The 57,671-nt window shown below is 42.1% G+C and carries 58 protein-coding genes and 2 tRNA genes (2 of these 60 cut by a window edge); 7 read left to right on the plus strand and 53 right to left on the minus strand.

Annotation, left to right across the window (positions count from 1 at the left end):
• Window positions 1-393, minus strand: the 5' end (the start) of a protein-coding gene (mnmL, locus tag BUB93_RS04820) for a tRNA modification radical SAM protein MnmL/YtqA (protein ID WP_073269954.1). 576 nt of this gene lie to the left of the window's left edge; 393 of the gene's 969 nt are visible here — the first part of the coding sequence; the start codon lies at window positions 391-393; its stop codon lies off the left edge, out of view.
• Entirely contained in the window at window positions 369-1,748 is a 1,380-nt protein-coding gene (locus BUB93_RS11250; protein WP_084116982.1) for a SpoIIE family protein phosphatase, read from the minus strand. Before BUB93_RS11250 ends, mnmL begins: the two co-directional genes overlap by 25 nt.
• A gap of 182 nt (window positions 1,749-1,930) precedes the next feature.
• Between BUB93_RS11250 and BUB93_RS04835 the strand changes: the two genes are divergently transcribed.
• Complete coding sequence (locus BUB93_RS04835; RefSeq protein ID WP_073269955.1) at window positions 1,931-2,344, plus strand: hypothetical protein; 414 nt, start codon at window positions 1,931-1,933, stop codon at window positions 2,342-2,344.
• A 64-nt stretch (window positions 2,345-2,408) separates the two neighbouring features.
• Here BUB93_RS04835 and BUB93_RS04840 read toward each other — a convergent pair whose 3' ends face one another.
• The 31 genes from BUB93_RS04840 to BUB93_RS04990 all read right to left on the minus strand — a co-directional run bounded on the left by BUB93_RS04840 (window position 2,409) and on the right by BUB93_RS04990 (window position 29,796).
• Window positions 2,409-2,927 (minus strand): nitroreductase family protein, encoded by a 519-nt coding sequence (locus BUB93_RS04840; protein WP_073269956.1) that lies wholly within the window; start codon window positions 2,925-2,927, stop codon window positions 2,409-2,411.
• 20 nt (window positions 2,928-2,947) lie between these two features.
• Complete coding sequence (locus tag BUB93_RS04845) at window positions 2,948-3,556, minus strand: TetR/AcrR family transcriptional regulator (RefSeq protein WP_073269957.1); 609 nt, start codon at window positions 3,554-3,556, stop codon at window positions 2,948-2,950.
• The gene (locus BUB93_RS04850; RefSeq protein ID WP_073269958.1) at window positions 3,553-7,254 is read right to left on the minus strand and encodes an efflux RND transporter permease subunit; all 3,702 of its coding nucleotides are present in this window, start codon (window positions 7,252-7,254) and stop codon (window positions 3,553-3,555) included. Before BUB93_RS04850 ends, BUB93_RS04845 begins: the two co-directional genes overlap by 4 nt.
• 184 nt (window positions 7,255-7,438) lie before the next feature.
• Window positions 7,439-7,514 (minus strand) — tRNA-Met (locus BUB93_RS04855).
• 67 nt (window positions 7,515-7,581) lie between these two features.
• Complete coding sequence (locus tag BUB93_RS04860) at window positions 7,582-8,742, minus strand: cation diffusion facilitator family transporter (RefSeq protein WP_073269959.1); 1,161 nt, start codon at window positions 8,740-8,742, stop codon at window positions 7,582-7,584.
• A 45-nt stretch (window positions 8,743-8,787) separates the two neighbouring features.
• Window positions 8,788-9,903 (minus strand): DUF362 domain-containing protein, encoded by a 1,116-nt coding sequence (locus tag BUB93_RS04865; RefSeq protein ID WP_073269960.1) that lies wholly within the window; start codon window positions 9,901-9,903, stop codon window positions 8,788-8,790.
• A 28-nt stretch (window positions 9,904-9,931) separates the two neighbouring features.
• Entirely contained in the window at window positions 9,932-12,496 is a 2,565-nt protein-coding gene (locus tag BUB93_RS04870; protein ID WP_073269961.1) for a penicillin-binding transpeptidase domain-containing protein, read from the minus strand.
• A gap of 40 nt (window positions 12,497-12,536) precedes the next feature.
• The gene (gene mreD / locus BUB93_RS04875; protein WP_073269962.1) at window positions 12,537-13,031 is read right to left on the minus strand and encodes a rod shape-determining protein MreD; all 495 of its coding nucleotides are present in this window, start codon (window positions 13,029-13,031) and stop codon (window positions 12,537-12,539) included.
• Window positions 13,032-13,042: 11 nt separating this feature from the next.
• Entirely contained in the window at window positions 13,043-13,849 is an 807-nt protein-coding gene (mreC, locus tag BUB93_RS04880) for a rod shape-determining protein MreC (protein ID WP_073269963.1), read from the minus strand.
• A gap of 96 nt (window positions 13,850-13,945) precedes the next feature.
• Window positions 13,946-14,956 (minus strand): rod shape-determining protein, encoded by a 1,011-nt coding sequence (mreB, locus tag BUB93_RS04885; protein ID WP_073269964.1) that lies wholly within the window; start codon window positions 14,954-14,956, stop codon window positions 13,946-13,948.
• A gap of 223 nt (window positions 14,957-15,179) precedes the next feature.
• Window positions 15,180-15,758 (minus strand): nucleoside triphosphate pyrophosphatase, encoded by a 579-nt coding sequence (locus BUB93_RS04890; RefSeq protein WP_073269965.1) that lies wholly within the window; start codon window positions 15,756-15,758, stop codon window positions 15,180-15,182.
• Window positions 15,759-15,771: 13 nt separating this feature from the next.
• Window positions 15,772-16,032 (minus strand): DUF4321 domain-containing protein, encoded by a 261-nt coding sequence (locus BUB93_RS04895; protein ID WP_073269966.1) that lies wholly within the window; start codon window positions 16,030-16,032, stop codon window positions 15,772-15,774.
• Window positions 16,033-16,243: 211 nt separating this feature from the next.
• On the minus strand, window positions 16,244-17,071 hold the full coding sequence (locus tag BUB93_RS04900; protein WP_073269967.1) for an RnfABCDGE type electron transport complex subunit B: 828 nt from the start codon (window positions 17,069-17,071) through the stop codon (window positions 16,244-16,246).
• Window positions 17,072-17,082: 11 nt separating this feature from the next.
• Entirely contained in the window at window positions 17,083-17,658 is a 576-nt protein-coding gene (gene rsxA / locus BUB93_RS04905) for an electron transport complex subunit RsxA (RefSeq protein ID WP_073269968.1), read from the minus strand.
• Window positions 17,659-17,670: 12 nt separating this feature from the next.
• Window positions 17,671-18,261, minus strand: a complete 591-nt coding sequence (locus tag BUB93_RS04910) for an RnfABCDGE type electron transport complex subunit E (protein ID WP_073269969.1) — start codon at window positions 18,259-18,261, stop codon at window positions 17,671-17,673.
• Between the two features lie 18 nt (window positions 18,262-18,279).
• Complete coding sequence (locus BUB93_RS04915; RefSeq protein ID WP_073269970.1) at window positions 18,280-18,870, minus strand: RnfABCDGE type electron transport complex subunit G; 591 nt, start codon at window positions 18,868-18,870, stop codon at window positions 18,280-18,282.
• Entirely contained in the window at window positions 18,863-19,807 is a 945-nt protein-coding gene (locus BUB93_RS04920; protein ID WP_073269971.1) for an RnfABCDGE type electron transport complex subunit D, read from the minus strand. The genes BUB93_RS04915 and BUB93_RS04920 overlap by 8 nt, the downstream gene beginning before the upstream one ends.
• 15 nt (window positions 19,808-19,822) lie before the next feature.
• Window positions 19,823-21,154: an electron transport complex subunit RsxC gene (gene rsxC, locus BUB93_RS04925; RefSeq protein ID WP_073269972.1), complete on the minus strand. Its 1,332-nt coding sequence runs from the start codon at window positions 21,152-21,154 to the stop codon at window positions 19,823-19,825.
• A 364-nt stretch (window positions 21,155-21,518) separates the two neighbouring features.
• On the minus strand, window positions 21,519-22,064 hold the full coding sequence (locus tag BUB93_RS04930; protein ID WP_073269973.1) for an ATP-binding protein: 546 nt from the start codon (window positions 22,062-22,064) through the stop codon (window positions 21,519-21,521).
• 47 nt (window positions 22,065-22,111) lie between these two features.
• Window positions 22,112-22,855, minus strand: coding sequence for a PHP domain-containing protein (locus BUB93_RS04935; RefSeq protein ID WP_073269974.1), 744 nt, complete (start codon window positions 22,853-22,855; stop codon window positions 22,112-22,114).
• Between the two features lie 2 nt (window positions 22,856-22,857).
• On the minus strand, window positions 22,858-23,190 hold the full coding sequence (locus tag BUB93_RS04940) for a DRTGG domain-containing protein (RefSeq protein ID WP_143159061.1): 333 nt from the start codon (window positions 23,188-23,190) through the stop codon (window positions 22,858-22,860).
• Window positions 23,190-24,536: a [Fe-Fe] hydrogenase large subunit C-terminal domain-containing protein gene (locus tag BUB93_RS04945; protein ID WP_073269976.1), complete on the minus strand. Its 1,347-nt coding sequence runs from the start codon at window positions 24,534-24,536 to the stop codon at window positions 23,190-23,192. The genes BUB93_RS04940 and BUB93_RS04945 overlap by 1 nt, the downstream gene beginning before the upstream one ends.
• 14 nt (window positions 24,537-24,550) lie before the next feature.
• A complete protein-coding gene (locus BUB93_RS04950; protein WP_073269977.1) occupies window positions 24,551-24,973 on the minus strand; it encodes an ATP-binding protein in 423 nt (140 codons plus the stop codon).
• Window positions 24,966-25,316 carry a hypothetical protein gene (locus tag BUB93_RS04955; RefSeq protein WP_073269978.1) on the minus strand — a complete coding sequence of 117 codons (351 nt, stop codon included), beginning with the start codon at window positions 25,314-25,316 and terminating at the stop codon, window positions 24,966-24,968. The genes BUB93_RS04950 and BUB93_RS04955 overlap by 8 nt, the downstream gene beginning before the upstream one ends.
• Window positions 25,317-25,439: 123 nt before the next feature.
• Window positions 25,440-26,303: a lipoyl synthase gene (gene lipA, locus BUB93_RS04960; RefSeq protein WP_073269979.1), complete on the minus strand. Its 864-nt coding sequence runs from the start codon at window positions 26,301-26,303 to the stop codon at window positions 25,440-25,442.
• Complete coding sequence (gene lipB / locus BUB93_RS04965) at window positions 26,296-26,976, minus strand: lipoyl(octanoyl) transferase LipB (RefSeq protein WP_073269980.1); 681 nt, start codon at window positions 26,974-26,976, stop codon at window positions 26,296-26,298. Before lipB ends, lipA begins: the two co-directional genes overlap by 8 nt.
• A 50-nt stretch (window positions 26,977-27,026) precedes the next feature.
• Window positions 27,027-27,113, minus strand: a tRNA-Leu gene (locus BUB93_RS04970).
• Between the two features lie 84 nt (window positions 27,114-27,197).
• Entirely contained in the window at window positions 27,198-27,791 is a 594-nt protein-coding gene (coaE, locus tag BUB93_RS04975) for a dephospho-CoA kinase (RefSeq protein ID WP_073269981.1), read from the minus strand.
• Window positions 27,792-27,803: 12 nt separating this feature from the next.
• Window positions 27,804-29,216 carry an aminopeptidase gene (locus BUB93_RS04980; RefSeq protein ID WP_073269982.1) on the minus strand — a complete coding sequence of 471 codons (1,413 nt, stop codon included), beginning with the start codon at window positions 29,214-29,216 and terminating at the stop codon, window positions 27,804-27,806.
• Window positions 29,217-29,226: 10 nt separating this feature from the next.
• Window positions 29,227-29,397, minus strand: coding sequence for a DUF896 domain-containing protein (locus tag BUB93_RS04985; protein ID WP_073269983.1), 171 nt, complete (start codon window positions 29,395-29,397; stop codon window positions 29,227-29,229).
• 135 nt (window positions 29,398-29,532) lie between these two features.
• Window positions 29,533-29,796, minus strand: coding sequence for an HPr family phosphocarrier protein (locus tag BUB93_RS04990; protein ID WP_073269984.1), 264 nt, complete (start codon window positions 29,794-29,796; stop codon window positions 29,533-29,535).
• Window positions 29,797-29,950: 154 nt separating this feature from the next.
• On the opposite strand from BUB93_RS04990, the gene BUB93_RS04995 reads away from it, so the two are divergent.
• Window positions 29,951-30,145, plus strand: coding sequence for a DUF1858 domain-containing protein (locus tag BUB93_RS04995; RefSeq protein ID WP_073269985.1), 195 nt, complete (start codon window positions 29,951-29,953; stop codon window positions 30,143-30,145).
• Between the two features lie 89 nt (window positions 30,146-30,234).
• Here the strand turns inward: BUB93_RS04995 and BUB93_RS05000 are convergent, their stop codons facing one another.
• The 8 genes from BUB93_RS05000 to BUB93_RS05035 all read right to left on the minus strand — a co-directional run bounded on the left by BUB93_RS05000 (window position 30,235) and on the right by BUB93_RS05035 (window position 38,071).
• Complete coding sequence (locus BUB93_RS05000; protein ID WP_073269986.1) at window positions 30,235-31,476, minus strand: uracil-xanthine permease family protein; 1,242 nt, start codon at window positions 31,474-31,476, stop codon at window positions 30,235-30,237.
• The gene (gene pyrR / locus BUB93_RS05005; RefSeq protein ID WP_073269987.1) at window positions 31,473-32,018 is read right to left on the minus strand and encodes a bifunctional pyr operon transcriptional regulator/uracil phosphoribosyltransferase PyrR; all 546 of its coding nucleotides are present in this window, start codon (window positions 32,016-32,018) and stop codon (window positions 31,473-31,475) included. The genes BUB93_RS05000 and pyrR overlap by 4 nt, the downstream gene beginning before the upstream one ends.
• Before the next feature lie 166 nt (window positions 32,019-32,184).
• Entirely contained in the window at window positions 32,185-32,283 is a 99-nt protein-coding gene (locus BUB93_RS11555) for a flagellar basal body rod C-terminal domain-containing protein (RefSeq protein ID WP_073269988.1), read from the minus strand.
• 117 nt (window positions 32,284-32,400) lie between these two features.
• Window positions 32,401-34,032 (minus strand): diguanylate cyclase domain-containing protein, encoded by a 1,632-nt coding sequence (locus BUB93_RS05015; protein WP_073269989.1) that lies wholly within the window; start codon window positions 34,030-34,032, stop codon window positions 32,401-32,403.
• Window positions 34,033-34,177: 145 nt separating this feature from the next.
• Entirely contained in the window at window positions 34,178-34,534 is a 357-nt protein-coding gene (locus BUB93_RS05020; RefSeq protein WP_143159062.1) for a DUF1667 domain-containing protein, read from the minus strand.
• A 1-nt stretch (window position 34,535) separates the two neighbouring features.
• Window positions 34,536-35,789 (minus strand): NAD(P)/FAD-dependent oxidoreductase, encoded by a 1,254-nt coding sequence (locus BUB93_RS05025; protein ID WP_073269990.1) that lies wholly within the window; start codon window positions 35,787-35,789, stop codon window positions 34,536-34,538.
• On the minus strand, window positions 35,771-37,234 hold the full coding sequence (locus BUB93_RS05030; protein WP_073269991.1) for an NAD(P)/FAD-dependent oxidoreductase: 1,464 nt from the start codon (window positions 37,232-37,234) through the stop codon (window positions 35,771-35,773). Before BUB93_RS05030 ends, BUB93_RS05025 begins: the two co-directional genes overlap by 19 nt.
• 165 nt (window positions 37,235-37,399) lie before the next feature.
• Entirely contained in the window at window positions 37,400-38,071 is a 672-nt protein-coding gene (locus BUB93_RS05035; RefSeq protein ID WP_073269992.1) for a hypothetical protein, read from the minus strand.
• Between the two features lie 226 nt (window positions 38,072-38,297).
• On the opposite strand from BUB93_RS05035, the gene BUB93_RS05040 reads away from it, so the two are divergent.
• Window positions 38,298-38,681, plus strand: a complete 384-nt coding sequence (locus tag BUB93_RS05040; RefSeq protein WP_073269993.1) for an ArsR/SmtB family transcription factor — start codon at window positions 38,298-38,300, stop codon at window positions 38,679-38,681.
• A gap of 13 nt (window positions 38,682-38,694) precedes the next feature.
• Complete coding sequence (locus tag BUB93_RS05045) at window positions 38,695-39,084, plus strand: arsenate reductase ArsC (protein WP_073269994.1); 390 nt, start codon at window positions 38,695-38,697, stop codon at window positions 39,082-39,084.
• A gap of 75 nt (window positions 39,085-39,159) precedes the next feature.
• Here BUB93_RS05045 and BUB93_RS05050 read toward each other — a convergent pair whose 3' ends face one another.
• From BUB93_RS05050 to trxA, 6 genes are all read right to left on the minus strand, one after another.
• Window positions 39,160-39,483, minus strand: coding sequence for a DUF190 domain-containing protein (locus tag BUB93_RS05050; RefSeq protein ID WP_073269995.1), 324 nt, complete (start codon window positions 39,481-39,483; stop codon window positions 39,160-39,162).
• A 19-nt stretch (window positions 39,484-39,502) separates the two neighbouring features.
• Window positions 39,503-40,471 carry a magnesium/cobalt transporter CorA gene (gene corA / locus BUB93_RS05055; RefSeq protein ID WP_073269996.1) on the minus strand — a complete coding sequence of 323 codons (969 nt, stop codon included), beginning with the start codon at window positions 40,469-40,471 and terminating at the stop codon, window positions 39,503-39,505.
• Between the two features lie 37 nt (window positions 40,472-40,508).
• Window positions 40,509-43,091, minus strand: coding sequence for an ATP-dependent chaperone ClpB (gene clpB / locus BUB93_RS05060; protein WP_073269997.1), 2,583 nt, complete (start codon window positions 43,089-43,091; stop codon window positions 40,509-40,511).
• Window positions 43,092-43,112: 21 nt separating this feature from the next.
• Window positions 43,113-44,054, minus strand: coding sequence for a DnaJ C-terminal domain-containing protein (locus tag BUB93_RS05065; protein ID WP_073269998.1), 942 nt, complete (start codon window positions 44,052-44,054; stop codon window positions 43,113-43,115).
• A 220-nt stretch (window positions 44,055-44,274) separates the two neighbouring features.
• A complete protein-coding gene (locus BUB93_RS05070) occupies window positions 44,275-45,132 on the minus strand; it encodes an NAD(P)/FAD-dependent oxidoreductase (RefSeq protein WP_073269999.1) in 858 nt (285 codons plus the stop codon).
• 14 nt (window positions 45,133-45,146) lie between these two features.
• Entirely contained in the window at window positions 45,147-45,509 is a 363-nt protein-coding gene (gene trxA / locus BUB93_RS05075) for a thioredoxin (protein ID WP_278278372.1), read from the minus strand.
• Between the two features lie 128 nt (window positions 45,510-45,637).
• On the opposite strand from trxA, the gene BUB93_RS05080 reads away from it, so the two are divergent.
• Window positions 45,638-46,597, plus strand: a complete 960-nt coding sequence (locus BUB93_RS05080; RefSeq protein ID WP_073270001.1) for a 1,4-dihydroxy-2-naphthoate polyprenyltransferase — start codon at window positions 45,638-45,640, stop codon at window positions 46,595-46,597.
• Window positions 46,598-46,792: 195 nt separating this feature from the next.
• Here the strand turns inward: BUB93_RS05080 and BUB93_RS05085 are convergent, their stop codons facing one another.
• From BUB93_RS05085 to BUB93_RS05105, 5 genes are all read right to left on the minus strand, one after another.
• Complete coding sequence (locus BUB93_RS05085) at window positions 46,793-47,986, minus strand: anaerobic nitric oxide reductase flavorubredoxin (protein ID WP_073270002.1); 1,194 nt, start codon at window positions 47,984-47,986, stop codon at window positions 46,793-46,795.
• Window positions 47,987-48,087: 101 nt separating this feature from the next.
• Window positions 48,088-50,577, minus strand: coding sequence for a bifunctional diguanylate cyclase/phosphodiesterase (locus BUB93_RS05090; protein ID WP_073270003.1), 2,490 nt, complete (start codon window positions 50,575-50,577; stop codon window positions 48,088-48,090).
• Between the two features lie 107 nt (window positions 50,578-50,684).
• Window positions 50,685-51,278 (minus strand): HD domain-containing protein, encoded by a 594-nt coding sequence (locus BUB93_RS05095; RefSeq protein WP_073270004.1) that lies wholly within the window; start codon window positions 51,276-51,278, stop codon window positions 50,685-50,687.
• 149 nt (window positions 51,279-51,427) lie between these two features.
• The gene (locus tag BUB93_RS05100) at window positions 51,428-52,273 is read right to left on the minus strand and encodes a [formate-C-acetyltransferase]-activating enzyme (RefSeq protein ID WP_084116990.1); all 846 of its coding nucleotides are present in this window, start codon (window positions 52,271-52,273) and stop codon (window positions 51,428-51,430) included.
• A 10-nt stretch (window positions 52,274-52,283) separates the two neighbouring features.
• On the minus strand, window positions 52,284-54,581 hold the full coding sequence (locus BUB93_RS05105) for a formate C-acetyltransferase (protein ID WP_073270006.1): 2,298 nt from the start codon (window positions 54,579-54,581) through the stop codon (window positions 52,284-52,286).
• A gap of 139 nt (window positions 54,582-54,720) precedes the next feature.
• Here BUB93_RS05105 and BUB93_RS05110 point away from each other — a divergent pair, with 139 nt between their 5' ends.
• Together BUB93_RS05110 and BUB93_RS05115 are read left to right on the plus strand one after the other, a co-directional pair.
• Complete coding sequence (locus BUB93_RS05110) at window positions 54,721-55,485, plus strand: DeoR/GlpR family DNA-binding transcription regulator (RefSeq protein WP_073270007.1); 765 nt, start codon at window positions 54,721-54,723, stop codon at window positions 55,483-55,485.
• A gap of 10 nt (window positions 55,486-55,495) precedes the next feature.
• Complete coding sequence (locus BUB93_RS05115; protein WP_073270008.1) at window positions 55,496-56,623, plus strand: Gfo/Idh/MocA family protein; 1,128 nt, start codon at window positions 55,496-55,498, stop codon at window positions 56,621-56,623.
• A gap of 79 nt (window positions 56,624-56,702) precedes the next feature.
• Here BUB93_RS05115 and BUB93_RS05120 read toward each other — a convergent pair whose 3' ends face one another.
• Window positions 56,703-57,671: the 3' portion of an MATE family efflux transporter gene (locus tag BUB93_RS05120; protein ID WP_073270009.1), read on the minus strand. It continues 453 nt past the right edge of the window; 969 of the gene's 1,422 nt are visible here — the last part of the coding sequence; its start codon lies off the right edge, out of view; it ends in the stop codon at window positions 56,703-56,705.

The following is a 57,671-nucleotide window of genomic DNA, read 5'->3' on the forward strand; positions in this document are numbered from 1 at the left end:
GTCCGGTCTTGTGGAAACAGCTATTCCCACAACATTTTCGAGGCATACTTGTGAAATGCTTTTTCTAAAATCCTCAATGGGCATGTAAGTATTGGTGAAATCCTGAAAATAAGGTATGAACTTATTTGCTTTGTACCTCTTGGAAATATATTCTGAATTTCTAACAAACTGCTCCCTAGGAGGGATATCATTTGAGAGAGTCTCGTGACCTGCGCCCTCTTCACCACAAAAGATACAGCCTCCAAACCCAAGGTGGCCGTCTCTATTGGGACAGGTTCCGCTTATGCTTATGGGTATCTTATATACCTTCTCGCGGAAGGTCTCCATCAGATATCCGGAGTAGCTTCTATAAAGCTCTGAAGATTTTGTCACAGCTGTATCCCTATCAGACATATATCGTCGTCTTGAGAAAGAGAGCTTCTGAATCCCTTTGTCTTTTTGATTATTTCCTTGCACACGCTTTCCACCGGTGCCCCTTCAGCGGATCTGATTATATCGAGCATCCTGTTGATATTGAAAAACTCCCCTTTCATGTTCCTGGTTTCGGGGATTCCGTCTGTATATAGAAACAATTGGTCTCCTGGTTCGTATAAAACCGAATTCTGAACAGATTCCTGATCCGGCATGTATTTGTTCAATCCCACTAGAGGCATGTTCGCCTTCAAAAGCTGTATGAGGTTTTGTTTTTTTCTATACAGAATAGGTGTAGGGTGTCCTGCATTGCTGTACTTGATCGACTGCTTAACAGGGTCTAAAACCATGTATATCATGCTGAAATAATTATTTGGAACCACCTCGTTTATGTCCTCTTCCACATATTCCATCACTTCTGCAGGGTTTTCTAGCACCCCTTCCGACTTGCTGCAATGGGTCAGTATCAACTTTACCATGCTGGTAATCATCGCCGCATCAATGCCGTGACCGGCCATGTCGGCTATGGCTATGCCAAACTTACCGTTTTCCAGGTTGAAAAGATCGTAAAAATCTCCCCCTACTTTTCTGAAAGGCTTAAGATAAGAGAAAACCTCGTAGTGCGCTGCCTTGAATGTATTGCCGTCAGGAATAATCGATTTTTGAATGTTTTGAGCAAATTCAAGCTGCTTGCTGAAAATATCGTTTTTATACTGCAGCTCTTTATTCAGCTCAATGGCCATTGAAGCTTTTGAAGCCAAGGTTGCTATCATGTCAACAGTGTTTACCGCTTCGCCGTTTTCATTTATGGTTCCCTTTTTAAACAGCTCTGCTTCAAACCTGCACACCTCATCTCCAAGTCCCCAGCACTTGGTTTCCGTAACAACTACATCCATATCCATGATCCTTGTAAGCCCACCCGCTATAAAGCCGGATTCGAAGGAACAAAGCGCCTCACCGATATTGGGCATACCTGAACAAACAGCACATTCATCCTCTTCGAATATTATCTTATTTCCCTCCATGCTGACAAGCCTGGTTATTCCTATCATCAACTTATTGAGATAATCTATCAAATCGTTGATTTCCATGATCGCAAATGAAGAAAGGGCAATGTTTTTGCCCGCCTGGTATAAGATGGATGCGGATAATTTGCCCCCGTAGGTTTCTCTAAGGGCAAGACGCATAATCCTCATATATAACAAATCTATATTTGGCCCTAAATCACTTCGAATAGGGCAACTTATGTCATCTATAGAAAGCTGTATCTGGCTATCCATTTCCTGCAGTTGATGGTTAATTACGTTTTTAAAATCCTTTAAAAATGCCTCGTTCAACCCGCAACCTCCTTTTATCTCTTTTGAATATTATAGTACAATATTTAACATTTTACTATGTTTTATTTTATATTACTGCATCTTAACCAGCCTTTAGCATGTATACAATATATTTTAATAGTTCGTTTGTATTCCCCCAGCTTTAGCTATATAATAAAAGAAAAGCGAAAGAGGTGTCTAAAATGGTTCGAATCGTCTCAGGTCCAAAAGGCAGCGGAAAGACTAAAAGAATGATCGATTATGCCAATGACAGCAGTGCCACTAGCGAAGGTGAAATCGTTTTTATCAATGACAGGGAGAAATACCGTGTCAAATTGGACAACCACATCCGTTATGTCAATGTCGATGATTTCTTCATTAAATCTCCTGACGTCTTCTTTGGTTTTCTCAATGGTTTAATTGCAGAAAACTACGATGTCAAAACCGTCTATATAGATAACGTTCTTAGAATTATAAACCTGGATAATATCAATCAACTTGAAGATTTGTTTTCTAATTTAAGAAAGCTTGAAGATAAATATGATGTGGAGTTTGTACTTAGCGTCTGCGCAGAAGATTCGGAAATTCCGGAATTCATGAAAGAAGCAGTCTGCTGATACTCCCCTAATTGCAGGAAGGTTTTCGCATAGGCGACAACCTTCCTTTTAATTTATATGTTTTTCAGTAAAAGTCCTTATGCACTTTACCAAAATCCATATCCTCTTCAGTATATTCAGGTTTAATTTCGTCTCCGTATCCAATGGTTATCACACATTCCACTGCAAACCCTTCCGGTATCCCCAATAGCTCCTTTAGATATTCTTCCGAACCGGTATCTCCATCCATTTCTCTTAGGCGTGTCTGAATCCAGCAGCTTCCCAGCCCCAAACTCCTAGCGACAAGTTGAATCGTATATGCGGCAATGGAGCAATCCTCTACCCATACATCGCATTTTTTTGGATCTGCCAACACCACCACTGCAGCAGGAGCATCCTTTGCAAATGAAGCCCCGTGAGGTTTGCACCTGGAAATGGCATTAAGCACCTTTTTATCTTGAACCAATATGAATTCCCAAGGTTTTCTGTTCCTGGAAGAAGGAGCGATAAGGGCAGACTTGATTATATCATCGAGCTTCTCCCTTTCAACCGGCTTGTCCTTATATTTTCTTATGCTTCTGTAGGTTTTAAGTTCTTTATACATATATTTCACCTCTCAACATTTTAACCAAGTGCCTTCATTACCAACTTGTAAGTGTCAGCTTTTACATCCTCAATGGTTATCCCGGGGTAAAACTCTGTCTTTAACATGTAATGGCCAATAGTTATAAATACAGTCTTTACCGCCATCCTATTGTAAAAAAGGCTGTTCTCCTTGGATATTATCCCTTCTTCAATACCCGGCTTTAATACCAGGTCTATTATAGCATTGATGCTTACAATCATCTTGCTGCATCCGTCAAAATCCGACATTCCAGCAGGATAAAAGTCTCCCATGCCTTCTGCCGAAAGCAGCATGTTAAAAGCGGATTGCTCGCTTTCTATGCTTTCAATTAGATTTTCGCAGATCGATTCCAGTCTCTCCCTAAAACTCTTTTTTGACTTTAGCTTCGACTCAAGCTTCTTGATTTCTAATTCCATGCTGTAAATTATGCTTTTGGCTATTACCTCTTCCTTTGACTCAAAGTATTCGTATATGGTTCCCTTCCCCACATTAGCCGCTTTGGCTATATCGGATACCTTGATGGAATATGGGCTCTCCCCTCTTTTAAGCAGTTCAATAGCTCCTCTTAGTATCAACTCTTCCTTTTCAGATATCATTTTATCACTCATTGTGCTGTTTCCTCACCTGATTTTATTTTGCTTTTGGGATGAAATAAATCGTACATCACGGGAACTACAAAAAGTGTAAGCAAGGTAGCATAAGTCAAGCCTCCTATTGCAGTTATAGCTAAGGGCTGAAGCATCTCAGCGCCCATGCCCATACCCACAGAAAGTGTGGATAGGCCTAATATGGTCGTTATCGCTGTCATAAGTATCGGTCTTATCCTAACTCTTCCTGCTTCTATCAAGGCGCTTTTTTTATCAAAGCCTCTAAGCATCAGTTGATTGGTGTAGTCGACAAATACTATTCCGTTGTTTACCACGACACCACTTAATACCAAAAATCCCAGCATCGATATTACGCTGATTTCATTTCCAGTTATAAACAGAGCCAGAAGTCCTCCGGTGAAGGCCAAAGGTATCGTAAACATGACGATGAAAGGCGAGAGCAGCGATTGGAACTGTGCTACCATTATCAGGTATACGAATACTATGGCAAGAAGTATCATTTTGATTAGATCACCTAGAGTCTCGTTTATTGTTTCTGTCTCTCCCGCAATTTGAATTTTGTATCCTTCAGGAACTTCGTAATCAGAGAGCTTGTCTGAAAACTCCCTGCTTACAAGGCCTATGTTGTGGTCTGCATCTACGCTTCCCGTGACTGATACATACCTTTCCTGTGAATCTCTTCTTATAGCTGACAATCCTTGAGCTTCGCTTATTTCGGCAATCTCTCCAAGTTTGACTGTCTCAGATATCTCATTTCTTTGAACATTCAGTTCAAAAGAATGGAGATTATCTTGGGTGACGGATTCTGTTTTTCCGTCTATTACCATAACTGGATACTCCTGATTCTGTATATTCAGAATCGTTGCCCTCTGTCCTTGGGAGATCCCTTGGCTGACTGCTGCAAAAACCTGGGCTACAGTCAACCCGTTTTCCATGGCTTTTTCCTTGTCAACAGTCACTCTAAGTTCCACCCCATTGTCCTCAAATCCGGTCACAACCTCTATCATTCCCTGGGTATCGCGAAGTATATCTGCAACATCCGTTGAAATATCTCTCAAGACATCGATGTCGTTGCCCTTAATGACCACTTCCACTCCACTTCCTGCTATCGCCCCGAGATTCATGTTTGAAGTTTCGACTATTATTTCTGCGTCCAGATCCTCGGTCGCATCTTGTATCTCCCTTGCAATCCTCTGATTTGAAACAGATTTATTTTCATCCAGCAGTATATATAGAGAAACGTTTCCTCCTCCACTGCCGCCGAAGCCCATCATCCCACCGCCACCTCCGGCAAAGGCTCCGATAGTCTCGATTCCTTCGATATCCATGATTCTTCCTACGACTTCATCTGATATCTGAGCTCTCTCTTCAAAGGTTGAATCCCTATCCATATTTATGCTTACAGACATCTCAGCGCCATCCATTTCAGGAATGAATGAAGTCCCCATATAGGCAGCTCCAAATCCGCTGGCTCCTAACATCACCACTACAAACGCGATGACTGCAATCTTCCATTTGAGAGCCATCCGTAAAAGCATTTCGTATTTATCGACCATCTTGTCAAATATCATGTGATTCTTGCTGTCTAATTTTTTAAAAATCCCTGAGGATATCACAGGAACCAGCGTCAGAGCTATTATCAGGCTTGCAATCAGTGAATATGCTATTGTAAGTCCCATATCGGTAAATATCTGCCTTGATATGCCCTGGGTAAAGACCACCGGTAAAAACACTGCCGTGGTCGTCAGTGTCGATGCAGTCAATGCTCCCGTTACCTGCTTAGCCCCTTCGATTGACGCTTTAAATGATGTCATCCCGGAGCTTTTCAGCCGGTATATGTTTTCGATAACGACTACCGAGTTATCCACGAGCATCCCGACTCCCAAAGCCAATCCTCCGAGAGAAATGATATTAATCGTTACTCCGGTAAAGTACATCATGGTTATGGCGAATACAAGGCTTATAGGTATGGACAAGGCTATGATAATTGTAGGCCTTAAATCCCTTAGGAATATAAGTAGTATCAGTATTGCCAGTATTCCCCCATAGGCGAGATTCCTCAGTACAGAGTCTATTACTATGTCTATATATACCCCTTGATCCATTAAAGGAGTTATAGTAAGACCTTCGTGATTTGCTTCAACTGTTTCTATTCTGTCTCTTATAGATGATGCGACTTCAGCAGTCGAATAGTTGCTTTGCTTTTGAAAAGTCAAAATCACAGCATCCTGTCCGTTTACTTTGGCATAAATTTCGCTAGAATTGTCGGTATCAGCGACTTGAGCAACATCTTTTAAATATATTTTGCCTACTTCATCATTTTGAGTATCAAACAAGAGGAGGTTTTCCATTTCTTCTGTGTCTGAAATCCTGTCCCCTACCTTGACTAGAACCTCTCCCTGCAAATATCCTGCAGGCATGGAAAAGTTTTGGGCTGCCAATATGCCTGTTATCATATCCGGAGTTATCACTCCCTCTAGGTTCGCCTCTCTAAACGCCCTGTCTTTGGACTCTTCCATTTCGATCAGGCCGCTTTCCACCTGGGCCAAGCTTTCCATCAATTGGTCTCTTGCCCTGCTTATTTCAATGTTCAAGGTAATCTGCCCTTGATCCAATGCACTTTCATTTGTCAATAATTCCTGTTTTCCGGATCTCAGCGCTTCCTTCTGGCTTCTTATCTCTCCAAGTCCCCCATTAAGCTCAGCAATGATGCTCTCCATAGAAGCCTTCCTTGTGAGCGTTTCTTCAAGCCCTGACTTTAAAAGTGCCAGCGATGCCAACTGATCATCGTCGAGATCTTCCTCTAGGCTTTCAAGTTCACTGATTTGTGTATTAAGCTCCCTTTCAGCAATTGCTAAAGCCTCCAGAGCAATATTGGTCTGTGAAATCTGGCTTAAGAGCTGATTCTCAGCACTTCTCAGCGCCTCCTCTCCCGCTTCTATTTCAAGCTTTGCATCATTTAATGCACTTTTGCCCTGAACTAATTGATCTGCCTGTTTCTTGAATTCTGCATCCAGCTGCCGGATGCCTTTTTCTATTTCTGCTTTTGCTTTTAATAATTCATCTTCCGCTTTCGACAATTCGCTGTCGATATTATTGAGGATTTTTTTGTTGATTTCCTCTAACTTCCCTGGCAAAAGCGTGACTTCGATGGTTTCTTCTACCATACCTGTTCCCTCAACAGAGGCTACCCCTTCCACGCTTTCAAGCTCTGGTATGATAGTATCTCTGGCAAACAGAGACACTTGCGAAATATCCATATCTTTAGAATCAACCGCCGCTATCATGATTGGCAACATGTCCGGATTCATTTTTATTACAGTGGGTGTTCCTACCCCGTCGCTCCAGTTCGGCTTGATTATATCGAGATTTCCATTTACCTCTATCATTGCCGAATCCATGTTCACTGTGTTATTGAACTCCATTATTACCATGGAGGAGCTTTCCCGGGAAACGGAGCTAACGTTTTTAATATTGGATGTGGTAGCGAGAATCTGCTCCAAAGGTCTAGTTACTATAGTCTCCACTTCTTCCGGGCTTGCGCCGGGATAAGGCGTGACAACCACGATGTAAGGCAGCTCCAAGCTAGGCAAAAGGTCCGTTTGAAGATTCATGAATGATATAGTTCCCAGTATTAATATAAGTACGACTGCGACGAATACCGTATATGGTTTTTTGACGCTGAATTTCGATAACATGTTCGTCCTCCCATCTTCCCGACCGACTGGTCGGTCAATCTCAATTTTAATTTAAATGCGCATAGGTGTCAATTGAATATGCTCTCTTTAAGGAATAATTAAGGGACTTATTTTGGTTTGAAGATAGAAAATAAAAAAGACCTGCATGAAATATTATATCACTGCAGATCTCTATATGCGTTTATGGTTGCGGGGACAGGATTCGAACCTGCGACCTCCGGGTTATGAGCCCGACGAGCTGCCAGCTGCTCCACCCCGCGTCAACAAAACTTATTATACCATATCCAGATTGAGTTTACAAGTTTTTTTGCTTTATCCCTATTTTGACTATATGTAGTGCTTTTCCTTACGGACATTTATCAGGAATTTGTAGTCATACTTTTCCTTTAGACTTTGGACCATTTTTGCCCTTACCTCATCAATATCTCCATGAAAATCTTCCGGCAGGAACAGGTCGAATATGACCACCTTTTCTTTTGTCAGTATCCTAAAGTCGTGTATGCCCTTGATCTGGGCTTCATCTCCCAAGTAATCTTCCAAATCATCCTTTATCTGCGAGCTTGTCTCGCATTCATCTTCAACAGGGTCAATATGTATTACCAAGGAGATGCCCATATCCTCGTATATATCCCTCTCGATTCTGTCTACGATTTCGTGGGCTACCACCAAGCTAAAGTCGGCTGAAATCTCCACGTGGGCGCTGGCCATTTTTGATACTGGACCATAATCATGGACTATAACATCATGAAGGCTTATGACGCCGTCAAAGTTTTCAATGTAGTCATGTATATCTTCTATCAACTGCCCGTCGGGCTGAACTCCAATCAGCGTATCCATTGCTTCCCTGACAAACTGAATGCCGTTGTAGATTATAAAGCCCGCAACGAGCAAACCTATAAAACCATCGATGTTAAGGCCGCTAGCCCAAGTTATCAAAAACGAGAGTAAGACAGTGGAGGTAGCCAGAACATCATTTCTGCTGTCAATCGATGCAGCCTCCAAAGCCTGGGAATTAATTTTTTTAGACATGCGCATGTAAAAACCGGCCAGCCACACCTTGACTCCAATAGTCAGCAGTATGACTATCCCAGATATCAGATTAACATTCACGTCAATAGGATTTACGATTCTCTCAAATGAAGTCTTAAGAAGTTCGTAACCCAATAAAAGTATGACGAAGGACACTGCAAATGCAGAGATGTATTCAGTCCTCCCGTGACCAAAGGGATGCTCCTTGTCCGCAGGCTTAACTGACATCTTAAAACCCACCAGTGTGACGACATTAGTTCCCACATCGGATAGGTTGTTGATGCTGTCCGCAATCAATGAGATGCTTCCTGAGATCAGTCCCAATGCAAGCTTGATGGCAAAAAGCACTATGTTGCTGATTATCCCTGTCAAGCTGCTCATTCGACCGTAGCTTTCCCTTACTTTTGCTTCTTCCTGATCTTTGTTTACAAATCTATTTATTAATAATCTTTCTATCAAATAAACTCACCTGTCAATCTTTTATAATGCCTGCCCAAATTTCGATCACACCTCTATCAGTTCATAATCTGTATTGCCAAGGCCAATTTCTTTTCCGTATTCAAATTGGATATTTATGTCTATATTTCTGTCTTGAATTCCTGCAAATTTATTTTTGCCCTTTTCGTGATTGGTTGTCAAAAGAGTGTTTTTATTGCCAATCTGCTGATTTATAAGGTCACATGAAGCCTTGTCTATAGCAACAGGATCTCTAGAGACCAAAATTCCCACATCCGGAACGATGGGAGCTTCGCTCCAAGCCTTGCAATCGCAATTTGGAGTTACATTTATGACAAAGTTTATAAATATCACCTTGTCGTTTTTCATTTTATCTGCTACGGCTCCGTAGGCATACTCAACCATACGCTCCTGAAAGCTGCTCTCATCAGTGCTCCATTGTGGCTTTATGGCATTTACCGGACACATGGCTATGCATTCTCCGCAGCCGATACATTTAATGTAGTCGATCTTTGCCTGTTTTTCCTCCACTGTTATAGCAGTTACGGGACACCATTTAATACATCTTTTGCAACCTATGCAATAGCTTTCAATCACAGGTTTTGTGGTTGAATGCTGCTGCTGTTTTCCTGCTGCTGACGCGCATCCCATAGCTATGTTTTTAACAGCTCCCCCAAAACCGGCTAGGTCATGTCCTTTCACATGGGAAAGGACTACCATTGAATCCGACTGACTTATTTCTCCGGCTATAAGAACATCTTCGAAATGCTTCTTGCTAATCCTTACTCTAATTGTATTTTTGCCTCTAAGTCCATCGGCAATTATCAGGGGGGCATCTACTACTGCATATGCAAAGCCGTTTTTTATTGCCGAGTTTAAATGATTCACGCTGTTATCCCTGCCTCCAAAGTATAAAGTGTTGGAGTCAGTCAAAAAAGGACTGGCCTTTCTTTCTTTTACTTTGTCTACTATCTTTCGAACAAATGTCGGGTGCAGGTACGCCGTATTTCCCGGTTCTCCGAAATGAAGCTTGATAGCTGTCAGATCTCCATCGGTTAAAATAGAACCTGCATCGGATGCATCGAATATCTTCTCGATTTTTTTCACAAAATTATTCCCTTTACCCATATTGGACAATCCCGTAAAATAAACTTTGCTTTTCATCCTTGATACCCCCCGTATCTATTCATTTTTATTCTTCCGGTTCTTCCGGTTCTTCCGGTTCTTCCGGTTCTTCCTGGTCTTCTCTTTCCGCTTCCTCAGCCTGCCTAAGTTCTTCTTCGATCCTCTCCTGATAAGTCATGTTGTCGTAGAAGTACGCATCAATTACTTTTCTTGCAACCGGAACAGAGTTTGAGCTTGTCTTGCCTTGAATGATCATGGAAACAACCGCTATTTCTGGCTCGTCAAATGGAGCAAATGCCACGAACCATGCGGTGTTATCTACAGAGTCGGATCCATACTGTGCCGTACCGGTCTTTCCTCCAACTCCGATTCCTGTGTGGTCAAAACCCGAAAAGGCGGTTCTCCCCGTGCTGTACAAAGACACCATCCTCATGCCTTCCTTTACTATATCAACATTTTTTTCGGACATCTCGACTTTGCCTAGTATATTTGGCTTGTGCTGATACACTGTCCTTCCTGCGTAATCTTCAACCCTGTCCACCAAGTAGGCTTCCATTCGGTTGCCTCCGTTTACCATGGTGGATATAAAGCTGGCAAGCTGAATCGGCGTAAAGGAGTTGCCACCCTGGCCTATGGAAGCATTGATCGTATCAGATGCTACCCATCTTCCTGCAAGAAGATATTCAGTCAACCTGTGTATGTATCTGGTCTCTTTTATATTGTATTTTCCTAATACTTCAGATGCTTTTCTGTACACATCTCCGTATGTTCTGTAAGTTTCCTGGTCCACCTCTTGAAACAGCTCTCTAGCTATGGCATATGACTTATAGACCAACTGATCGTTGCCTTCGTTGTTTACAATGGTCTCAGTCCCTTCTATACCCACAGTTCTTCGGATATAATCTGATGCCGAATAGGTCCATATCTGCAGCTTGTCATTCTTAGTTGCCAAATAACCTGCTGATTCCGTTATTTCAAGACCTGTTCTTCTTCCAAGGCCAAAGGCTGCCGCGTATTCCTCTATGTTGTCGATGCCTAGCCTGTATCCTGTCTCGTAGAAATATACGTTGCATGAATCCATAATTGCATCCTTGACATTTTCATTGCCGTGACGCCCCAGACAGCTAAACTGGGTAAATACAGGGTGTACTCCCCTGCAGTATATGGTGCTTGTTTCGGTAATCACACCTTTTTCCAAACCTATTATTGCCATAAGGGGCTTAAAGGTAGACCCTGGCTGCAGCGCAGTCATAGTCGCGTTGTTGTACAACGGTTTTGGATAAAGGGGGTCGTCTACCACAACGTTGAGCCTTTGCCAGTCAGTGGTGCTTATTCCCGTGGAAAAAAGGTTCGGATCATAACCCGGGTTACTTGCCAATGCAAGTATTGCACCGGTGTTGACATCCATCACCACTACGGCTCCGGAGCTGGCATTTGGCGCCCTTTTGTTGCTCCTGATTTCCTCTATCTGGTCCGCCAGTGCTTCTTCAGCAACTCTTTGCAGGTCGTAGTCTATGGTCAGATGAACATCAGATCCCGGCACAGGATCTATCGCTTCCTCGGAAAAATCGTCCTGAGGCCTTCCTAGGTAATCCGTAACCGTAAGCTTCAGTCCGTCTTCTCCTTTTAAGTAGGATTCGAAGGCTGATTCTATACCCGAAATGCCCTTCATGTCGTTCATCTTATATCCGTTTTCTTCTACATCGGTTTCGTTGACCCTTCCGATATAGCCCAAAACATGGGAAGCCAAGGATTTATATGGATATTCCCTGATAGGTCTGGCATTTACCGATACACCAGGGAGCAAGTGAATGTTTGAATCAATCTCTAAAACAGTTTTTAGCTTGACATCCTTTGCAATCACAACAGGCTCCCAGGACCTAAATCCCTGGTTTTTGAGTATCTGCCTGAAAAGCATTATCTTTCTGGCATCTGCATCATTATATGTTTCGTCTATGTTAAAATTGTCTCTCAACTTGTCAAATGATTCCTTGGCGGTAAACTCGTATTCTTCCTGCCTGAAGCCATATGATCTTTTCCACGCCTCTTCCTGGCTGGTGTATCTGAAAATAAGCTCTCCGTCTCTCATGGTTATCGGAAGGCTTTGTCCTAAGTGGACAGTTTCAATGGCCTGCATGGCAACCTGGTCATTTACCTCATCCTTGACGTTATACCTGTCCCTAAGTACATCAAGGGTTTCTTGCGCACTGGATCCAACAGGTATGTCATTTGCCTCTTTCCACTCACGGGCATCTTTTTCGTAGGTGAAATAGAACTCTCCACCTTCCAAAATTATTGGAAAGTCGTCTGAGAACTGCTCGTCATTTTCATTTAAAATATTAAAAAGCGTCAAAAACACTTCATTTCTTTTTTCTTCATTCATATTTGCATATATCAAGTCGATGGAATATCCAATACGGTTTTTTGCTACATGGTAACCGTCCGCTGTATATATTCCACCTCTTGGCGCCGATTCTGTAATTTTCTGCAACATCTTGTTGTCTGCCATCCTTTGGTAATACTCTCCTTCAACTATCTGCAGCTGAGCGAGCCTGAATAAAAACAGCACCACCATGGCAAAAAGAAATACGTACAAAAAAGGCATTCTTAACTTTTTTTCATTTATAATCATCTTATCACCTTTATAGAATATTCGCCCTTAAAACAATCCCCTACATATTCAAAAGTATCCCCTTATGCCTAAGCATCCGCAACAGCGTATAAATCACTAAAAGCGCCGGCAGATTTATCACCCAGTATAATATGCCAAAATTAGAAATATAGTCTCCCATGGGTATTGCCATCCTCAACAAATAATGGGTAAAGTAAACCAAGGCGTGCATCATTACGACTCCTATGGGAAACAGGATTACCGGAGCGGCAAAGCTTTCCTTGAATATATTCTTGCCTATCCAACTTACTGTCACTATGGCCAAAGTATAAGAAAGGGCATATACGCCAAAGACCCTCCCGAAAAGGATATCCCTTAAAACACCTATTATAAATCCATATTTCCAAGACGCTTCCTTTTCATAGAATACGCCAATTACCACCAGCGTTATCAGGACCAAATCCGGATAATGGCCGTTGATGCTCATAAACTGAAAAAAAGTCGCCTGTATAACCAGTTCAAAGAGCAATATGAAGATCAATCCTATAGCTTTCAAATTATCACCATCTATTTTATAATCAAAACGTTGTTGATTTTTTCCAATTGCACTGCTGGCTCAATAATTACTTCTTTTTCAAGCCTTCCCTGCGGGGTCTGCACTTCAAGGACTTCTCCCACCACTATGTCTTTTTTAAAGTTTCCAGTTAGACCCGAGGTAGTAATTATGTCTCCCTCTTCAATTTCAGCCTCGGAATCTACATATCCTCTCAACTTGTAGTTATCGTCACCTGTGATCCTAACGTAGTCCCTTGTTCTGACGCAAACGCCATTGAACATGCTGTTTCTGTCTATGATGGACAGGACTTTCGAGGTTGATGCCGAGACTTCCACCACTCTGCCGACGAGGCCTTCCTTCAATATGACAGTCATGTTGTTTCCTACTCCGTCATCGCTTCCCCTGTTGATCACAAATACGCTGAATCCCAAATCCGGGTCTATTGCTACCACCGAAGCTGAAATATATTCGTATTGGGCATTTTCTTCCTTGAATTCTAAAAGACTTTTCAGTTCCCTGTTTTCCTGCACCACCTTTTCGTAGTCGGTGAGATTTCTTTTATATTCGCCCAACTGTTCTTCCAGCTCTTCATTTCTGCTTCTTAAGGTACTTAAATCTGAAATGAATTCGTAGAAGTTGTTTACATACTGGGAGGAGTAATAAAAAAATCTGCTCACCGAACCTACACCTGAGCTGACAAGTCCTTCCGGTGCAGTAGTATGGGCCCTTCCCCCTGATGTCATACCGATGCCCAACACCAGCATTCCAATTACAAGGCCTATCAAAACGCCAAATCTGTGCTCACCAAACCATTTCAACGGCAAATCCCTCCAAAATTATTTTGCCTAAAGCCAACACAGAAAAGGAATCCGGAGATTCCCTATTATTTTTGTGCTGCTTAAGTTTAATTGCTATCAGTCATTTGCAAACAGTATGTTCATGTACCCTTGCTCAAGTACCATCTCTGTTCCCTTTGCAACGCAATCAAGCGGATCTTCTGCTACGAAACAATCCACTCCTGTTTCTCTTTTAATCAGCGTATCAAGACCCTTTAGCATAGCTCCTCCACCCGTCAGAGCTATGCCTATGTTGATGATGTCGGATAATAGCTCCGGTGGAGTTTTTTCAAGTACGCTCTTAACTGTATCTATTATATTATAAATCGTAGGCTCTATAGCTCTGTATACCTGTTTTTCATTCAACAAGATAGTTCTCGGAAGGCCTGAAACCAAATCCCTGCCTTTGATTTCAATCGTGTTGGTTTCGTCGAAACCGTATGCGCTGGCTACTTGCATTTTGATTATTTCAGCAGTTTTTTCACCTATCATAAGGTTATGCGTGCTTCGAATAAATTGAATGATCGATTCATCAAAATCGTCTCCACCAGTTCTTATGGAGCTGGAAACTACCATGCCTCCCAGTGATATCACCGCAATATCCGTAGTTCCTCCCCCGATATCCACTACCATGCTCCCCATGGGCTCATTGACCGGCAGCCCTGCTCCTACTGCTGTGGCCAGTGCTTCTTCAATAAGTCCTACTTCCTTAGCACCCGACATCTGTGCAGCTTCTATTACCGCTTTTCTTTCAACTTCCGTAATGTCAGAAGGTATGCCGATTAGAACTCTCGGCTTCGAGATGTTAAAGCCTTTCATGGCTTTTCCCATAAAATACTTGAGCATCTTCTGGGTTATGTTGAAGTCAGCAATTACCCCTTCTTTTAGAGGCCTTATTGCAACGATGTTCCCCGGAGTTTTTCCTATCATTTTTTTTGCTTCAATTCCCACTGCAATTACCTGATTTGTATTTTTATCTATAGCTACAACGGAAGGCTCCCTGATTATTATTCCTTTTCCCTTAACCGCAACCAATGTGTTTGCCGTCCCCAAGTCGATACCTATATAAGCTTTGCTAAATATTCCCAAATTATTTCTTTCTCCTTTCAAAATGAGACCGCATTAAACGAGTCTTATACATTATACAACATTTATGCTTGCAACTGCCTTAAAAAACATAAAAATATTTAAAACCACTAGTTGATCAGCACATCAAACAGGCCGCTTTATGCAAGCGACCCGAAATTTGTTTTTTATTAAATCATTCTGGTTTAACCGTTGCGGCAGTTTTTTACATAAGCTCTGTTTAACATCATATGATGTTCATATCAAATTCAACCAACATTTCTCCCAAAAGGCTGATAGGAAGTCCCATTACATTTGTGTAGCAGCCTTCTATCTCATCTACCAGCAAAGCTCCCTTTCCCACAACGGAATAGGCTCCAGCCTTCTGCCAGGTCTCACCTTCATTTATGAATCTTCTGATAAAGTCGTCTCTTAACTTCATGAATTTGACCTTCGTCTTTTTATGGGTGAACATCCCCCTGTTTTCACTCGTATCAAATACGCATACTCCGGTAATGATTTCATGCACCTTTCCTGAAAGCTGCTGCAATATATCAAAAGCTTCTTGTTCCGTGGAAGGCATACCGATGAGATTATCATAAATGAGCATGGTATGTGCCGCAATTATCAAGGAGTCTTCATTTTTTAATTCCTCTGCTGCTTTTAAGGCTTTCTCCAACGCTATTCTTTCGACATTTTCTTCAAAAGTCAGATATTTATCTACCTTTTCCTCAACATCGCTTTTATAAACTTCGAATTCCAAGCCCAGGTTTTCCAAGATCTCTTTTCTTCGAGTTGATGTAGATGCCAAAATTATCTTTTTCATATGCATGACCCCTTTACTTTTTATAGAATATCACGAAGCTTAAGATGAGAAAAACGATACTGCCTAAATTCAGTTTCACGACTAATCCCAGATTAATTTTTAAGAAATTCAGGTCAACCAACCACGCGCTTGAGGCGTGGTTAAACAGCCTGATATCAAACCCTTTGCCAAAAACGGGTAAATATGGAGTCAACAGCTCTCCTATAAACGTGCCCGCTACCAATGAAAAAACTACTATGAAGAAAAAAGTCCATTTCCCTGAGCTGATTTTCATAGTTTCTCCTTTCCATCTGAATATTATATATATTATAAAGGATAAGCTCTTATGTGTAAACACCTGCCTTAAAATTATACATTATACACAATAAGCCATATTTATACAGTCTGAATTGTTTTAAATTAAAAACAAAAACTCAGGTATCATAAGCACCTGAGTCTGCAGGCGTCCGGACCAAATCAGGACGCCTTAATAATGAGCATTATATTTACTGAGCCTGTTTTTCCTCTTTAAGCTTTTCAAGCTGACTGTTGATAGCCTTAGTCGGACACTTTTGCACGCACACCTGACACTCTGTACAACCCTCGTACTCGATTTTTGCCAGATTGTTTGCAAAAGATATGGTCTTTTCAGGGCAATTTTTGACGCAGATCTGACATCCGATGCATCCTACGCTGCAACTGGCTTTTACGTCCTTGCCTTTATCCTTTGAGTTGCAGTCTATGTGCACTCCTTTGGATGCCGGCACCAGTGCAATTACCATTTTTGGGCATGCATCGATACACTTTCCACAAGCGGTACATTTGTCGGGTTCCACCACTGCCACTCCAGATTCTTTTATATGGATGGCATCAAAGGGACATACCCTTTCGCAAGTTCCAAGTCCCATGCAGCCGTATTGGCAGCCTTTATTTCCACCTGAAGCAATGTTTGCCTCCCTGCAGTCCATCACCCCGTAGTAATTCGATCTATCCTTGGCATTTTCAAACGTGCCATTGCAAATAACCCTCGCTATCATTCTTTCACCGGTTTCTGCAGCAGCTCCCAAAATATCCGCTATCTTTTCGGCAGTTTCAGAACCACCTACAGGACATCCGTTTACAGGCGCTTCTCCCGCAGCCAGTGCAACGGCAAAGGCGTCACATCCCGGATATCCGCATCCGCCACAGTTCGCCCCGGGCAGTGCATCCTTAAGAAGGGGAACCTTCGGATCCACTTCGACAGCAAATACTTTAGAGGCATAAGCTAAACCGCCTCCGAACAGCAAACCTAAAATTCCGAGCCAAAAAACAGGAGTCAATAATTCGCCAGTCATCTAAGCACCTCCTATAATAATCCCTGGAATCCCAGAAACGCCATGGACATAAGGCTGGCTGTCAAAAGTGCTATAGGGAATCCCTCAAGGGGCTTGGGAACATCTGACACGACAAGTCTTTCCCTTATTCCTGCAAACAACACGATTGCCAGCGTAAATCCAACAGCGGCTCCAAAACCATGGAATATAGTTTCAATAAAATTGTATTCTTCCTGAATGTTAAGTATGGCCACACCCAATACTGCACAGTTGGTAGTGATAAGGGGCAAATAAACACCCAGTGCCTGGTATAGAGTAGGACTAGATTTTTGAATAACCATCTCTACAAACTGCACCAATGATGCTATTACCAGTATGAAGGCAATGGTTTGAAGGTATCCAAGACCAAATGGCTCCAACACGGCATACTGAATCACGAAGGTTATGGCTGAAGCCAAAACCATTACAAATGTCACGGCAGCGCCCATGCCCACAGCGGTTTCAACCTGCTTTGAAACTCCAAGGAATGGACATATACCCAAAAACCTCGAAAGAACAAAATTGTTGACAAGTATCGCGCTTAATAAAATAATAAATAATTGTACCATCTTAATCCCCCTCTACTTCGATGCCGAAACTTTGTTTAAAAGTCCCAACAACAGTCCTAAAGTAAGAAACGCGCCTGGAGGCAATATCATCATGATCGCCGGCTCAAAGCTTCCGCCGAACACAGAGATGCCAAAAATGCTTCCCGCTCCAAACAATTCTCTGATAGATCCTAAAATCGTAAGCGAAAGGGTAAAACCAAGACCCATTCCTATTCCGTCGGCCAGAGAATTTAAAACGTCATTTTTAGACGCAAAGGACTCTGCCCTCGCCAGTATTACACAGTTTACAACTATAAGAGGAATAAAGATTCCCAAGGCTTTGTCCAAATCCGGAAAATATGCCTTTAGAAGCATGCCTACTATTGTCACGAAGGACGCGATGATTACTATAAACGCCGGTATACGGATCTTGTCCGGTATCTGCTTTTTAATAAGAGAAATAACCACATTAGATCCTACCAGTACAACCATAGTAGCCAAACCCATTCCCAAACCGTTCATCGCCGCAGTAGTTACCGCCAACGTCGGACATAGCCCCAACATCAATTTAAAAATTGGGTTTTCGGGAATAATTCCATTAAATAAATTCTTGCTGAAATTCATTATTATTGCACCTCCACCCTACTTGTTTAATTCGTTGAACATTTCTATTGAATAATTGACTCCCTGGGCAATAGCCTCGGTGGTTATAGTGGCACCTGTTATTGCACTGATCTCGTTTTGACCGGGAGTTCCGCTTTTAATTACTTGAAGCGGAGATGTCGCCGATTGATTTTCGAATTGAGCCATGAAACTGCCGTCTGTGGCTTTAGCGCCTAGTCCCGGAGTTTCCGTATGACTGACAATTCGCATCCCGGTAACTGTTCCGTCTATCGATATACCGGTAAGCACCGTAATTTCTCCACCATACGCTCTAGGAACGGATTTAAAGGTATATCCTACAGCTTGACCTGCGGAAATTCCTTCATAAACTTCCTCTATAACTTCCAGGTTATCAAAACCCAAAGATTGTGCCGCTGCACTAATCAAGTCTTCGTCCAACTGCTGAAATTCTTCAGCATCACCCAATACTTCCATCCTTGCCTTCTCATTTTCCAGTCTTATCTGTTCGGCAATGACATCTTTAGTGACGTAATTTGTAGCCCCTAAAAGAAGTGCTGCTATGCCGGATATTATGAAGAGAACCAGTGAAAGCCTTCCTATCTCACGCATCGCCTTTCACCTCCCCGTATATTCTTGGCATCGAATACCTTTCGATAAGCGGAGTAGCGACATTCATAAGCAAGATCGAGTAGGAAACACCTTCTGGGTATCCTCCCCAAAGCCTTATGACGCTTGTGATCACTCCGCATCCAACTGCATAAATAATCTGGCCTTTGACCGTTACAGGGGAAGATGAATAATCTGTCGCCATGAAAAACGCACCTAGCATCAAGCCACCCGCCATTGCATGGTACAAGGGGTCTTGTCCCGACGCAAGGGTAAGCACCATTACAGTGCCAATAAATACGACAGGAATTCTCCAGCTGATTACCTGCCTCACTATGAGGTAAATACCTCCTAGAAGTATCGCCAAAGTGGATACCTCTCCTATTGAACCTGACACATTTCCCATGAAAAGATCCATGTAGCTGGGAAGAGATGCCGCTGCCGCTTCTCCCCCCTCCTTAAGTAGCCCCAAAGGTGTAGCAGTAGTGGCGCTATCGGTGATAAAAGCCGCAGAAGTCATCCTAGTGGGCCAAGATGCGAGCAGGAATGCTCTGGCTGCCAATGCCGGGTTAATGAAGTTTTGTCCAATCCCGCCAAAGCACTGCTTTACAATTCCAATGGCAAATATAGATCCGATAACGGCTAGCCACCATGGAGCTGTAACAGGCATGTTAAATGCCAGCAAAATTCCGGTTACGACTGCGCTCCAGTCGGCAACTGTAACCTGTCTCTTCATTACATACTTTTGCAAAAATGCTTCAGTGCCTACGCAGGAAGCTATGCATAACAATGTTATTATTGCTGTGTTGATTCCAAAATAAATAATTCCCGCCGCAAATGCAGGTAAAAGCGCTATCACAACGTCCCTCATTATCGTTTCTGTATTGTGAGAAGCCCTGATATGCGGTGAGGACGATACGGTTAAAAGTTGCTCGTTCATGATCAGTTATCCCTCCTAATTTCCTTTTCTGCTGCTGGCTATTATTTCCCGCTTTGCAACTCTGATTGACGATACAAGGGTTAGCTTAGCAGGACATATAAATGAACAGCTGCCGCATTCGATGCAATCAAGAGCATTATAGCTTTTACATTTCTCGAAATCGCCTTTTAGCGAATATGCGGAAAGATACAGTGGGAGCAGCTTAACCGGACAAACGCCAACGCATTTGCCGCATCTTATACATTGAGAAGGTTCCGGTATAAAAGCATCAGCTTTATTAAGACATAGGATTCCCGATGTCGCTTTTATGACAGGTATGTCAGTCGAAAATTGAGCTACGCCCATCATGGGTCCGCCGTTTATGATCTTTGCCGGTTCTTCGGAGAAGCCTCCGCATTCTTCAATCAAGTGATTTACAGAAGTGCCTATCTTTGCAACCAGTGTCTGTGGATCTTTAATAGCGCTTCCTGTAACGGTAACTACCCTTTCGATCAAAGGCATGCCCGTTCTGATAGCATCACTTACAGCGTAAGCGGTACCTACGTTTGTAACGACTACGCCGGCATCCATAGGCAGTGCCCCTGAGGGAACTTCTCTGCCGGTGACTGCTGTTATAAGCTGCTTTTCAGACCCTTGAGGATATTTAGTATGAAGGGAATATACCTCAATCTGGTTTTTGTCGTCGATAGCATTGTAAATCGCCTCAATGGCCTCAGGCTTGTTGTCCTCGATGCCTATGTATCCCTTTTCCACGCTTAGAACCTTCATCATGGCCTTAAGTCCATATACGATTTTTTCCGGAAAATCTCTCATAAGATGATCATCCGTAGTCAGATAAGGCTCGCATTCCGCCGCATTTATTACGACGTAATCAATTTTTTTATCCGGTGGCGGAGATAATTTGACATGGGTGGGGAAAGTCGCTCCTCCCAGGCCTACGATTCCTGCGCCAAGGATTATGTCTTTGATCTCCTGGGGGGACAATGAATCCACCTCTCCCTTTGGCTGAACTTCTTCGCTCAAGGTTTCTTCCATGTCGTTTTTAATGACCACCGACATTACCTTCTGACCGTTAGGGTGTAACCTTGGTTCCACTGCCACAACCTGTCCTGAAACGCTGGCGTGAATCGGCGCAGATACAAATCCGCTGGCTTCACCGATTTTTTGCCCCTTCTTTACCAAGTCTCCTTTTTTGACTATTGGATTACAAGGAGCTCCAATATGCAATGACATCGGTATCACTACGGTCTCCGGGGGACTTATTGATTTTAACGGTTTGTCTTTCGTCAACTCTTTTCTATAAGGTGGGTGTATCCCTCCTCTAAAAGTTGAATGTTTAATGTCCATTTCTTAAACACCTCGCATTATATGAATATTGTATACAGTTTTTCGACTTTCACATTATATCATACTATTGCGCCTAGTGTTTGTTAATTATAAGACGCATATAATGAGCCGATTGTTTTAATTCTAATACATTGCGCTGAATAAATAAAGTGTTTTTCACTATATTTAAAGTTTTTTTTGCCTAATCCCGACTATTCTTTTGTTTTTTCGAAATAATGTACGCTTTTATGATTTTAAAATGACAAAATGTAAACGATGTGCAGTCTCCCTATCAAAAAAACAACATCATATTTTGGTGTTTTGACACTGCCTTGTTCAACCGGATTTTGTTCTTTTGCATATTATAATAAAAAAACTTTGTTCATCAAGAACAAAGTTCATTTAATTCTTCTTCAACGTGATTTTTAATCCAACTGACGACCTGAATGTTGTCAAGGGGAACCTTCTCTCCTATCATATTACGTATTTCTCTTGTGTCCAGTATGAATTTTTTGTCTCCAAAGGTGTGCTCATATATCAAATTCGCGTCATTCAACCCAAGGACCACAGACGTTATTGTCTTAGGCATGTCTCCCAAAGGAGCTCTATCGATATGATCGTATTTAAATTTCACCTTAACTGCAGTTCCGATACCTACCTTGGACAATATGTCCAAGCTTCCTTCACACTGTTTTGCAGCGGCTTCAAACAATGAAATGCCCAGGCCCACAGGTCTGGTAGTCCGACTGGTGACAAAGGGATTTTTCACATTCTCCAAAACATCCTTAGGTATTCCCTTGCCATTGTCTACGATTCTGATCCTTAATAGGTTTTTGTCTATATCTTCGTTTATAGACAGTTTTATGAGGCTCGCCTCTCCTCGTATGGAGTTTTCCACGATATCCATTATGTGAAGTGACAGTTCTTTCATTTAATCACACCTTTTAAATTGTAAGATTCAAGTATTTCATGTAGCCTTTAAAGGTCTTCTGCTTTCTGCTTTCCCTCTTTTAACTTCCCAATAATTGCTTCAGGGGTATTTTCATCTAGGTGCATGAAAAATTCCCTTTCAAGTATCTGGTGAAGGTAGTGGGCATCAGATGATCTTAATATCCTGTATTTCGCCGCAATCATATCAATTAAAGGATTCTGTCCCTTTTTATACATTGATGACAGTTCCACTGTTTTGATATCAAGCTCATCAGGTATGAATCCCAAATTTGAAACAATACTGAAGCTCCTTCTGTCGATATGAGCTGGAACGATTATGCCGCCTAGGCCTTTGACTAATTCATCCAAGCGGTTAATGGTTATATCCACTGCGTTTATCAACAGTTTATCCACTTTGCCTGATTCTTCGTCAAACTCATTTAATTCCAATTGCTGCCCAAAAAGCTTCTCGTCATTTTTTATATCAGGAAGCTTTTTATAAAGATGCTCCCCAAGCTCCATAGCGTCCTCAACTCTGTTGAAATATGCCAGAGCATGAATTTCCTCTTTTGTGTTGACTTCTATTCCCGGAACCAATGTAAGCCCTGATTTCCTCGCTACTTTTGCCACTGCCGGAAGATTCCTTCCGCTGTTGTGGTCTGCAACGGCTATTGCATCAAGCCCCTTCAGCAACGACATGTTGACGATGTTATTAGGCGTCATATCTAAATCGCCGCAAGGCGACAAGCACGAATGTATATGCAGGTCCACTGCGAATGCTTTTAAATCCATGATTAAATCGCGTCTTTAAACAGGCAGGCAATTTCATATGCATCAAGAGAAGTGCTAAAAATCGGTATGTCTTCCTCCAGTGCTTTCTTTGCAGTATTTTCATCCGGTTTAAGGTCCTCCGGCAATATGATGCAGCTCATTTCCAATAAAACTGCCACTGCCACTATGTTCATATGTGTCTGAACGGTAATCCAAGCGCATTTTTTATTTGCATGAGACATTACCCAGCTCAACAAATCTCCTATGTATACATTCTCGATGGATTTTTCAAGATCCACCCCTTCGTTTTCCAAATTGAATTTTTTGGTTTCCAACAGTTCTTTAACAGTCAACATCAATCATCCCTTTCATCCTCTTCTTTGTCTTTCATAACCGGCACTACTTTTTCGGACAGGTCATACATTAGCTTTGAAAGCTCGTTGATGGCCTCCCTAAGCACGAAGATGCAGTCAACCTCGCTTGCCTGCCCCCTTACTATGTCTTCAGCCAACGCCCTGCACCCCGGAGCTCCGCATGAGCCACAGTCGATGCCCGGCAATGTATTTTCGATCTTATCCATTGTCTCCATTTTCTTAATAGATTCCTGGATATCAGAATCAAGGGGAGTTTCAGGCATCGGAAATATCTCGCCTTCCCTGTTCAGCGATCCGGATTTGTAAGCCTTCATTATCATCTCATCGGTAATATCGTTTTCTCCGGTCTTTTTTTCCGAGAATCTGTCCATGATTCTCTTTTTTGCAATAAAAGTATTCTCGACTGTAAGACACCCTCCTACGCAACCTCCTATGCAGGCCAGGCCTTCGAAGAAATCCAGCTCTCTCAAGCGCCCGTTTTCGATTTCCTCCAAAACGCTGATTACATTATGGATTCCATCTACGTTTATTATCTGTTTATCAGAAATATAGCTGGATTCTCCACCGGTGTGGGCCCATATGAGGCCTCTGCCTGTAGAGTGTTGAAGATTTTCTTCTTCAACTTTGTCGATCCGGTCCAGTATTTCGGGATAAATCTCCGATATGGATATAGATGCATCTATGCTGGAAAGGCTGTTGTCCCAGGGTATGTAGCTGTGAATTGTAGTTGCCTTGGCTGCACAGGGGGTTATAAAGATCAAACCTATGTCTTCGTCTTTAAGTCCCTTCTCCTTCTTGAGCCTGCGGCGCACCAACCTTGCCGTAACCTCCATTGGAGATTCCAGGTGAACTAGATTTGGTATCAACTCGGGAAACCTTACCTGTATCATTCTCACTACAGCAGGACATGCAGATGATATCAGAGGCTTTTTTACGTCCTTTTCCATCAGCTCGTATTTAAGTGCCTCTCCAACTATTTCAGCTCCGTATGCAACTTCCTGAACCTCGTCAAATCCGATTTCCTTCAAGGCAGTAAGTATCCTGTTTATGCTGATTTTCTTTTTAAATTGTGCAATAGTGGTCGGAGCAGGCAAAGCTACGGTATACTTGTAGTTTTTAAGTATATCAAGTTTATCTGTGACTGCATTTTTGGCATGATAAGGGCATACCCTTATGCACTCCCCACAGTCTATGCATCTTTCCTTGATTATCGTCGCCTTTCCCTTCCTTACTCTTATTGCCTGGGTAGGACAATTTCTAAGGCAAGTGGTGCATCCCTTGCATTTGCTCTTATCCAAAACCACCGAGTGGTAGTATTCGTTATTCATTTGAATCACCATCTTCATAATTTAAATATCATTTTTATTTTGGTTCCTTCAGATATTTTTGACTCAATAAAGAATTCGTCAGCGCATTTTTTCATGTTTGGAAGGCCCATACCTGCTCCAAAACCCATCTCCCGGATTTCAGCCGTTGCCGTCGACCAGCCTTCCGTCATCGCCAGTTCAACGTTTTCAATTCCCGGCCCAAAGTCCTCAGTTGATACTACGACCTTGTCGGAGTTGACGCTTAGACACATCTTTCCACCTTTTGAGTGGATTGCAATATTCATCTCCGCCTCATAAGATGCGATAGCGATTCTCCGCACTACGGAGGTGTCCACTCCAATTTGTTGCAGAGTCCTTTTTATGCTTCTTGAAGCATCACCGGCGGCAGCAAAGTCTCTGCTTCCAACTTGGTAGTCCATTTCATAGATGCTATTCATAGAATCTATCTCCAAGTCCTTCCTTGTAAAGCTTGCCGCATGCTTCATACAAAGGCAGCCTGGTTTTCATAATCACCATGTCCAGTTCATCCGCCTCCTGAACCATCTCCACTGCAGGGGTTTTATCCCTCACGAAAACGAGATATTGGATATTTGCCATTTCTGCAGTCTTAAGAACATGAATATTCGTAAGCCCAGTCAACAGGACTACGTCCTCTTTGGCAAACCTAAGAACATCGCTCATTAGGTCGCAGCCGCAAGCTAGCGAAATTTCGTCACTGAGCTTGTCTTCTCCGCACAGAATTTCTGCATCTAAAATATTTTTAATTTCATGTATCTTCATAAGTTTCCTCCCAAATATAGGTATACCTATATTGTAACTGAGTTAAGTATTTAACACAATAGGCAAATTGGCAAGGCTTTCAACTTGCGATACTGTATGTTAGGGTGCTTTGCGTTATTCAGCTTATTTACCCAGTGCTTCCTCTGCATTGTACGAGCTTCTTACAAAGGGTGAAGACGCTACATACTTAAATCCCATATCCAGTGCAATCAGCCTGTACTCTTCGAATACGTCCGGGTGCACGAACTCTACAACTTCGTGGTGGTTTTGGGATGGTCTTAAATATTGCCCTATCGTCACAAAATCACAGCCAACATTTTTCAAATCCTCTAGAACCTTCAAGACTTGGTGTTTTTTCTCTCCAAGGCCAAGCATTATTCCCGATTTTGTATAGATTTCAGGATCCATACCCTTAACTCTCTTCAAAAGCTCAAGACTTCTTTCATACTCTGCCATGGGACGCACCTCATCATAAAGCTCCGGCACTGTTTCAAGGTTGTGATTGATTATATGAGGATTGGCCTCTACTACTGTTTTCAGATCCTCATATGATCCTTCAAAGTCCGGTATCAATACCTCTACGATGACATCCGTATCTCTTTTTTTGATTTCTTCGATAACCTTTGCAAAATGCCCTGAGCCTCCGTCAGGAAGGTCATCCCTGGTAACGGATGTTATTACCACATGTTTCATCTTCATTTCTTTTATAGCCTTGCCGATGTTGACTGGTTCCATTGGGTCCACATGCCCCGGTTCTCCTTTGGAAACATTGCAGAAGGTACAGTTTCTTGTACATATGCTGCCCAGTATCATAAAAGTTGCTCTCTTTTTACTAAAGCATTCGCCTCTGTTCGGGCAGTTCGCCTCATCGCAAACAGTATTAAGCCCCAGGTCCTTTAGCAGCTTTTCAACCTCTTCTGAATGACCTGTTTTCCTGAAGGGAATTTTTAGCCAATCCGGCTTTACTTCTCTTTTTGTATCAGACATGTTTTTCTACCTCACTTAATGTAATATCTTCAAAAGTGGCGTCAAATACTTTTTTAAAGTACTCCACCACCTGTTTTTTTGCATCCGTCATTGATATTTTTTTACCCGTGAGCATTTCTAAGGATACCGGTGTTCTGTCTGTCAATCCACAGGGATTTATCAGTTTGAAATGCTCCATATTGGTGCTCACGTTGTACGCAAAGCCATGCATGGTTACCATGTGCTTTACATGTATGCCGATTGCGGTGATCTTTTCTTTGCCTATCCATACGCCTGTATATTCCTTGTTTTCTTTATGAGCGTTTATGTTGTATTCGTTTTTTAAAAGTTGAATGAATATCTCCAGCAGATTATCAAGATAGTCTTTGGCGCTTATGTTAGCTTTTTTTAGATTGATTATAGGATAACCTACGATCTGTCCCGGGCCGTGATATGTAACATCTCCACCCCGGTTGCTTGAATGTATTCCTATCCCCATGCTCTCAAGCAATTCCTTGCCGGCTAGTATATGTTCGTCATTTCCCCTGCAGCCTAGCGTTATCACCGGCTTGTGTTCAGTAAGTATCAGGGTATCTTTAATGAGCTCGTTTTCACGAAGCTCCCTTATCTTTTTTTGCAACTCAAGGCACGGTCCATATTCTGTCAATCCTAAATCAAGTAAGTTCATCTCCATGTGGTTTGCTCCTTTATTATGTAAATTTTACCAGTCTTTGGGTAAAAAAATGGTGCGAAGGGGGGGACTTGAACCCCCACGGAATTTCTTCCACATGCCCCTCAAGCATGCGCGTCTGCCAGTTCCGCCACCCTCGCACAGTAAATCTATAATACTTAGCCTCACGGCTTTAAGGTACAAGAAATATTATAAACTCAAACTCTGGAATTGACAAGCCTATTTTAAAATAAATTACGCCACATCAAAAAAACTCCTTCTCTTAATTCCTCTAATGTGCCGTCATTCCATATAACTATATCGGCGCATCTTTCCTTCTCATCCCCCGACATCTGTGCATCCACTCTTCGGATAGCCTCCTCGAGGGAAAATTCATTTCTATCCATGATCCTTTGAAGCTGATTCTCCCTTGAAGCTCTGACTAAAACCACTACGTCCACACTGTCCATGAGGGATGCCTCTATGAGGAGGGGACAATCATATGCCACATGTCCCACTCCCATCTTTTCACATCTTGCCAGCTGGATCTTGTATAGCCTGTCCACCTCTGGATGCACTATTGAATTTAAAATCTTCCTTTTGATTTCATCTTGAAAAACCACGTCTCCCAAGACTTTGCGGTTTAATGATCCGTCTGCATTAATTACACCCCGGCCGAAATGCTCTTCTATCATCTTAAGCCCTTCCGACCCGGGTTCCACAGCTTTTCTTGCAAGTTCATCCGCATCGATTACGTCTATATTGAGATCTTCCCTGAATATTTTAGACACCGAGCTTTTGCCTGTTCCTATCCCTCCGGTAATTCCTATGATCTTCATATGGTTACTCCGCTACATGTCGCTTTCATAAAAAGCCTTGAAGGCCTTATATAACATGTAAATATCGCCTTTCGAAGAGATTTCCCACGGGGAATGCATGCTAAGTAGCCCGATTCCACAATCTATTACATCCATTCCAAAAGCTGCCGGGATGAAAGCTATCGTTCCGCCTCCGCCCATATCCACTTTTCCAAGTTCACCTACCTGCCACAATATTTTGTTTTTATTTAAAAGTCTTCTAATCTCAGCCATGAATTCTGCATGAGCATCGTTGCTGGAGCTTTTGCCCCTGACCCCTGTATACTTGGTTATGGCAACCCCTTCTCCGAGATAGACAGCATTGTATTTATCATGAGTATTTGCAAAATTAGGGTCCACGGCAGCATTGACATCTGCGGAAAGAAACTTCGAGTTTTGAAGAGATCTTCTAATTGCCATGTCCGGATTTTTATCTTCAGTGAGGCTTAATATTTCATACACAAAATTTTCGAAAAATTTCGAGCTCATGCTCGTATCTCCCACGCTTCCTATTTCTTCTTTATCCGCAAATATCGCGAATATAGACTTCTTATGATTTTCTGCGTCAAAAATCGCCTTTAGGGAAGTATACGCGCAAACCCTGTCGTCTTGACCATATCCACCTACCATGCTTCTGTCCATGCCTGCATCACGGGCTTGTCCCGCAGGCACTACTTCAAGCTCGGCAGATGTGAAATCCTCCTCTATGATGCCGTATTTTTCATGAAGCAGCAACAGGATGTTGTACTTGAATCGTTCCTTTTCTTCCTTGTCTTCGAACGGAATGCTTCCTATTAGAAGGTTTAACATTTCACCTTCTACAGCATCACCCAATTTTTTAACCATCATGTCCTTTGATAAATGGGGGAGCAGATCGGTGATAAAAAACACCGGATCCTTTTCATCTTCTCCAATGGAGACTTTTATTGCATTCCCATCTTCTTTAATTATCGTTCCGTGGATTGCCAGTGGCGTTGTTATCCATTGATACTTCTTGATTCCACCGTAATAATGGGTCTTGAAAAAACTGAGTTTGCCGTCTTCGTATAAGGGAGATTGTTTCAAATCAAGCCTAGGTGCATCAATATGGGACCCAACCATCAAGAATCCTTTTTCCGGATTCACTCTTCCCATTTTGAACATCACTACCTGTTTGCCCTTGTATAGCGAATATACTTTATCTCCAGGCTTTAATGTCAGCTTGTTATCAATATAATGGTCTATGGATTTAAACCCTTCTTTTTCCGCCAGAGCCGTTATATGCTCTGCAGCCTCTCTTTCCGTCTTGCTCTTATCTAAAAAGAGCTTATAACCGTCACAGAACATAAACGCATCGTCTTTTTCGCCCTTCAACATATCCCAGACGTTTAGGCTCTGCCTTTTAAGTTTTAATTTATCTGTTTCCATAATCCGCCCCCTAATCGACTATTTCAATATTGTCCAACTGTTGTTTGAAATTTTTTCTGAAATTTTCAAGATATTCTTCCCTCAATTGCTTTTGCTCCTTGGCTTCTTCTTCCGTAAGCCCTGATGCCTTTTTTTTGCTTGCCAGCTCGTTGATTCTTTTTATTTTATCTTCGCTTAACATATCGTTCCTCCGAAATATTTTATCTTAATATTATACCATATTGGAGTTTTTTTTAAATAACAACCTTATTTACGCACAAAAACCAAGCACCCTTTCCTTGAGGCTTGGTTTAAATCAACCTTGACTATCCTTTTATCAACCTTCAAATTCGGATTCAACTAACGCGCACAAAGCATTTAGTGCTTCTTCCTCGTCCGAACCGCTGGCTTCGATTATTATCTCTGTTCCTTTGTCAACCCCTAAAACCATAACACCCATTATACTCTTCGCACTGACTGTGGCAGTGTCTTTTTTTATATAAATATCACTTTTGAATCTGTTGGCTAGCTCAACAAACTTAGACGCCGGCCTTGCATGAAGACCTAGCTTGTTGGTAACCACCACGCTTTTGCAAACCATTACACCACCCCTTTGGAAATATGTCGCTTTTAACGCTATCTTAATTATACATGTTATTTAAATTTTATCAAATATTTATTGAAAATTTAATATCGATATTTCAATTTTATCGTACTGTGGTATAATATAAACATGAATTTGGAGGTGAACAGCAATGAAAATCACAAAAGATATGGATATCATGTCCGCGGTTAACAATTTTCCGGAAACCGTTGACGTTTTTCAAAGATTTGGAATGCATTGCTTCGGGTGCATGGCTGCAAGATTTGAAAACATCGAGCAAGGTGCCGCAGCACACGGAATCGATGTAGATGTATTGCTAGAAGCTTTAAACGAAGTTGCAAAGTAAGCTTTAATCTCAACAAAAATAAAGTACACCCAGGTATTAGCTGCAAGCTAGTAACTGAGGTGTACTTTTTTATAAGTTATATCTTATACCTATATATCTCCAGGCAATAACTTGTTTAGAACTATGCCTAAAAATGCGGCTATGGCCAGTCCTGAAACTGACAGTGTCCCACCTATGAAGATGTTGTCAATTGCAATTCCCGCAACCAATATCAATGACGCGATTATAAGGTTCCTGCTGTGGGCAAAATCAAGTTTTGCTTCAACCATGGTCCTTACGCCAACGCTTGCGATCATTCCGAAAAGAATTATGCTGACTCCACCCATGACCGCAGTTGGTATCGAGTTGATCAAAGCTCCAAACTTTCCAATCATGCTTAGTATCACGGCAAATACAGCTGCAATTCTTAAAACCGACGGATCGTATACCTTAGTTACAGCCAATACTCCCGTATTCTCACTGTAAGTAGTATTTGCAGGTCCTCCTAGAATTCCCGCAACAATCGTTGCAAGTCCATCACCGAGCATGGTCTTATGAACTCCCGGATCCTTAAAGAAATCCTTGCCTACAACCGATCCGTTTGTGACTATATCCCCAAAGTGCTCTATGAATATTACCATTGCTATAGGAGCTATTGCTGTAATCCCCGCCATGTTGAACTCCGGCATCGTCGTTATGCTCTGCCATGAGCCTTGGGACATTCCAAACCATCCCGCCTGGGATATATTGCTGAAATCTACGACTCCCATCAGGCTTGCTGCAATATAGCCTACGATTACTGATATAAGTATGGGCACTAGCTTGAAGAACCCCTTTGCAAAAATCGATACCGCTATCATTGTTAGTATTACTATAGAAGCAATTAGTATGGAAAGGGGATCTACCGTGCCTGTTTGCGTGGCTGCGTCGTAGGAATATCCCGCCATACTGAGGGCTACCGGACTTAATCTAAGCCCGATAACAATGATGACCGGTCCGGTAACGATTGGTGGGAAAAAGGATCTAACCTTGTCCGCCCCTGCAACTTGAATTATCAGTGACATGATTATATAAACTATTCCTGCTCCAATGACTCCACCCTTGACAGCCCCAATTCCGTATTGGGACAATGTCATTGCCAGAGCACCTATAAATGCAAAACTAGAACCTAAAAATACCGGCACCTTTCTTCCTGTAATATAATGAAAAATCAAAGTCCCCAACCCTGCGCTCAAGAGGGCTACTGAAGTATCCAGCCCTGTAAGAATAGGCACTAGGACTGTAGCGCCAAACATTGCTAAAAGGTGCTGAAAACCTAAAACTGCTTTTTTGCCTCTGCTGATAGTATTCATTCTTCTCCTCCTTCAAATTTGGTCAATATGACCACGTCTTTTCCATCTTGCTCCTTAAGCAAGACATGAATCATTTCTTCCCGGGAAGTAGGTACGTTTTTGCCGGTATAATCGGGTCTTATGGGGAGCTCCCTATGACCTCTGTCAACTATTACCGCAAGCTGTATTTTTTGTGGCCTTCCTGCATCCATTACCGCGTTTATTGCTGCTCTGCATGTTCTGCCGGTATAAATAACATCATCCACCAATACTACGTTTTTGTCCTTTACCTCCAGATCGATGCGGCTTCTTAATATGCCGTTTTCCTCCTTGGCTCTGTCGTCCCTGTACTCGGTGATATCCACCGATCCAAGCTCAACCTTGGAGCTTTCAAAGGATTCTATGTTGGCAGCAATTCTCTTTGCTATTGGCATTCCTCTTGTTTTTATGCCTAAGATGACGAGATCCTTTGTTCCTTTATTCTTCTCCACGATCTCATGGGATATTCGGGTTATCGCCCTGTTTAAAGCGCTTGAATCCATAATTTCAATAATGTTCGACATGTATCTCACCTCTTTCGGCGCAAAAAAAATCTTTCTACGGCATGGTAAAAAGATTCGCGCAAACAAAATATGCATCACCTTGCCAGCCTCACAGGACCAAATTAAAGGTAAATTCCTTAATATAGTTTACATTAAAAATTAAAGCCTGTAAAGATATATCGTCATCCTACACCATTGTATTTATAACATCCAGCATATCATCCGCAGTTGTCACTGATTTTGCATTTACTTGGTATACCCTCTGTGTGACTATCATTTCCGCCATGGTTTTCCCATGTTCACATTCGAGCCCTCAAGCATTCTTTGCCTAATCGATTAAAAAAGCTTCGTCTTCTGAAGAGTTGTACAAAGGCAAGCAGTGTACGGACAGCATTTTATGCTTCTATGCTTTTCTCGCTTCTTCCCGCAGCAAGTAGCTCTTACACTCTTTTAGCTTATCTTCATACATTCTGCTGTCCGCTTTTTTTATCAAATCATCGATGCTACCCGCTCTTGAATATATCGAATATCCAACTGATGCCCCCAAGGAATATGTCTTGTTACCAAGTTCGATTCCTTTACCAAAGGATTTTTTGATCTTATCCGCCTTGTCCATTACTTGATTTTCATTCTCAACTCCTCCCAGAAGCATGATGAATTCATCTCCTCCTATTCTTGCCAGTATATCCCCGTTGCCTATAAAACCCAACATTCTCTGTGCAGCCTTGATCAATACTTGATCGCCTTTGTTGTGGCCGTAGGTGTCGTTTATGATTTTAAAATCATTTAGGTCTATGTAAATCGCCCCAAAGTCTGTCCCATATTCGTTGAAATCGTCTATGAATGTCACAGCATTTCGGAAAAAATGTCTTCTGTTCGGCAGGTTTGTCAACGCGTCGAAATTGGCCGCATTATAAAGCTCATCAGCTAGCATCTTGTACCTTCTGTTATTTTCCAAGAGTTCTTGCTCTATCTGTTTTCTTGCAGTTATATCGTGATACGTGGCAACAATACCTAAAAAACCCTTCATTTTATCTTCAGCTACGGATGCAGATACGACCGTGTGCACTTTTGTTCCGTCTTTTTTTATTAGAACAAATTCTCTTCCCGATACGCTCTTTTTCTTAAGCAGCCTTTTTATCTGAGCATTAATATACCTTCTGCTGTTTTCGTCCAGCAGATCTAAGACGTTTTTCCCCACCAGCTCATTTTTTGCATAATCCAACAGAGCGCAGGTGGAATTATTGCATCTTACGATTTTGCCTTCCCTGTCCATGAGTATCACCGGATCCATGATGGTGTCTAAAATGACGTCAGAGGCCGCCACTGATGAAGTTTCTAGTATATTATATCTTTTAATGCTTATCCAAATACCGTATATAAAAACCACGAGCCCGATATTTGCTATTGGCGGAAAATAGTCATTTATCATAGGCATGAGCAGATCTGTTGTCCCTCCAATTAAAAGCACTATGATATCAGAGAACAATATCGCATGTGACTGTTTTTTTTGATTGTAGTACTCAGCCTTGTTTCCCCAGCTCCAGAGAACAAATAAGCCCACGCCCAAATAAGATGTTATATAGAGCAGATATGCCCAAAACAATGTATTCTCAGGCTTATTTATATAAGTCCATCCAAATCCGCTTGTGCTTTGAATCAGGTCCACCGCAACAATGGTATTAGATGTGGCGAGACTCACGATAAGAAGACCTACAGGAATCAGATACAGAACCATCCATTGCCAAATCTTTGTAATCTTTTTGTCATTTCCCGTCTGTATCATGAAGAGCACGAAAACGAAAACCGGAAATGCTATACCCCCAAACACTCCGATTCTATGCCAAAACCACGCGCTTTCTTTCGTAGGCGCAGTATAAAAAAATGAGTAGGCAAATGCCCATAATCCCAAGCTCCCACACACGAGTACAGCATAAACTTTTAGTATTTTACTTTTATTTTCATTTATTGAATATATTATTAAAAACAGAAAACATACAAAACATCCAAATGACAACAGTGATAGTATATTCAAACAGATTCCTCCCAACATCGTGAAACACCTTTGTATATTTTATCACATTTTTTATCAATTTGCTAAAAATATCAAAAAGGAAAATTCGGATTGCAAATAATTACAATCCGAATTTTCCTTTTTGAGAAGTATATGGTATTTAGTATTAGCAGCTGCGGGTTACTACTAGATCTGCTCCTGTACCGTTGATGTTTTTTATTATAACGTCTCCCCTTTTGCAAGGAGATTTTAGATGAACGCTGTTTATAGTGCTCATAACATCAAATATCTGTGCTTTTGGAACCCCTGCAGTGGTTTTGACAGAAGTTATAGGCTCCTTGCCTCCGGCCACTGCCACTGTAGATGTGATGACCCTTCTCGGATCGGTCATTTCAGTCTTTCCGTACACTACGCCTCGGGGACACTTTTGCCCTGTCACGATGATTTCGTCTTTTGTCTTTTCGACCAACAAGCTGCATCCTTTTGGACATACTACGCATGTATATTTTTTGATTTCACCCATTTTATGCACCCTCCACTTCAAATACGACTTCTTCAATATCAATTCCCTTTAGCTTGGACTTGCTTAGATTTATGCTTGCCATTTCTCCAGGAATTAATCTGTCATATTTTTTACTGGCTATCTCCACGCCACCGGCTGTCACTTTTATCTTACTGTTGTCGTATACTTTATTTACCCTAAGGTACATCTTTACGATTTTATCCTCGTCTGCAAGACCCAGCTTTTGTGGAACCACATATGTCACCCCATTTTGCCCTTTGGTGGTTATGGATTTTTGTTCTGATACTGTATTTTTAATGAATTTTGCGGCACCTATCGCTGCGATTTCCGCTTCTTCAGATACATAATCCACAAGATCGTGTACGTGAAGCACGTTTCCGCAAGCGAATATTCCTTTTTTGGAAGTCTCTCTAGTATCGGATACGACCGGTCCTTTTGTTATTTTGTCGATTTCTATATTGCATACGTTTGAAAGCTCGTTTTCTGGTATCAATCCTACCGATAGCAAAAGGGTATCACAAGATATATACTCTTGGGTTCCTTCAATTATCTGAAGGTTTTCGTCCACTTTTGCAACAGTTATTCCTTCTAACCTTTTATCCCCGTGCACCGAAACGACAGTATGGCTTAACCTAAGCGGTATGTCGTAATCGTCCAAACACTGGACTATGTTCCTTGTAAGGCCATTGGAGTAAGGCATAAGCTCCAGCACGCATTTGACTTTGGCCCCTTCCAAAGTCATTCGCCTCGCCATGATAAGCCCTATATCTCCTGAACCAAGTATTACCACTTCTTTGCCCGGCATATAACCTTCCAGGTTAATGAATCTCTGGGCTGTGCCGGCTGTAAATACCCCCGACGGCCTTGCCCCTGCTATATTTATTGCACCCCTTGTTCTTTCTCTACACCCCATCGCCAGTATAAGACTCTTTGCTTTGATAACCTGGAATCCATCCTTTTCGTTCAAAGTATGGACTTCACGATCCTCTGTCACTTTCAGCACCATCGTTTCGGTTTTTACTTTTATAGTCGTGTCTTTCAGTCTTTCTATATATTTTTCACTGTATTCAGGACCAGTCAGCTCTTCCTTGAACTTGTGAAGACCGAAACCATTGTGTATGCACTGGTTTAAAATCCCACCCAGAACGTAATCTCTTTCAATTATCAAGATATCCTTGACACCTTCATCGTATGCTTTCAAAGCCGCAGCTAGCCCCGCCGGGCCCCCGCCGACTACTATAAGTTCATAGACCATTTTTTATTACCCCTTTCTGCTTTTTGGGTTTTACCCGATAATATATAAGAGCCTTTTTCACTTTTGTTTATCTCCGTCATCTCCAAGCCCAGCTCTCTGCACATTATATCCATAACTTTCGGAGTACAAAATCCTCCTTGACATCTTCCCATAGTTGCCCTTGCCCTTCTCTTTATGGCATCTATCGATTTAATAGGTATCGATCTTTGAATAACATCCAATATTTCTCCCTCTGATATGCTTTCGCATCTGCACACTATTTTTCCGAAGCTCCCATCCTGGGCTATCAGTTCGTTGATTTCTTCATTGGTCATATGGTCCATCCTTATATATGGCGTACGATATGATATATGATTTTTCTTTTCAGAAAGCTCCAGCCCCGATCGATCCAAAATTTCCATCACTTCCAAGGCGATAGCCGGGGATGATGTAAGCCCTGGAGAATCGATTCCAACAAGATTTACGAAGCCTTTTTTTGTCTCTTCTATTATAAAATCGTATTGCTCCATTGAAGATCTCAGTCCGGCAAATTGTGTTATGACTTTGCCCATATCAATTTTAGGTACCGATTTTTTAGCATTATCTGATACTTCTTTCAAGCCTTCCTTGGTGGTGAACATGTCTTCCTTGTCGTATACATGCTTTGCATTGGGACCTATCATGAGGTTTCCGTGGTATGTAGGGGTTACCAATGTCCCTTTGGAACCTTCCTTGGGCGTTTGGAAAAGCACTGATTTTACCAATCCCCCTATATCCTTGTCAAACAGCAGGTATTCTCCCTTTCTCGGAGTGATGTTGTAGTCATCCATGCCTGACATCTTTGCTATCTCATCGCTGAAAAGTCCTGCGCTGTTTATAACGTATTTAGTTCTGATTTTTTTGTCGTTGCTTTTAATTATGTAATGACCGTCTATTTCTTCTATCCCTGTCACAGGAGTTTCCAAAAGAAATTCTACTCCGTTATCCGCTGCGTTTTCAGCCAATGCTACCGCGAATTCAAATGGGGATATCACTCCTGAGTTTCCACAGAAAAGCGCTGAATAGACTTCTGGATTTACGTTAGGCTCGTTTGCCAAAACAAATGATTTATTGACGATAGACATGTTTTGCACGCCGTTTTCCAATCCCTTTTCATACAGCTTTAGTATTTCCTTGTGGTCTTCTTCATCGAAAGCCAATACGTAAGATCCGCATTTGTTGTATCCGAATTTAAGCTCGTTATCTAATTCTTTAAACATCTGGTTTCCCTTGACACATAGCTTTGCTTTCAAAGTTCCCGGTGTTGCATCGTATCCTCCGTGAACGATTCCGCTATTTGCTTTGCTTGTTCCATTGCTTACATCGCTGTCCTTTTCTATGACAGCTACTTTCAAATTGTACTTCGATAACTCCCTGGCTATAGCGCATCCTACAACTCCTGCTCCGATAATTGAAACGTCGTACATTTTAAACACTCCTTTTTGGTTTGTTGAAAATCAAATTTTGAATACAAAAAGACCGCAACAAACAATTACAAAGATAATTGTCTGATACGGCCTACACTTTTTCACTGGCACTAAATATTCATTTGCCTAGAGTATATCACTTGTCGATTCATACTGCAAGCTTTTTTACCAAAAATTTATTACTCTATAGAATACAAGGTCTAAAGTTTCTTCCGGAACATCTCCTAACACCTTGACCAAATAGTATTCTGAATCCGTTGCTATCCAGTAGTGGTCGAGATTTCCCGTGCTCCACAGCATGATATCAGTATCATATCTGACGATTGTCCTACCATTTACTTGCCCGTAATCTTCGATGGGTTCGTCTGATACATGAATCCTTATAAATTGCTCTTCGTTGGCATATTCGTAACTGAACATCATAAACTCTTCAGATTCTCTCTGGAAAAGAAACTTGATTTTAGGATCTATATCTTCAAAAACATGACTATTTACCGGACAGCTGTAAACCCCCAGATTAAAATCCACAGGATCTTCAGTCTCTAAAAATTCGGTATCTCCTTTTTTGTAAGCTTCAAGATATACTGCCACAGAATCTTTTTCAATGTCGTATCTGTAAAATTCGAGTTCAGCTTTTTCTTCACTCGTGTATTTTTCCATCAATTCAGGAAATATTTTTTCAACAACCTGACCATAGGACACTCCGTGGCGCTTTAGCTCTGCAAGGTTCCCACTTCTTTCCTCATAAGTGTATTCACCGTTCACGCAGCCCCAAAGCAGGGTTGATGCAACCAACAACATAATAACCAAAAGTAACTGCTTCGATTTCTTATGCAAAGCATGAGCTCCTCTCAAAAATCAGATTAATGCTATCAGCTTATATCATATATCTCTTAAAACCAAGTGATTTTAAGAAACATTACATATATTTACACCTATGATACATTTTTGATACACCCTTTTCCCCTTAAAGAACATTGGGGTAACTTTTCCTTAAAACTTCTTGCGATATCTCGTTGAAAATGCTAGTATATGATTATATAATCATATCGGAGGAGTTAATATGGAACTAGTTGATATTTTCAAGGCATTGGGAGATGAAAACAGGCTCAGGATCTTCAATTTGCTAATTCATGGAGAGCTGTGCGTATGTGAGATCGAATCTGTGCTAGGCTTGAACCAATCCAATGTATCTAGGCATTTGAATAAATTAAAAAGCACTAGGCTTATCACATCCAGAAAAGACGCCCAGTGGATTTATTACAGCGTAGATCCCGGATTTGCAGAAGAAAACGCCAATCTCATTTCGTATTTAAAAGACAAGTTTGCAAACGCAGATTTCAGTGAGGATTCAGCAAAGCTGTATGCCTATAAAAGCAGCAAGTTCACTTGTGTGGATCTTCGCAAAAACCCATCTGATGTTATGAGCAATCTAAATACAAAATAATGGAGGACTTTGCATGAAAAAAACAGTAGCATTTATATGCGTTCACAATTCCTGCCGCTCACAGATGGCAGAGGCGTTGATGAAGCACCTGGGAAGCGATGTATTTGAAGCTTATTCTGCAGGAACAGAAAAATATCCGGAGGTTAAACCCTTAGCTTTGAAGGTATTAGAAGAAGACGGAGTTGATACAAGCGAGCTCAGACCCAAACTCCTTGACGAAATCCCTTCAGATGTGGATTACCTTATAACCATGGGCTGTAATGTAGAGTGCCCTTTCATACCCTGCAGCCATAGAGAAGACTGGGGGCTTGATGATCCATCCGGTGGTCCTATTGAAGATTTCAGGAATACAAGGGATTTGATAAAAGCAAAGGTACTAGAGCTGATTGAAAATGAAAGATAATCTGTTGCGGTAGTTGGTTGGCTATAAAAAACAAGTGAGCAGTGAAGGCGGGCATTGGGGCCCGCCTCTGCCCACTTATTTTTTTACTATCTCTACACCATTTATAATTGCCATTAGTCCTTCTTTGACCATAGGCTTGACTATGTCTATTATTTCATCGATTTTTTCCGGCGAGTCTATAACCTCTATCAGAATCGGCAAGTCTCCGGACAGCACGTCTATGGCCTTTTTGTGCTTGATATTATGAGCCCCAAAGCCCTCCACTCCTCTAATGGTTGTTGCTCCAGCCATTCCGTTTTCCTTTAACTTTTTGATTATGGCATGGTACAAAGCTTCATGTTTATACATTTCAGATTCTCCTATGAAAATCTTTAAAAGCCTTCCGTTTGCATGAGTCATTGGATCTCCCCCTAATTAATTATTTATATAAATCGAACCAACCCTTCTTTTTAAACCATATGAACATAAAAATTCCAATAAGAGCCATCAACAACAATACTATGTAGTAGGCATATGGATGGTTGAGCTCAGGCATATTTCTAAAATTCATTCCATATACTCCTGCAATGAATGTTACAGGTATAAAAATGGTGGTTATAATGGTAAGCAAGGTCATTACACGATTCATTCTGTTTGAGTTGATGGATAGGAAACTGTCTCTGATGTCAGACGTTATCTCCCTGTTTGCCTCCAAGGTTTCAGACAATCTCAGCAGGTGATCGTGGATGTCCTCAAAATACATCTCGTTGCTGGAAAAACGTCTCAAATGAGGAGAGTTTAAAATTCTGTAAACAAGATCCCTCATAGAATTAACAATCCGCAGCAACTTTAAAATATCGCCCCTTATGCCAAATAGCCTTTCAATGCCACTCTTGTTCAGGCTCTCCTTATCCACATCGTCAAATTCTTTGAGGCCATCTTCCAGTTTGTAAATAGCCGGAAAATACATGTCCACTATTTTATCCATAAGCAGATATGTCACATATATATTCCCTTCCTCCCACAGCTCAACCTCGCTTGAATAAAGTTCCTTTTTAACTTCTTCAACTTCACGAAGAAGAGGCTCTCTATGAAATGAGACTATGTAGTCTTGACCAATAAATAGATTTACCTCTATGGGACTTAAGCTTTCAGGATTGATGGTGTGGAGCACGAAGAAGGTGTAGCCATCGTAAAAATCCACCTTGGGTCTTTGAAGCCAATGAAAGCAATCCTCCACAGACAGGTGATGAAAACCAAAATAGCTGGTCAATTTACCTGACTCTTCTTCACTTGGATCATCAAAATCCGCCCAAAACCATTTTATTTTATCCCTATTCAGATTTTCTATATCTCCGTAAACTTCCATCAGCTCGTTTTCATATGTAAACGCGGTAATCTTAATCACCTTTATCCCCCACTCGCATCGTACCCTTCATACATGTTTACTCATCAATGTAGAAGTTCAACTCCCCATTGTCTGTTCCTATCTTGACTGTCATGCCTTCTAGTAAATTCCCTGCTATTATCATTCTGCCAAGCACGGTTTCCACATTTTTTTGCAGGTATCTCTTTACCGGCCTTGCCCCGTATATGCTTGTATAGGATCTTTCAGCAATTAGTTCCTTTGCCTCTTTATCTGCTTTAAGGGCAATCCCCCTGTCAGCAAGCCGATTTGCAACTTCTTCCAAAGCCAGATCTATAATCTTGATTATTTCGGATTTTTTAAGTGGCTTGAACAAAACAATTTCATCTATCCTGTTTAGAAATTCAGGCTTGAAATGGCGGTTCATCTGTGACATTACCTGTTCCCGAGCCTTTTCGCTTATTTCTCCTTGGGAATTTATGCCTTCAAGCAGGTAAGTGCTGCCTATGTTGGAAGTCATTATCACGACCGTATTTTTAAAGTTTACAGTACGTCCCTGGCTATCAGTAAGCCTACCGTCATCCAATAGCTGTAAAAGAACATTGAATACTTCGGAATGAGCCTTTTCTATTTCATCAAAAAGTATTACGCTATATGGTTTCCTTCTTACGCTTTCAGTGAGCTGTCCCCCTTCCTCGTAGCCTACATATCCCGGAGGCGCTCCTATAAGTCTGGATACAGAATGCTTTTCCATATACTCGCTCATGTCGATTCTTATGATATTGTCCTCGTTGTCGAACAAAGCCTGAGCCAATGATTTTGCAAGCTCTGTCTTTCCTACCCCCGTAGGACCAAGGAATATGAAGGATCCAATGGGCTTATTGATATCCTTAAGGCCGGATCTGGCCCTTATTACCGCATCGCTCACGGCTTCTACGGCTTCGTCCTGGCCTATGACGCGCTGATGAAGAATATCTGCCAATTTCAAGAGCTTTTCCTTCTCCTGTTCCATGAGTTTTGCAACCGGAACCCCTGTCCACCGAGATACGATTTGAGCTATTTCTTCATCTGTAACCTCTTCCTTTAAGAGCTTTCTCTCCACCGGTGATTTTGCTTCTTCGAGCTGTTTTTGCAGCTCAGGCAGCCTTCCGTGCTTAAGCTTGGCTAATTTTTCAAGGTCGTACTCCCTCTCAGCCCTTTCTATCTCCCTGTTGACCTTTTCTATCTCAAGCTTCAGCTCCTTTTCTCCCATAATGCTCTTCTTTTCCATTTCCCACTGAGCTTGCATCACATCCCCTTTTTCTCTAAATGCTGCAATTTCCTTCTCTATATTTTTCAGCCTTTCTAGAGATGCTTTGTCGGTTTCCTTTTTAAGAGCCTGTTTTTCTATTTCAAGCTGCATTATCTTTCTGCTGATCTCGTCGAGCTCGGCAGGCATGCTGTCTATTTCAGTCCGGATCATGGCAGCAGCCTCATCCATAAGATCTATGGCCTTATCTGGAAGAAATCTATCAGTTATATATCTGTTGGATAGCACGGCACAGGCTATGAGCGCATTGTCAGTTATTCTTACCCCATGATGAATTTCAAACTTTTCCTTTAGCCCTCTTAGTATCGAGATGGTATCTTCAACATTTGGCTGGTCCACCATCACCGGTTGGAAGCGCCTCTCCAAAGCCGCATCCTTTTCGATGTACTTTCGGTATTCGTTCAGGGTAGTTGCCCCGATGCAGTGAAGCTCTCCCCTGGCAAGCATTGGCTTTAGGATGTTTCCAGCGTCCATAGCTCCCTCCGCTTTCCCTGCACCCACTATATTGTGAAGCTCGTCAATGAAAAGGAGTATCCGACCCTTTGATTTTTGCACTTCGTCTAAAACTACCTTGAGTCTTTCTTCAAACTCACCCCGGTATTTAGCCCCTGCGATCAAAGCTCCCATATCAAGGGCAAATATTGTCTTGTCCTTCAAGCCTTCTGGCACGTCACCTTTTAAGATTCTCTGGGCCAGCCCCTCTACCACCGCTGTTTTCCCGACACCGGGTTCGCCTATTAAAACCGGGTTGTTCTTTGTCCGTCTTGACAGAATTCTTACTACTCTCCTGATTTCTGTATCCCTTCCGATCACCGGATCAAGCCTGCCCTCTCTGGCCTGCTCAACAAGATCCCTGCCGAAGCGTTTTAGCGCATCATAAGTGTCTTCAGGGTTTTGGCTGACTATCCTTTGTCCGCTTCTTACCTTGCTCAGGGCCTCCATGAACCTTTCGTTCGTGATCTGGTGAGATTTGAACACCTTTTCCGATTTGGAGTTTTTTTCTTTTAAAAGAGCGATAAAAATATGCTCAACCCCGGTATATTCATCCTTGAATCTCTTTGATTCATCCTGGGCATTTATCATTACCTGGTTGAACCTTCTTGATACATAGTTGTTGGCCGACCCTCCGTATACCTTAGGCAGCTTTTCCAAAACATCTTCAATATCCTTTGCATATAAAGCCACGTCTACCCCCATGTAACCAAGCAATTTGGGTATCAATCCATCATCCTGCTTTACCAGGCTGTAATTCAGATGCTCTGGCTCTATTTCCTGATTATCAAACCTGACGGCGTATTCTTGGGAAGATGCAATAGCTGTCTGCGCTTTTTGCGTAAATTTCTCAATGTTCATTTTCAACCCTCCATCACATCATTACCTGAATTTGCTTTTCATTTCTTCATATATACCTTTAATTTCCGGGGTTATAGTCTGTGGATTAACCAATCTTATCTTAACATACAGGTCTCCTCTTTTCCCGCTTTTATCTACATAACCCTTGCCGGGGAGCCGTATGCTTTTATCTGTTTGTATGCCTGCTGGAATTTTTACAGAGAGCCTCTCCCCAAAAGATTCCACTTCCTTTTTTGTCCCAAGTGCCGCTTCCCACGGGTAAAGGTCCAGCCTTTTATGAATATTCAATCCATCCAGCTCAACATTCTTATCCTTCACCAGCTTTATCTTAAGGTAAAGGTCACCGCTTTTTCCACCGCTTGCACTGGGCATTCCCTGACCGGAAAGACGTATCCGCTCGTCCCGCTTTACGCCCTTTGGTATTTTTATGTTCAAGCTTACTTTTTTGCCTTCTCTTGTAAATGATACCTTCTTGGTCTCTCCCCGGTATCCTTCTTCCAAAGTTACGCTGATCTCGGTTTCAAGGTCTTCACCCTTGCTCCTTGAAGAGTAAGCCCTCCTGGACGAACCTCTTCCAAAAAGGTCTTCTATGTCAAAATCGTCGCTGCCTCTTGAACCACCACCAAAAAAGGCGTTAAAAAAGTCGCTGAAATCTCCGCCGCCGGACGTGGTGTAAGTATATCTGCCGCCGCCTCTGTCAAAACCAAACTGGGAAGGATCAAAGTCATACCCGTTTGAAAATTGCTGTCCGCTTCCTAGCGCATCGTATTTTTTCCGTTTTTCCTCGTCTCCCAATACTTCATAGGCCTCGTTTATGTCCTTAAACATGTCCTCACTTTTTTTATCTCCAGGATTTGCATCCGGGTGATATTTTTTTGCCAGTTTTCTGTACGCTTTTTTTATCTCATCCGAAGTAGATTCTTTCTTTACCCCCAGTATTTCGTAATAATCTTTGTACTTCATTAGAACACCTCTTTCCGATACACAAAAATCAGGCAACTCGCACCTGATCCCGTTGTTTGTATGTCTTTTTACATCAAAGGTTCATTATTTTTATACCCATAGCCAATCTTTTTAAACGAATCTGTATCTCTTCCATAAGTTTGACTTAAGCTGTCTTTAAACCCAAAAAAGCAAACACCATGTGTTTACTCTCTTGAATATTATTCATTTTTACAAAATCTTATCTTTTGTCTAAATAGCTCACCGCGTTAAGCGCTGCTACCTGTCCTTCCCCTGCCGCCTTAAGGTATTGATAGGGTTTTCCGGTGCAGTCTCCTGCAGCATACAGTCCCGGTATATTCGTCTCCATGTTCCTATTGACATTAAAATGGTTTTCCAGTATATCCACGCCGGGAACCAGTTGGTCTAAAGCCACGCTGTCCTTTAGTATGAATATCCCGTCAGCAAGTATCTCTCCATCTGAAAGCACCAGCTTTTCGGCATGCTCAGAACCTAAAATCTGCTTTGGCTTTCCGGCGATGACCTTCACGCCTTCCCTGATTTTTTCAGGCTGGCCATAAACAGGCACGTAGTAGACCTCACTGGCAACGTCAAGCATATAGTTCGCTTCCTCTTCTGCGTGCTTGTGGTAAGCCACTATTGCTACTTTTTTGTTCTTGTAAATCGGCGCATCGCATGTTGCGCAGTATCCTACGCCTTTTCCCAAATAGGCCTCTTCTCCGGGAAGACTCTTTTTGTTGCTGACGCCGGATGCGACTATTACAGAATCAGCCTCATAGGTGTTGTCCTTGGTAGTGACTGCGAAATATTCACCCATGGCGTAAACCGCATCTACTTTCTCCTCAGTGATATCTATATTCATTTGATTTAAATGCTCTACAAATACATCTTTAAGCTCCGGTCCGCTGACTGCATGATATCCAAGATAATTGTCCACTCTAGGAGCCTTTTCAAGCTTGTCGCTTAAGTGTTTGCTTCCGAATACCTTGACCTTTTTATTTCTGATGACACCATTTATCGCAGCTGACACTCCAGCGGGTCCGCTGCCCACAATTATAATGTCATATCTCTCACTCATTTATAACTCTCCTCTTACAGATGTTTTTCTACCATTTTCTCAAACACATTTTTAGGCTTGAATCCTACTACCGCTTCCTTGGGCTGTCCTTCTTTGAAAAGCACGATCGTAGGTATGCTCGTAATCTTTAGCGTCTCAGAAATCTCAGGATTGTCATCCACGTTTACCTTTACTACTTTGACTTTTCCGTCGTACTGTTTGCTGAGCTCTTCCATCACCGGCCCTACCATTTTGCAAGGTCCACACCAAGGCGCCCAAAAATCAACCAATACCGGTTGCTCGTTGTTTATTACTTCTTCCACAAAAGTGCTGTCCATAACTTCTTTCATATAAAATACCTCCAAATTGTTTTTAAGTTTATGTGTTGCTTCTCTCACCTCTGATTATATACCCCCAGGGGGTATTTGTAAACACCCTATGAAAATAATTGCCTTTTTACACTTGTTACTTTACAACTATCTGACAAATGTTATAATAACTTTATCAAAAGACAAGGAGATTTACAATGAACATATCAACCTTTTTAAAGCTGGCGGAAATACAAACGAAGGTAGCCAGCATGATACCCTTTTTTATTGGATCGGCATACGCCTATTACCGCTATGGTGCCTTCAACTTAATCAACTTCACCTTGATGCTTTTATCCCTGCTATGCTTTGATATGGCAGTAACGGTTCTTAACAACTATTACGATTTTGTAAAAGCCCACAAAAGAGAGGGATATGGCTACGAAAAGCACAATGCCATAGTCAAATTCGGCATAAAAGCCTCAATAGTCAGAAAGACTCTGGCAGTGCTCATAATCATTGCCCTTCTAGCCGGGTCAGCACTTTACCTATTTACCCACCCATTGGTACTGGTAATCGGAGCCGCATCTTTTTTTGTGGGAATTATTTATTCCTTCGGTCCCGTTCCCATATCCCGTACTCCATTGGGGGAAATATTCTCCGGGTTTTTCATGGGTTTCTTTATACCCTTTTTAGCGGTATTCATACAAACCCACCAATTGGATCCCATTGTCCTATCGTTTTCACAAGCAGTTTTCACTTTAAATGCAGATATGGATTTTTTGATCAGGATTCTGATAATATCCTGGCCTTTGGTCGCCGGTATAGGCAATATAATGCTTGCCAACAACCTCTGCGATATGGAAGAGGACATCGCCAACAAACGCTACACTCTTCCTATATACATAGGAAAAAAGAACGGGCTGAGGCTATTTGAAACAGCTAGCTACTCCTCTTATATAGCCATATTTTTGGGGATATTTTCCCAAACCCTTCCCTTATATGCTTTAATCTGCCTTGTCACGTTCTTGCCTGTACGAAAGAATATCGGGACATTTAAAATAAAGCAGACAAAAAAAGACACCTTTTCAGTGTCCATAAAAAACTTTTTGATCATCAACTTCACTTTGCTCGTCGTTTTAAGCATTTCAGTTGTCTTAAAGGCAACTGGATTCTAAAGATCCTCCACCAAAAGCGACTTGCAGTATAGTCGGGAGAGAGTATAGCAAGAATGCACTTTTAGGAAGGATCTTGTAAAATCCAGCAGATGAGGCTTCCTCATCTGTAAGATTTTATTTAACTTACTCTAGTATCATTATATACCAGATCTACCTCTATATCCACGCTTTTTTAACTTCAACCCTCTTTAGTTCTCAGTCAAGGCACTCAGCTGCAAACAGCTTTCCGAAATTTTCAGCAGCTTCAATCGCCGCTTCATCCGGATTCCACATTGCTTTAACGCTCTCAAGAGGAATCTCGAAGCCTGCCTCATGGAGCCAATCCTCTATTATCTTAACAGACTCGCCGCTCCATCCATAAGTGCCGAATGCTCCTGCTTTTTTATTTTTCATCCCCAAGCCCTTTAGCATCTCCAGTATCCCTGCAGTAGCATAGGTTATGCCCTTATTTACCGTGGGGGATCCTACCAGTATCGCCTTTGACTTGAAGGCCTCGGATAAGACATCGTTTTTGTCTGACTTTGAAAGATTGAACTGCTTTACCCTCACGTCCTTGTCCCCTTCAATCAAACCCTTGGCTATAGCTTCGGACATCCTTCTCGTACCGTCCCACATGGTGTCGTACAGAATGGTTATTTGATCTTCCTTATAGTCATTTGCCCACTCGATATATTTTTCGATTATCTGAGCCGGGTTGTCTCTCCATATAACTCCATGGCTTGTGCATATGTAGTCTAGAGGAAGGTTCATGGCAACTACCTCTTTTATCTTGTTAATGACCAGCTTGTTGAAAGGGGTCAAGATATTTGCATAATATTTGAAAGCCTCACTGTAAAGCTCATCCTGATCCACCAAGTCGTTAAATAACATCTCCGATGCATAATGCTGTCCGAAAGCATCGGTGCTGAAAAGAATATTGTCTCCCGACATATAAGTAAACATCGTGTCCGGCCAATGCAGCATCCTTGCCTCTACAAACGCTAGAGTCGAAGATCCAATATCTAAGGTGTCACCTGTCTTTACCGGCACGAAATTCCAATCTTTGTGATAATGCCCCTTAAGAGACTTTACACCGTTTGCCGTGCAATATATTGGGGTATCCGGTATTTCATTCATAAGTGCGACCAAGCTCCCGCTATGATCGATTTCTCCGTGATTTATTACTATGTAGTCAATATCCTTTAAATCTATTTCCTTTTTTAGATTAGATACGAACTCCTTGTCGTATGGCTCCCAAGCAGTATCGATTAAAACAGTTTTTTCATCTCTTATCAAATACGAATTATAGGATGTGCCCTTGTGGGTCGATAGCTCATCCCCGTGAAAGCTTCTAAGCTCCCAGTCTATTTTGCCAACCCACGTTACCTTGTCGGTTATTTTTTTGCTCATTGTGAACCTCCTGTGATTTATTCAACTATTCAATACTAATTTATACCCTGCCTGAAGACTTTAAACACTACAACCTTGAGTATACAAAGAAAAACAAGATATCAAATCTTTATAAATCCATTTGCAATGATTACCTCTGCCTTGTCCGGTGGCAGCGGCCTGCTGAAGTAATACCCCTGGAGCGTGTCGCATTTGTTTTCCTTTAAGAATTCCACCTGCTCTTTCGTCTCCACTCCTTCCGCAACTACCTCAAGCTCCAGGCTGTGGGCAAGTTGTATTACGCTTTCGTAGAGGCTTTTTTCCTTGTCGCTTTTATGGATGTTCATTAAAAACGAACTGTCTATTTTAAGCACATCGATAGGAAGGTTCTGAAGGTGGTTAAGTGACGAATATCCCGTGCCAAAGTCATCAAGCGCAATGGTTATGCCATTTTTCTTCATAATATCCAAAGCCTTTAGAACGTTTTTTTCATTGGTGAGTATTGCAGTTTCAGTTATCTCAAACTCCACATCTACATTTTGGATGCTTCTATTTATAGTCTCAATGCTTTTTTCTGATATTCCTTGCCTGCTAAGCATGGTACTGGAAAGGTTGATGGAAACCTTGGGTGTAGTTATGCCTTTGCCTTTCCAACTCTTTATCTGTCGGCACGCCTCTTCTACCACCCATTCCCCTATTGCCTCTATATGCCCGGTCTGCTCCGCTATCGGTATGAATTCTTCCGGAGATATGAAGCCTCTTTCCGGGTGATTCCACCTTATCAAAGCTTCAAGCTTTTTGATTTTTCCGTTTGTGGCATCTACCTGGGGCTGGTAATGAAGGGTAAACTCATTGCCTAAAATGGCTTTTCGAAGCATGTTGTCCATTTCCATATATTTTTTAGATTTATCCTCCATCTCCTCAGCAAAGAGGCAGTAGCTGTTTTTACCCTGTTCCTTGGCGCTGAACACCGCAAGGTCTGCTCGCTTTAATAATGTGCCTAGATTATCGCCGTCTTTAGGATATATGGCTACGCCGCAGCTTATATTGATGTAAAATTCCTGCCCGTTGTGGATCCAGGGCTTTGACAGGCAATAATTGATTTCATTTATTTGATCGATCACGTCATCAACACCTTTGATGCCTTCCATGGAAACTATAAACTCGTCACCGCTGAGTCTCGCTGTGATTCCTTCTGAACTTACGGTGTGGGACAGCACGCTGGCCACATATCTTAACAGCTCGTCGCCTACAATGTAACCATATATCTCGTTTATATGCTTAAAGTTGTCGATATCCAAGTATAACAGCGCCATTTGATCGTTTGTGCCTTTAATTTCAGACAGCTTTTCTTCAACCTTGAAGTTGAACATCGCCCTATTGGGCAGCTGGGTTAGTTCGTCGTAGTACGCTGCGTGATAAAGCCTCCTCTCCATTTCTTTCCGCTCAGTTATATCAGTTCCGTTAAGGATTATTCCTCTGGTGTTTCCGACGTTGTCGTGTAGTGGACTAAAGCTCCAGAGCACGTCTACCGCCTTATTGTTCTTGGTTATTATCTTTTCTTCGATTGAGTTTGCATTTTCACCGGTTATTATTTCCCTGTATAATCCCTTTATTTTATCTTGCTTATTTCTAGGGAACAGTTCGAATACTTTTTTCCCTTTGATTTCTTCGTCTGCGTAACCTGTTATTCCTCTGGCAAAATCGTTGAACCTTAGGATCTCTCCCTCTAGAGACAGAAGCATTATGATCACTGCGGATTCTTTTATCACATTATCAGAAAATTCCTTTTCTTCCCTAAGGCTTTCCTGCAGCATCATCTGCTGAGTTATATCTGTGTGGGATCCTGCCATCCTTACAGGATTGCCTTCTTCGTCCCATATGCATACTCCCTTGCTTAGAATCGTCTTATAAGAGCCCTCGGCGCATCTTATCCTGTAAATGTTTTGGTAACCTCCATTGCCGCTATTCAAATATTCCTTGAGGGTTCTTTCTGCCTCGTCAGCGTCTTCAGGGTGCAACAATCCCTTCCAGCCGTCTATGGTATTTTTTATCTGCCACGGATCGTATCCGCAATATTTCAGCCACTTTTCCGAAAAAAGATACCGATCCTCTTTTATGTCCCATTCCCATATTCCGTCCTTTGCCCCGTCCACCGCCAGCTTGTACTTTTGGTCACTTAAAGACAGTTTATGATAGCTTTGCTCCAGCTCATCGTATTTTTCCGAAAGCTCCTCCTCTATGCCTATGAGTTCTTCGTGGGCAGAACTCAATTCTTCGTAGTTATTATATATTATGACTATGGAATCTCTGTACAAAACAAGGCTCTTAAAAATTATGCCGTAAAAAATCCACCCGGTAACTAAAACGTACAGCCAACCCTTCCATGTGCTAAACAGCGCCAAGGTCCTTACATCTTCAAATAGCTGTGCAGCCAATCTATCGGATAGCGTTATCCAGAGGCTTCCCATCACCAGATAAATAAATATAATTTTTACCGACTCTTTTTTGGGGTCTATACCTTTTTTCATCTTGGTAAATTCGGCGAATTTTTTTTCCAGTTCCTCAATTTTTATCAGAAGCTTGTCGTCGCTTTTAATATGAATCACCACTTTTCAATTAATCATGCCCTTGCCCTATTGCATTATCCAATAAAAATATTTCAACCTCCAATAGTATATATCGGTATGTTCTTACATATGATTTTTTCTCTTATAATTTAATTAGTGACTCTAAGCTGCCCCCGGTCGACTGCTCTATCTACGATTTCCACGACCTCCTGCCACAGAGCCGGTGCATTATCCTTAAGAATCATGTTCCTTTCCAGCACCTTGTCCCTGTTCACTTCAGGCCTTTTCCATGTATGCCCTTCAGTCCTGCTGTTTAGAAGCAGTGGCTGCATTCGATCCAGGCAGGCTGCAAATTTTGCTTCCTTGGTGTTTCTTTCTTCGAATTCTTCCCACAAGCTCCAAAATTCAGCTTCCTGATCCTCTGGCAAAATCGAAAAAAGCTTCCCTGCGCTTTCAATTTCTCTTTCGAGTTTGTCCCCGTTGCCCTCATCATCGTAACAGAAAGTATCTCCTGCATAAATTTCTACCAGGTCGTGGATTATAGTCATTTTCATCGCCTTCAGCAGATCGACATCTTGATCCACGAAGTGCTCTTTTAATACCATCGCCATCACCGTTAGGTGCCAGGAGTGCTCTGCATCATTTTCATTCCTTCTGTCCTGTATAAGCACGCTTTGCCTTAGTATATGCTTCAGCTTGTCTATTTCGATAATAAATTCAAGTTGTCTTTTAAGTCTGCCCAACTGTTTTCACTCCCGATTTTTTACTTTTATGATATCACAAAACCCGGTTTTGGGACAGGTTTCAAAACTATTATATCAATTTAGTAAAGTTATCAAACAAGGCTGAAAGACGCGGAAAGAGCAAAACCCGTAAATGGTTTTGCTCCCGCTTATCTTCCGCCTATATAAACCGTATATCCGGCTTTTTCAAAGTCTATTTTTATTTTTTCAACCACATCATCCTCAGGAGGGCTGACATCTTCCATTGTATATTCCTTGCCTATACCCTTGTACTTCGAGCTTCCAAATTGATGAAAAGGCAAAAGGTGAACTTCCTCTAACTTGGGATGCTTCTTCAGTATGCCTATCATTTTTTCTATGTTTTCCTCATCCATTGTATAACCGGGTATCAACGGAACTCGTGGAATTACCTTAACGTTCTTTTCCATCAGCTTGCTAAAATTCTGAAGCACCAGGTCAAGATCTCCTTTTATTATGCGGGCAAACTTGTCGTTGTCCATTATCTTAAAGTCAAACAGAACCAAATCCGTATAGTCGGTCATCCTATCAAGAAGCTCCCAGCTTCCATGCCCTGTGGTTTCAATTGCAGTGTGGATTCCCAGGGCTTTGATTTCCTTAAGAAGCTCTGAAGCAAATTCACCGTGCAAGAGCACTTCCCCTCCGGACAACGTCACTCCCCCACCGCTTGTATCGTAGAACACCATGTCCTTTTTGACTTCTTCCAGTAAATCTTCAATGCTCATTGACTTGCCTACATACTCCAAGGCACCTGTTGGACAATCCTCAGGCTTAGCCGGGCAGGTGTAGGCATCTTTAGCTATGCACTGTATGCAAAGGCTATTTTTCCTTATAATCTCCACCCCGGTTTCCTGAGACTCTGGATTTGAGCACCAGGGGCACCGTAAAGGGCACCCCTTGAAAAATATCATAGTCCTTATTCCGCCCCCGTCATGGATGCTGTAGCGTTGTATGTTGAATATCAAAGGCTTCTTCATCAAGGCCTCCTTAAAAACCGTGTTCTGTTCTTTTTATTATATCGTCCTGGATGGATTTGTTTAGCTCTACGAATATCGCGCTGTAGCCTGCGACCCTGATGACCAGGTTCCTGTATTTCGCCGGATCTTCCTGGGCAGCTCTCAAGGTATCCGCGGATACAACATTGAACTGGATATGCTGTATCTTAAGTCTCATGAAGGATCTTAAATATGCCACGAAATTCCGTATTCCCTCTGTACCCTTCATCACCGACGGTGAAAACTTCACGTTCAGCAAGCTTCCGTTTGTAGTCAGGTAGTTGTCAAGCTTGCTCACGCTCTTAAGAACCGAGGTAGGGCCGTGCTTGTCCCTTCCAACCATAGGGGACAGGCCTCCGTCTGCCAGCTGTTCCTTGGAAAGCCTTCCATCCGCAGTGGCTCCAACAGCTTCTCCCAAAGGTATGTGGGCTGATACTGTGTACGATCCCGGCTGGAATATTCCACCCCGTGGGTTTTTGAATTTTTCCACCTGCTTGCAGTAATACGTCAGAACTTCCGAACCCAGGTAATCCACTTCGTCAACGTCATTTCCGTATTTTTCGTATCTGTTTATGAACTTCTGCCTCAATACTTCATTGTTTTCGTAATTGTCTCTTAAAAGCTCCACTAAATCTCCCAGGCTTATTTCCTTGTCGTCAAAGACGTATTTCTTGACGATATATAAAGAATCGCTCAAGTTTGCAATTCCTATTCCCTGAACACCCGAGAAGTTATATATTGCTCCACCCCAGGAAACGTCCCTTCCGTTTTCAACGCATTTTTCTATGAAGCAAGACAAAAGAGGTGTCGGGGCAAATGCTCCATGGGCTTCGTCAGTTATATTAGAACCTTCCACCATGTAGTCTACATATTCGTCGATGGTGTTTTTTATTCCCTGCATCAAATCATCAAATGAGCTTATTTTTTCGTGATTTCTCTCCAGCGTAACCTCCAGCACCTTAAGCAGGTTGAAAAGCGCGATGTCGTGAAGCCCGTAGGTCTTTCCGGGTATGCTAAGCTCAACACACCCTACCACCGAATAATCTCTGGCGTCAGGCAAAGATACTCCCCTGTTTAAGTACCCAGGTATTATTACCTCGTCGTTGAACACCTGGGGTATTCCTGTCCCAAGCCTGATGGTTTCTGCCGTTTTATTTAGAAATTCTATAGGGGATTTTTCATGAATCCGGACTCCAAGGTTAGGCTGTGGAAGCTTTATGTCGCCGTAAGTGTCCAATATTACGTAGGAAAGCTCGTTTGTGGCGTCCCTGCCGTTTATGTCCACTCCCCCCAAAATTATTGTATAACCTGTGGGAAAACCTGCAAAATATTTGGCGCTGTCTTCGCTTCTTAATAAAACCACGTCATTCATTTTAAGCCATAGACATCTCAAAAGCTCCTTTAAAAATTCCTTGTCTTCGCACTCATCCAGTGACTTCTTATAAAATCTGTACATGTATTGGTCGAATCTTCCCGGCGAGATCGAGCTTGCATTTGACTCAAACTGCAAAGCAAGGTTCACATACCAAAACAGCTGCAGCGCGTCGTAAAGCTCAACGGGTTTTTCCGTTGATACCATCTCTGAAATCTCAGCTATTCTTATCAGCTCGTCTTTACGCTTGTCATCCGGCTCTTTTTCAGCCATTTTTCTGGCAAGCTCTGCATATCTCAATATAAATTTTTGCGTAGCCTTAAGGGTAATCAAAGCTGCCTTGTAAAAATCATTATCCTGGTACTTGGTTGAGTATCCTTCGACTTCTTCTATCATTGACCCCAAGCCTTGTCCTAATACCTTTTCAAATGTTGGAATTATATGTCCCTGCCCCTTGTCGGTCTGGTTTATCTTAACGATTCCATCCTTGATGCTGGCTTTTACTATATCCGTCATCTTTGAGTCAACGTAATCCTTCAATGAATTCTTTTCCCAATAAGGGTACAGCACTTCATTGAAATATTTCTTGTCTTCATCTGATACCAAGAACTGATCCTGGGGTCTTTCAGCCATAGTTTCCAGCTCGTCACGAATCCAATACGGGCTCATCTCCGGAGATGCAATGCCGGATCTAGACTTGACAGTTCTGTCTCCTACTATGAGCTCTCCTTCGTTGATCTGTATCTCTACATTCTCCAGTATATGGGCTGTAGCCATAGCCCTTCTCATTACCGGGGGCATCCCTTCGGTAGTTATATAGCTGTCTGTATAAAGCCTGGCCCTTTCAAGGGACAGCTCTCTTTTGCTTTCGAAAAGTCGGTCTTTTAATGCTTCTATTCTTTCGCTGGCTTGAGACATATTATTCACCTCTACATTATTATTTACTCTTATTCTATATCAATTCATATTGTTTATCAATATTTTTTCTTGTTTTATCTTTTTATTTTCTTTAACCTGTACTATAATGAATTTAAAGTATGTAACGTGGAGGATAATTATGTTTGCCCAGGAAAGGCTCGACAAGATATATCAAAGAATCTGCCAGGACGGCAAGGTTTTTGTAAAAAAGCTTAGTGAAGAATATAAGATTTCAGAAGACGCCATCAGAAAAGACCTTAAAGTATTGGAAAAGCAAGGAGTAATACAAAGGACCTACGGAGGAGCCATATTGAAGAAACAGCTTGTTTCTTTTTCTACAGTTAACGACAGGAAGGACCCTGCTGTGAGACCTGTAAAAAAAATCATCGCTCAAAAAGCTTTTGATGCTTTAAAGAAAAAAGAGACAATAATTTTGGACATCTCCACCACCAACATGGTTCTCGCCGAGCTTATCCGAGACTCCGGACTGGAACTAACGGTTATATCAAATTCAGTGGATATTTTATACATTTTATCTAAAAGCAAGTCGGTGACTCTAATCAGCCCCGGAGGCATGTTCTTTCCGGACGCCGGAGGGTTTGTCGGCAGCGAGACCATCGACTCCATAAAAAAGTACAACGTCCAGAAGGTTTTTATAGGAAGCTGCGGCATCGATCTTGAGACCGGAAGCCTAACAACCTTCAATGTGGAGGACGGCAACACCAAGCGGGCATTCATAAACGCTGCCAGGGAGGTTTTTCTCGTTATGGAAAACAAAAAGTTCTTTCACGAAGGGATTTACAAGTTTGCCGAACTATCTCAAATTGATACAGTCATAACGGAAGACTTGCCATCAAAGACCATTCAGAACCGATTGAAAAAATCTAAAATAAAAATTTTATAGGAGGATTAATATGCAAAAAATCAATTTAGGGATAGTAGGATATGGAGGAATAGCAAAAATCCACGCTATCGGATTGTACGCCATGAAGACCATGTTTGAAGACATGGAATATTCCCCGGAGCTATACGCGGCAGTGAGCAGCAAAAAAGATCTAGGGTTTCCAGGTTTTGAATACGTAACATCAGATCTTCAACAGTTGTTGGATGATCCCGAGGTTCATGCACTGGATGTATGCACACCTAACTTTTTGCACTACGAGCAAGGAACTAAGGTTCTGGCGTCGAAAAAACCCCTGTATATGGAAAAGCCCGTTGCAAAAGACATACACCATGCCAAGGAGCTTGCTGAAATTGCCGAAGCGTCACAAATAGTCAATCAGAGCGCTCTCATGTATAGATTCCTTCCGGCTATCGCAATGGCAAGGGATTTAATTGCCTCCGGAAAAATCGGGGATATAATCCACTTCAGATTCGCTCTTTATCATAAAGGATATTTGGATTCCCAAAGACCAATGTCCTGGAGGCTCTCTCAAGACAAGGCAGGTGGCGGAGCCCTTGTGGATTTGGGGATTCATATGGCCGATTCGGTAAGGTTCCTGCTAGGGGAACCACAAAAGGTGATGGCCCAGACGGATATCTACTACAAGGAAAGATATGCAGATGCCTCACGGACCCACAAGGTGCCATCAGAGGTGGATGAATGGGCTCTTTTAAATCTGGTGATGGAAAGCGGGGCCAAGGGCACTTTGGAGGTGTCAAGGATTACCTCAGACCTTAAGGAAGATACAATTATAGAGATCTACGGAAGCAAGGGGAGCATCAAAATCCATTCCGACGATGTGGATTTCCCCACCGTTTATCTTCAAGATACAGGGGTGATGGAAAGGGGCGCAGTAAAAGCTGAAGGCAACTTTGCTAAATACCACAAGACTATATATCCAAGCCATAAATTCGACCTGGGTTGGATGGTAAATGCCCATTTGGCGTCCATGAAGAACTTTTTAAACAACGTAAATGCGGGTAAAATCCTCCATCCGGAAACTCCCACCCTTAAAGAGGCCTATCTGTCCCAGCGCATCATCGCCCTGGCCTATGAATCCGTTGAGAGGGATAACAGCTGGATCAGCTTCGATAATTAATACACTTTATTTAAGCCAGTGGACCCGGCTGGTCAAAAAAGCATCCCTTGCTTGATTTCAAGCAAGGGATACTTTTAGTTTACGCTGATTCTTTTATTATATTTTCATCGATCTTAATATCATCAGCCCTTTTTTCTTTCCTGTTGGTCAACCCTTGAGCATGACTGGTGTCCAAATGCCGCATCTCTCTGATCAAAAATACTGCCGTTACCATGGAGGCTAAAAGATCTGCCAGGGGCATGGATGCATACACTCCTTTAAGTCCGAAAAATCTGGGTATTATCAATAAAGCGGGAATCAAAAAGAAGAACTGCCGGGACAAGCTTAAAAACGAAGCGTGCTTAGGCTTTCCTACCGCCTGGAAATAATTTGATCCAACTACCTGGAATCCAATCAATGGCAGCATGGAAAGGCTGATTTTCATCTGCAGCTTTCCGATTGCGATAAGCTCCGCATCCGACCTGTTAAATATAGAAACGAGCTGTTCCGGAAAAAGCCTAGTCGCCACAAAACCAAAAGTCGCTATCCCAACAGCCGCCATTATCCCTAGCTTGAGGGCTTCCTTGACTCTGTCGTATTTTCTGGCGCCGTAATTATAGCCTATAATTGGCTGTACGCCCTGATTTATGCCAAACATTGGCATAAGTATCAAGGTGATGACGCTGATCGTTATCCCCATGCCGGATATGGCCACATCGCCACCGTACTCGAGGAGGCTTTGGTTTAGCACCATATTCTGGAGACTGCTGGCAATCTGCATCGCAAAGGGAGCGAATCCCAGGGTTGCTATTAATTTAATTGTCTTCATTTCTAGGCGCATGTTGCTTTTGTGAATCTTCAATAAGCTTTTTCCGCCGAAAAAGTAGTAAAGCACCCATACCATTGAAACCGCCTGGGATAAAACAGTGGCAAACGCCGCCCCTTTCATTCCCCAACCAAAGGTGAAAATAAATATAGGATCCAATACGATATTTATCCCTGCTCCTATGAGCATTGTCTTCATTGCAATCTGCGGATTCCCCTCTGCTCTTATGAAGTTGTTCATCCC

Origin of the sequence: Alkalibacter saccharofermentans DSM 14828, from assembly GCF_900128885.1 — a bacterium.
In the GTDB taxonomy this organism is placed as follows: Bacteria; Bacillota; Clostridia; order Eubacteriales; family Alkalibacteraceae; genus Alkalibacter; species Alkalibacter saccharofermentans.

Excerpts from the sequence above, each read along its gene's own strand:
- BUB93_RS04915 (WP_073269970.1), bottom strand. The coding sequence starts at position 18,870 with ATGCGTGAGATAGGAAGGCTTTCACTGGTTCTCTTCATAATATCCGGC.
- BUB93_RS05080 (WP_073270001.1), top strand. The coding sequence starts at position 45,638 with ATGAACATATCAACCTTTTTAAAGCTGGCGGAAATACAAACGAAGGTA.
- BUB93_RS04950 (WP_073269977.1), bottom strand. The coding sequence starts at position 24,973 with ATGAATAGCATCTATGAAATGGACTACCAAGTTGGAAGCAGAGACTTT.
- BUB93_RS05020 (WP_143159062.1), bottom strand. The coding sequence starts at position 34,534 with ATGGGTGAAATCAAAAAATATACATGCGTAGTATGTCCAAAAGGATGC.
- rsxC (WP_073269972.1), bottom strand. The coding sequence starts at position 21,154 with ATGGACATTAAACATTCAACTTTTAGAGGAGGGATACACCCACCTTAT.
- BUB93_RS04850 (WP_073269958.1), bottom strand. The coding sequence starts at position 7,254 with ATGTTATCGAAATTCAGCGTCAAAAAACCATATACGGTATTCGTCGCA.
- BUB93_RS05105 (WP_073270006.1), bottom strand. The coding sequence starts at position 54,581 with ATGTCTCAAGCCAGCGAAAGAATAGAAGCATTAAAAGACCGACTTTTC.
- lipA (WP_073269979.1), bottom strand. The coding sequence starts at position 26,303 with ATGTCTGATACAAAAAGAGAAGTAAAGCCGGATTGGCTAAAAATTCCC.
- BUB93_RS05115 (WP_073270008.1), top strand. The coding sequence starts at position 55,496 with ATGCAAAAAATCAATTTAGGGATAGTAGGATATGGAGGAATAGCAAAA.
- BUB93_RS04840 (WP_073269956.1), bottom strand. The coding sequence starts at position 2,927 with ATGTATAAAGAACTTAAAACCTACAGAAGCATAAGAAAATATAAGGAC.
- BUB93_RS04990 (WP_073269984.1), bottom strand. The coding sequence starts at position 29,796 with ATGGTTTGCAAAAGCGTGGTGGTTACCAACAAGCTAGGTCTTCATGCA.
- BUB93_RS04870 (WP_073269961.1), bottom strand. The coding sequence starts at position 12,496 with ATGATTATAAATGAAAAAAAGTTAAGAATGCCTTTTTTGTACGTATTT.
- BUB93_RS04845 (WP_073269957.1), bottom strand. The coding sequence starts at position 3,556 with ATGAGTGATAAAATGATATCTGAAAAGGAAGAGTTGATACTAAGAGGA.
- BUB93_RS05040 (WP_073269993.1), top strand. The coding sequence starts at position 38,298 with ATGGAACTAGTTGATATTTTCAAGGCATTGGGAGATGAAAACAGGCTC.
- BUB93_RS04935 (WP_073269974.1), bottom strand. The coding sequence starts at position 22,855 with ATGGATTTAAAAGCATTCGCAGTGGACCTGCATATACATTCGTGCTTG.
- BUB93_RS04920 (WP_073269971.1), bottom strand. The coding sequence starts at position 19,807 with ATGAACGAGCAACTTTTAACCGTATCGTCCTCACCGCATATCAGGGCT.
- BUB93_RS05050 (WP_073269995.1), bottom strand. The coding sequence starts at position 39,483 with ATGACTCATGCAAACGGAAGGCTTTTAAAGATTTTCATAGGAGAATCT.
- BUB93_RS11555 (WP_073269988.1), bottom strand. The coding sequence starts at position 32,283 with ATGGCGGAAATGATAGTCACACAGAGGGTATACCAAGTAAATGCAAAA.
- rsxA (WP_073269968.1), bottom strand. The coding sequence starts at position 17,658 with ATGGTACAATTATTTATTATTTTATTAAGCGCGATACTTGTCAACAAT.
- BUB93_RS04995 (WP_073269985.1), top strand. The coding sequence starts at position 29,951 with ATGAAAATCACAAAAGATATGGATATCATGTCCGCGGTTAACAATTTT.
- BUB93_RS04980 (WP_073269982.1), bottom strand. The coding sequence starts at position 29,216 with ATGGAAACAGATAAATTAAAACTTAAAAGGCAGAGCCTAAACGTCTGG.
- BUB93_RS04985 (WP_073269983.1), bottom strand. The coding sequence starts at position 29,397 with ATGTTAAGCGAAGATAAAATAAAAAGAATCAACGAGCTGGCAAGCAAA.
- BUB93_RS04865 (WP_073269960.1), bottom strand. The coding sequence starts at position 9,903 with ATGAAAAGCAAAGTTTATTTTACGGGATTGTCCAATATGGGTAAAGGG.
- BUB93_RS05030 (WP_073269991.1), bottom strand. The coding sequence starts at position 37,234 with ATGTACGACGTTTCAATTATCGGAGCAGGAGTTGTAGGATGCGCTATA.
- BUB93_RS05045 (WP_073269994.1), top strand. The coding sequence starts at position 38,695 with ATGAAAAAAACAGTAGCATTTATATGCGTTCACAATTCCTGCCGCTCA.
- BUB93_RS05100 (WP_084116990.1), bottom strand. The coding sequence starts at position 52,273 with ATGAAGAAGCCTTTGATATTCAACATACAACGCTACAGCATCCATGAC.
- BUB93_RS04955 (WP_073269978.1), bottom strand. The coding sequence starts at position 25,316 with ATGAAGATACATGAAATTAAAAATATTTTAGATGCAGAAATTCTGTGC.
- BUB93_RS04900 (WP_073269967.1), bottom strand. The coding sequence starts at position 17,071 with ATGACTGGCGAATTATTGACTCCTGTTTTTTGGCTCGGAATTTTAGGT.
- BUB93_RS05000 (WP_073269986.1), bottom strand. The coding sequence starts at position 31,476 with ATGAATACTATCAGCAGAGGCAAAAAAGCAGTTTTAGGTTTTCAGCAC.
- BUB93_RS04940 (WP_143159061.1), bottom strand. The coding sequence starts at position 23,190 with ATGTTGACTGTTAAAGAACTGTTGGAAACCAAAAAATTCAATTTGGAA.
- BUB93_RS05065 (WP_073269998.1), bottom strand. The coding sequence starts at position 44,054 with ATGAAGTACAAAGATTATTACGAAATACTGGGGGTAAAGAAAGAATCT.
- BUB93_RS05085 (WP_073270002.1), bottom strand. The coding sequence starts at position 47,986 with ATGAGCAAAAAAATAACCGACAAGGTAACGTGGGTTGGCAAAATAGAC.
- BUB93_RS04835 (WP_073269955.1), top strand. The coding sequence starts at position 1,931 with ATGGTTCGAATCGTCTCAGGTCCAAAAGGCAGCGGAAAGACTAAAAGA.
- BUB93_RS04945 (WP_073269976.1), bottom strand. The coding sequence starts at position 24,536 with ATGAATAACGAATACTACCACTCGGTGGTTTTGGATAAGAGCAAATGC.
- BUB93_RS05110 (WP_073270007.1), top strand. The coding sequence starts at position 54,721 with ATGTTTGCCCAGGAAAGGCTCGACAAGATATATCAAAGAATCTGCCAG.
- lipB (WP_073269980.1), bottom strand. The coding sequence starts at position 26,976 with ATGGAGATGAACTTACTTGATTTAGGATTGACAGAATATGGACCGTGC.
- BUB93_RS04890 (WP_073269965.1), bottom strand. The coding sequence starts at position 15,758 with ATGAAAAAGATAATTTTGGCATCTACATCAACTCGAAGAAAAGAGATC.
- clpB (WP_073269997.1), bottom strand. The coding sequence starts at position 43,091 with ATGAACATTGAGAAATTTACGCAAAAAGCGCAGACAGCTATTGCATCT.
- coaE (WP_073269981.1), bottom strand. The coding sequence starts at position 27,791 with ATGAAGATCATAGGAATTACCGGAGGGATAGGAACAGGCAAAAGCTCG.
- BUB93_RS04895 (WP_073269966.1), bottom strand. The coding sequence starts at position 16,032 with ATGAAAATCAGCTCAGGGAAATGGACTTTTTTCTTCATAGTAGTTTTT.
- BUB93_RS04910 (WP_073269969.1), bottom strand. The coding sequence starts at position 18,261 with ATGAATTTCAGCAAGAATTTATTTAATGGAATTATTCCCGAAAACCCA.
- BUB93_RS04930 (WP_073269973.1), bottom strand. The coding sequence starts at position 22,064 with ATGAAAGAACTGTCACTTCACATAATGGATATCGTGGAAAACTCCATA.
- pyrR (WP_073269987.1), bottom strand. The coding sequence starts at position 32,018 with ATGTCGAACATTATTGAAATTATGGATTCAAGCGCTTTAAACAGGGCG.
- BUB93_RS05025 (WP_073269990.1), bottom strand. The coding sequence starts at position 35,789 with ATGGTCTATGAACTTATAGTAGTCGGCGGGGGCCCGGCGGGGCTAGCT.
- BUB93_RS05070 (WP_073269999.1), bottom strand. The coding sequence starts at position 45,132 with ATGAGTGAGAGATATGACATTATAATTGTGGGCAGCGGACCCGCTGGA.